Genomic DNA, 55,008 nt, shown 5'->3' with positions numbered 1-55,008 from the left:
AGGACGCTGGAAGTGGTCATCAGTACCTGAGCACGGCCGCGACGTCCTTGACGTCGTCGGTGAACCACAGCTCGGCGTCCGTCATCGCCGCGGCCCTGGCCAGCGCGGAGTCCGCGCGCTCCTTGACCGGCTCCTCCACGCCCCAGCGGCGCAGCTCCTCCGGGTCGGTGGCGAGCTGGGTGCCGCCCTCTCCGGTCCAGACCGGCTTCGGCAGCTCGCCCGGTGACAGCACCGCGTGCACCCTGCCCTCACGCAGGGCGTGCGCGACGCGGGCCATCCCGACCGGGCCGGACCCTTCCTGGTGGCGTTCGAGCAGCTCGGCGCGTTTGCGGTCGAGCCAGCCGTCGAGGGCCTTCTCCACGTCCTTCTCGAACTGGCCGTGGTCGGCCCGGCTGCCGTGCTCGACCATCATGACCCGGTCGGCGGACTTGGTGCCGAGATGGTGCAGCAGGTACGAGCGCGACTTCGGCTCGCCGGCCACCAGGATCAGCTCCGCGCCGATGCGGCGTACCTGCTCGTCGATCTCGTGCGCGACGGCCACCGCGTTCTTCTCCCAGGTCTCGTCGACCGCCCGCTCGTACCGTTTCTGCGACCAACCTCCCTGCGCGGTCTTCTGCAGCGGCCACTCCTCGGCCTCCACGACCGTCCGCCGCGGCGACCCGCCGCCGAACACCGTCACCTCCGCCCCCGCGTGATCCACGATCACGCGGACGTGCGGCACGTTCTCGCCGCGCTGCATGAGCATGGGGGTGACGTGCGGCAGTGGGGACCACGTGGCCATCTCGTACGGCGCCCGCGGCAGCGACTCGGCCAGCACCACCTCACCGTGCGTGGCGAACAGCGCCCGCGCGAGCATCGGCTGCTCGGCGGCGGCCTCCAGCGCGTCCAGCGTCGCCGGGTCGGCCCCGTCGAGCTGGTCGCGCATGGTGCGCCAGCGCTTTTCCCGCTCGGCCTCGGTGAGCGCGCCCATGTACACAGATGCGTACGGGCCGCGCCGCTCGTACAGCGGCCGGATGAAGTCGAGCCGCACCGGTCACCACCTCCGCTTTTCCACGCCGAGCCCGAGCGCCTTGGCCACCTCGGCCACGTTGACGTACTGGCGATCGGGGAGGGATCCGACCATGTCCGTCACCTGGTCCGGCGCGCCCACACGCTCCGCGTGGCGCTCCAGGTCGTCCTTGGATGCCGGCCACTGGCAGTCGCTGAGCCATTTGGCCAGGTCGCTGCGGACGTCGACCCCCTCCTGGGAGATGCCGGCCGGGGTGCCTGGCTCGTGACCGGGCGGGTACGACCGCTGCGACTCCTCACCGGGCGCCGGCATCGCCTCGGGCTCCTTCCATTCCTCGGCGTGCGTCGTGCCACCGCCGCGGACCATGCCCTCGGTCTCGTGCTTCTGCTGGTCGTCGAGGCGGGGGCCGTGCTTGTCGCTCCCACGTTGTTCCATGGTTCCCTCACTCCTCTCAATTGCGCCCCCTACCCCCGCTTTCGTGGGCAAACATCACGACTGTGTAGCCTGCCGACCGTGTTCGATCCCGACGTCAGCATCGTCACGGCCCGGCTCACGCTGCGGCCGTTCGGCCCTCAGGACGCCGCTCGGATCCGGTCGATCGTGGGGTCCGGCGTGCGCTTCCTCCCGCCCGGCGCCCCCGTCCACGCCTCCGGCGTCGCCGAGTGGCTGGCGCGCGGCGTGCACGAGCTCCGCGCGTCAGGACAGGGCATCCATCTGGCCATGACGGACGTCGACGGGGTCGTGGTGGGGGCCATCAGCCTGTTCAAGACCTTGTGGAGCGCGGGCACGACCGAGGTCGGCTACGGCGTGCACCCCCTCTACCGGGGCCGCGGCCTGGCCACGGAGGCGGTGCGCGGGCTGACCGAGTGGGTGTTCGCGACCACCGAACTGCGCAGGATCGACCTGACAGCCAACCTGGACAACGCCGCTTCGCTGCGCGTCGCCCAGAAAGCGGGCTTCACCTGGGAAGGCGTGCTGCGTTCCGCGGTCATGGAAGACGACGGCCCGCATGATCTTGTCGTGTTCGGCCTCTTACGCGGTGACGGCCGCGGCCCCGCGCCCACGCTGCCCAGGACGGAGCTGCGGACCGAGCGGCTGCTGCTGCGCCCGCTCGCGCTCGCCGACGTGCCCGACCTGGCCGCCGCCGCGGCGGACCCGCTCACCCAGGCCAGGACGGGGGTGCCGCGCGGGTACACCGAGGAGCACGCGCGGGCGTTCATCGAGAGCGTCGAGCGGATGCGGCTACGGGGAGCGGGCATCGCCTGGGCCGCCGTGCAGCTGGAGAGCGGCCGGTTCGCCGTGAACGTGGACCTCAGGGACCTCGACTGGACGAACCGGACGGCCGAGGTCGGCTACATGACGGCCCCGTGGGCTCGCGGCCGTGGCTACGCCGGCGAGGCCGTGCTGGCGGTGGCGCGCTGGCTGTTCGAGTCCCAGGGTTTCCAGCGGCTCCAGCTGCGCGCGGCCGTCGGCAACCCGGAGTCCCAGCGGGTGGCCGAGAAGGCGGGCTTCACCCGGGAGGGCGTCGCCCGCGCCAGTCTCGCCGGAGAGGACCTCGTCGTCTTCAGCCTCATCGCGTCCGATCTCGCCTAGAGAGAGCAGTCCAGCCGCTTTGTGTCTATGGTCGCGCTCGCACGGGGCTCCGCTGGTCACGCAAGCTGCCGCTCTCCGCCCCAGGCTCGCCGCTCCGACCTGGCCTGAGGGCACACCGGACTGACCCTCGCACCCTTTGTGAAACCTCTCCGCAACCGTCACCCTTGAGATTGAGGAGAGTGAGGCGCAATGATCACGGTTGTCGGCTGGGACGGATCCGAGCTGTCGGCCAAGGCGGTGGAACGGCTGCACGAGGCGAGGCTCGTGGTGGGGCCCGACGCCATCATCGGGCAGCTCACGCTCACGGCGCAGACCGCGTCCGACGAGGCGCTGCTCCAGATCCTCGACGACCACCTCGAACACGGCGAGGGCCCCGCCGTCGTGATCGCGGAGGGCGATCCCGGATTCTTCGGCGTCGTGCGGACGTTGCGGGCGCACGGCATCAAACCAGAAGTGTTGCCCGCGACGTCTCTGGTCACGCGGGCTTTCGCGTGCGCCGGACTCAACTGGGAGGACGCGCTCGTCGTCGCCCCGTCGGGCCCGCGCCAGCTCAACCGCGCGGTGAACGCCTGCCGCGCCCATCCCAAGGTCGCGCTGCTCGTCGCCCCGGGTGTGGGCCCCGGTGAGATCGCCAGGGAGCTGGCTCCCACCACGCCCCGCGCCCTGATCGTCTGCGAGGACCTCGGCGGCCCCGACGAACGGGTCACGCACAGCCGCATGGGCGAGGCCACGACGCGGCCGTGGAAGGACCCCGACGTGGTGCTCGTCATCGACCCGCTGCACCAGGCCAAGGAGCCCAGCTGGGTGGCAGGGGCGCAGCCGGGTCCCGCCGAGTGGGCGTTGCCGTTCGAGAGCAGGCTGCCTTCGGAGGTGCGGGCGTACATCCTGGCCAAGCTGGGCCCCCGGCTCGGCGACCTGGTGTGGGACGTGGGCGCGGGCGTCGGCGAGATCGCCGTGGAGTGCGCCAGGATGGGCGCGGCCGTCGTGGCCGTCGAACGCGAGGAGGAATCCTGCGCCAAGCTGCGTGCAAACGTGCTCCACCACGGCGTGAAGGTGGCGCTGACCAGGGGACAGGCGCCGCCCGCGCTGGAGCCGCTGCCCGACCCGGACGCCGTGTTCGTGGGCGGCGGCGGCCCGGACGTGGTCATGGCCTGCGCGGCACGCGGCCCGCGCTCGCTGGTGTGCGCGCTCCGCACGGTCGAGCAGGTCGCGGCCGTGCTGGAGCGGCTGCGCGAGCAGGGCTACCGGGGCGAGGGCACCCAGATCCTGGCCTCGAAGCTGACGCTCAACCCCGACGGATCGCACCGCCTGACCGCCGCGGACCCGGTCTTCGTGGTGCACGCGACGCCAATGCACACAGCGTGACCTGTTCCATACCGGTGCCCATCGGTTATCCTCGCGTGACTTTGTCCACCGCAATGGAGATTCCCTCACAATGAAGCCGCCGCTCCTGCTGATCGGGCAGGGCTCGCACGATGACGCCTACGCCGCGGAGTTCGGCAGGTTCGTCCATCGGCTCCGCTGCCGCCTTGACCAGAGGGCCGCCGACGTCTCGGGCGGCTACCTGGAGTGGGCCACCCCGCGGCTGAGCGATTCCGTCGCCTCCCTGGTCGCCAGGGGACACCACCGCCTTGTGGCGCTGCCGCTCAGCCTCAGCCGGCTGAGCGACGAGTTCGGCGCCGCCATGGAGCTGGAGCAGAAGCGGCACCCCACGCTGATGTACGACTACGGCCGCCCGCTCGGTCCCGACCCCCGGGTGCTCGCGCTGCTGGCCGAGCGGCTCAACGAGGCCGCCGCCGAGATCACCAAGCCATCGCGCCCCCTCGAGCTCGTGGGCGCCCGGCCCCGGCTGCGTGCCGTCGACGCCCCGGTCGAGGACTCGCTGCACGTGGAGCCGGGCGAGACCGCGGTTGTCCTGGTGGGTGAGGGCTCGACGGACGCGGCCGCCAACGCCGAGATCCACCGGGTGTCGCGGCTGTTCTGGGAGATGCACGCCTACGACTTCATGACCGTCGAGACCGCGTTCGTGTCGGTCACGCCTCCGGGGGTGCCCGGCGGGCTCGAGCGCTGCCGCCGCCTCGGGGCCAAGCGCGTGATCGTGGTTCCGTACCTGCTGTTCGCGGGCGGCATGCTGGAGCGCGTGTGGGCGCAGGCGCTGGCGTACGGCGCGGGACATCCCGATCTCGACATCCGCTGTGCCGAGGTGATCGGCGACTGCGAGATCCTGGCCGACGTCGTCATCGACCGATACGAGGAAGCGCTGCAGCTCGTCCCGTAAGGCTTCCGATCGTCCCCCTCCGCCTTCCCACGCGAAGGCCCGTCAGTGGAGGTACGCCGTGCTCGCTGAGACGCTTGCCGCGATCCGCCCCGCCGATCCGGCGGCGGTCGCGGAGGCCCGCGCTCACCAGGACCGCCTCACCAAGCCCCGGGGCTCGCTCGGTGCGCTGGAGGAGATCGCGATCCGCCTCGCGGGCGCGGCGGGCGCCTGCCCGCCGCCCATGCCCGCCCCCGCGGCGCTGGCCATCTTCGCGGCCGACCACGGCGTGCACGCCCGCGGCGTCACCCCGTGGCCGCAGGAGGTCACCGTGCAGATGGTGGCCAACTTCCTGGCCGGCGGCGCGGTCGCCAACGCCTTCGCCGCCCAGGCCGGCGTGTCCGTGACCGTGGTCGACGTCGGCGTCGCCGCCGACCTGCCCGACGCGGCCGGCCTCATCAAGCACAAGATCGGGTACGGCACCGCCGACCTGTCCCAGGGGCCCGCCATGACGGTCGATCAGGCCGTCAGAGGGCTGGAGGCCGGGATCGCCGTGGCCCGCGACTTGGTGGCGTCGGGGATCCGCTGCCTGATCACCGGCGACATGGGCATCGCCAACACCACCGCCTCCGCCGCCCTGATCTCCGTCTTCACCGGCAAGGACCCGGCCGAGGTGACCGGCAGGGGCACCGGGATCGACGACGAGACGCACGCCCGCAAGGTGGACGTCGTCCGTGAGTCCCTCCGGGCGAATGGGCTGCCTGCCGACGTGTCGTCCGCGAGCGAGGCGCTGCGCGTGCTGGCCGCCGTCGGCGGCTACGAGCACGCGGCCATCGCGGGCTTCATCCTGGGCGGCGCGGCGGCCCGCGTCCCGGTGATCCTCGACGGCGTCATCGCCGGCGCCGCCGCCCTCGTGGCCGCCGCCCTCGACCCGGCCGCGCCCGACCACTGCGTCGCCGGGCATCGCTCGGCCGAGCCCGGCCACGCCGCCGCGCTCGCCCACCTCGGGCTGCGCCCCCTGGTGGACCTGGAGATGCGCCTCGGCGAGGGCACCGGCGGGCTGCTCGCCCACCCGATGGTGTGCGCGGCCGTGCGGGTGATGCACGACGTGGCCACGTTCGACTCGGCGGGAGTGACCGAGAAGCCGGAGTAAGGGAGGGCGGGTCTTGTCCCGTTATGGCGTGATGTACGGCCCGGATTTCACGTTCCTCGGTGTGGACCGCTGCGACGTCGGCGAACCGGCGAGCTACGAGGGGGCCGACGTGGTGATCATCGGCGCCCCGTTCGACGGCGGCACCTCCAACCGGCCCGGCGCCAGATTCGGCCCGCAGGCGCTCCGCCAGGCCTGCTACCTGCCGTTCGACGGGTCCCGCCCCAGCCTGGCGCTGCGCGTGGACGCGCTGAAGGACCTGCGCGTGCTCGACGCCGGTGACGTGGAGTGCTATTCGGGCGACGTCGAGGGCTCGCTGGCCGCGATCGAGGAGGCCGTGCACCGCGTCGCCGCCTCGGGCGCGATCCCGATGGTGCTGGGCGGGGACCACACGATCGCGCTGCCCGACGCGCGGGGCACGGCCAGGGCGCACGCGCCGGGACGCACCTCGATGATCCACTTCGACGCGCACGCCGACACCGGCGACCACACCTTCGGCCACCACCTGTACGGCCACGGCCAGCCGATGCGGCGGCTCATCGAGTCCGGCGCCATCCGCGGCGACCGGTTCCTGCAGATCGGGCTGCGCGGCTACTGGCCCGAGCCGGCGACGCTGGCGTGGATGGCGCGGCGGAACATGCGCTCCTACGAAATGACCGAGGTCGTGACCCGCGGGCTCGACGAGGTCCTGACCGAGGCGTTCGCCATCGCGCTCGACGACTGTGACCAGGTCTTCCTGTCCGTCGACATCGACGTCTGCGACCCCGGCCACGCGCCGGGCACCGGCACGCCGGAGCCGGGCGGGCTCACGGCCAGGCAACTCCTCGACGCCGTGCGCAGGATCTGTTACGAGCTTCCCGTGGCGGGGATGGAGCTGGTGGAGGTGGCGCCGCCGTACGATCACGCGGACATCACCGCGTACCTCGGGAACCGGGTTATTCTTGAGGCGCTGTCAGCGATGGCCAGACGCCGGAAGGACGATGAGGGCGGGCCTCGCTGGGATCCCCGCCAGCCCCTTCTCGATGGTCGTTAACCCAGGCGCAGCAAATGCGGGATGGATAACCGGTAGGTTTACCTCCTAACACAACCTTCGCGAACGGGAGATTACCCTCATGGGTCCCTACCTCCTCGGCCTGCGGCTTTCCGGCCGCCGGGTGCTGGTCGTGGGCGGCGGCCGCGTTGCGCAGCGGCGCGTTCCCGCGCTGCTAGAGGCCGGTGCGGAGGTCACCGTCGTGTCGCCGAGCGTCACCCCGGCGCTGGACGACCTGATCGCCGCCGGGCGGGTCACCTGGCACGCGCGGCCCTATGAGGTCGGCGACTGCGACGGGGCCTGGCTCGTCCAGGCCTGCACCGACGACAGGACCGTCAACACCGCGGTCGCCGCCGAGGCGGAGGCCAAGCGCGTGTGGTGCGTGCGGGCCGACGACAAGGACGCCTCCGCCGCCTGGACGCCCGCCTCGGGGCGGGTCGACGAGATCAGTGTGGCCGTCACCGCGGGCGGCGATCCGCGCAGGGCCGCCGGCATCAGGGACGCCGTCGTCGAGGCACTGCGTGACGGCACGGTCGACGCCCGGCGCAACCGTACGAAACCCGTCGGCGTGGCCCTGGTCGGCGGCGGGCCCGGCGACCCCGGCCTGATCACCGTGCGGGGGCGGCAGCTCCTGGCGCAGGCCGACGTGGTGGTCGCGGACCGGCTGGCCCCCCGGGCCCTCCTCGACGAGCTCGCGCCCGACGTCGAGCTGGTCGATGCCGCCAAGGTGCCCTACGGCCGGTCGTTGTCCCAGGAGACGATCAACGAGCTGCTCGTTGACCGGGCCAGGCAGGGCAAGTTCGTGGTCCGGCTCAAGGGCGGCGACCCGTTCGTGTTCGGGCGGGGCGGCGAGGAGATGATCGCCTGTGCCCAGGCCGGCATCCCCGTGCTGGTCGTGCCCGGCATCACCAGCGCCGTCGCGGTGCCCGCGGCGGCCGGGGTGCCGGTGACGCACCGCGGGGTCAGCCAGGAGTTCCACGTGATCTCCGTGCACGTGGCGCCGGACGATCCCAAGTCGACCGTCGACTGGCCTGCCCTGGCCCGTTCCGAGGGCACGCTGGTGCTGATGATGGCGGTCGAGCGGCTGGCGAAGGTGGCCGAGGCGCTCCTTCGCGACGGACGTTCTCCGGAGACTCCCGTAATGGTGGTACAGGACGGTACCCTTCCGACCCAGCGGGCGGTCATCGCCTCGCTTTCCACCGTGGCCGACCGCGTGTCCGCGGCTGGGATACGGCCGCCGGCGATCGTCATCGTCGGCGACGTCGTCAGGGTCGGCCAGGAGGTCGAGATGGTTCGAGCGGAGCGCTTGCCGTGAACACGGCCATGGATGACGGATGGCAGGAGTCGCTGGGGGAGCAGACGTTGAGCTTCCGGCCGGTGCGGGACGACGACGAGACGTTCGACGCCTTCGCCCCCGGTGCCGCCAAGGCCGCGCGGGGCGAGACCCCACGCAAGGCCGACGGCCGGACGCGCGATGAGCCGGCGGCCGAGGAGGTGAGCGCGCCCGGCGAGCCTTCCGAAGGGGAGACTGCCGCCGGCCGTTCCGATGCCGAGGAGCCTGCCGAGCCCGTGAACTTCTTCGCACCCCGGACGCCGGCTACCGGCACCGGCCGGTCCACGCAGGGGGCATCGCCCAGATCCGCGGGTCGGCCCGCCCAGCCCGCAGACTCGGCCCCGTCCGGTGGGCCCTCCCTTTTCGTGAGGCCTGCCGCACGCGGCGGGCCGGCCGTCGGCGAGACCTCTCCCGAGCAGGAGACGACCGCCGAGGAAGAGCCGGCGACCGCACCGGCCGCCGGGCAGGCGGACGGCGAGCAGTCCAGCGGCGAGACGCCGGACACGGACACGGCGCGCACCGGGGACGAGTCGCCTGACGACGTGAGCGAGCAGGCCGTCGAGAGTGTGTCGCACGACGCGGAGGACCCAGAAGACGCGGCGGAACCCCATGAGCCGGAGGAGCTCCGTGAGTCGGAGGAGCCCTTTGAGTCGGAGGAGCCCCGTGAGTCGGAGGAGCCACGAGACGCCGAGGAACCGAGAGACGCTGACAATCCAGGCGATGCGGAGGATTCCGGCGATGTCGGCGCCGACGATCCCGGCGATCCCGTCGATGTTGACCGACCGCATGTCGAGGACGGGCCGGACGGCGACGCCGAGTCGGCCGATGAGCAGGGGCCGCCCGCAGACGAGCCGCTCGTCGCCGAGGCGGAAGCCGAAGGGCTCGTAGCCGATGAGCTCGAAGCGGAAGGGGCTGTAGCCGACGGTGAGCTCGAAGCCGAAGAGCCCGTAGCCGACGGTGACCTCGACAGTGAGGAGCCGGAATCGCCCCAGGCAGTGGAGGACCAGCAGGAGGACGACGAGGACGCCCGCGACGAATCCTCGGACGTAACGCCCACAGGCGAACCGTCCCAGGAGGCCGAGGCACCCCAGGCCGCAGATGAGAACCCCGCTGGAGCGACGACCCGTACCGAGGAGTTGCCTGCGGAGGCGGCCGAGGCGCTGGCGGCGGCGCTCGGCGCGCTCAGGGAAAGCGTCGCCGACCTCCGCTTCGGCATGGACCTGCCCGGCGCCGAGGAGGCCAGGCAGGCGCAGGCCGAGCTGCTGGCTCAGCTCGAGGACTACGTGCTGCCCAGGGTCAAGACCAGCACCGCCCCCGCCCTCATCGTGGTCGCGGGCTCGACGGGCGCGGGCAAGTCCACCCTGGTCAACTCCCTCGCCGAGCGCAACGTCTCGCGCACCGGCGTACGCCGCCCGACCACCGGCACCCCCGTGCTTGTCTGCCACCCCGAGGACCGCGACTGGTTCACGAAGGGAGAGCTGCTCGGCAAGCTGCAGCGGCTCGACCAACCCGCTCCCAACTCCGGCATGCGCAGCATCGTCATCGTCGCGACGGAGAAGCTCCCGCAGGGCGTCGCGCTGCTCGACACCCCCGACATCGACTCGGTGGTCGAAGAGCACCACGAGATCGCGCACCGCATGCTCGACGCCGCCGACCTGTGGATCTTCGTGACCACGGCGGCCCGCTACGCCGACGCCCCCGCCTGGAACCTGCTGAAGCTGGCCAAGGAGCGCGGCGCCCGCCTCGCCATCGTGTTGTCGCGGGTGCAGCAGAGGTCCGCCGACGTGGTGCTGAAGCACTTCGTCCGTATGCTCACCGAATACAGCCTGGGCGAGATCGACAGATTCGTCGTCCACGAGTCGAAGGTCGAGGACGGCAGACTGCCCGACAGCGAGGTCACCGACCTGAGGATGTGGCTGGCGGAGTTGTCGGTGGACGAGGAGCGACGCGCCCAGGCCGTGCGCGCGACGCTCAACGGCGTGCTCGACAGCTTCCGCACCCGCGTACCGGCGTTGGCCAAGCACCTGGAGGCGCAGGTCGCGTTCAGGACCGAGCTGCGCAGCGACGTGGAGGCGGCGTTCTTCGGCGCGCTCGGCGCGATCGACAAGGCGTCGAAGAACGGATCGTTACTGCACGGCGAGGTGCTGGCCCGCTGGCAGGACTTCGCCGGCTCCGGCGACCTGATGCGCTCGCTGCGGCTGCGCAAGCGCGGCAGGGTCGCCAGGCAGGCGCCCGAGCGGGTGCTGGCGTTCAAGGCCGCGATCCGTACCGGACTGGAGTCGGTGATCGTGGCCGCCGCCAACCGCGCCGCCGAGGAGGTGGCCGCTCGCTGGCGGCACCGTTCCGAGCTGGGCGCCAGGCTCAGCGAGGGGCTCGACAGGCCGTCGGACGATCTCGTACGGCACACCAGCCGGGCCATCGCGTCCTGGCAGGAGCACCTGAGCGAGTTGGTGCGCACGGAAGGTGTCGCGAAGCGGTCGGTGTCGAAGCTGGTGTCGTTCGACCCCGACGCACTGTCACTGATCTTCATGGTCGCCATGTTCAACGGGAGCAACGGCGACGGGGTGCCGCATCGGCTGGTCAACGCCCTGCTCGGCGCGGAGTCGCTGCGCGGCATCGGTGCCAAGGCGCTCAGTGACCTGCGCGCCAGGATCGGCATGCTGTTCGACCAGGAAGCACTGCGTTATGTGCAGGCGCTCGATTCCGCGGGCATTCCCGACGAGTCCGTCGCGACCCGGCTTTACCAGGCAACGTACAACCTCGAGGTCGCTCGATGACCACCATGACCACCAGGCCGGGACTCGCCGCGCGGCTGACCGCGCTCACCAAGGTGGTGGAGCTGGGCCCTGGGCGGCTCGACAGGAAGCTGCTCAACGAGGCCAACGCCCTGCTGCAACGCGCCGGAGAACGCCTCAAGCTGTCGTCCGAGCACACCGTCGTCGCCCTCGCGGGCGGCACGGGCAGCGGGAAGTCGTCGTTGTTCAACGCGATCTCCGGACTGGAGCTGTCGCCCACCGGCGTACGCCGGCCGACCACGGCCCGTACGCACGCCTGCGTGTGGGGGCTGGAGGGCGCGGCGCCGCTGCTCGACTGGCTGCAGATCCAGTGGCGGCACCGCTTCTCCCGGGCCAGCGCGCTCGACAAGGGCGACAGCCAGCTCCACGGGCTCATCCTGCTGGACCTGCCGGACCACGACTCGATCAGGGCGCTCACCGACACCGAGGCCGACCGGCTCATCGGGCTGGCCGACCTGGTGGTGTGGGTGCTCGACCCGCAGAAGTACGCCGACGCCTCGACGCACCGGCGTTACGTGACGGAGCTGGCGGGACATGACGCGGTGACCGTTTTCGCGCTCAACCAGGCCGACAGGCTCACGACGGAAGAGCTGGCCGAGCTGGTCATCGACCTCAACGACCTGCTGCGTCGCGAGGGGGTCGAGCATCCGAGCGTCGTGCCCACCTCGTCGGTCACCGGGCGCGGCATCGAGAGCCTCAAGAGCGTCATCGCGACCGCGGTCGCCCGCCGGCGAGCCGCCATCCAGAAGCTGGAGGCCGACCTGCACCGGCTGGAGCAGCGTCTGGCCGAGGCCATGCCGCTGGGCGAGGCCATGACCGCGCCGTCGTCGGTCGACGAGGCTCGAAGGTTGGGGCTGACGGACGCGTTGTGCGACGCGGTGGGCGTGCCGGCCGTGGGCGAGGCCATGGAGAACGTCTACGCGGAGCGGTCCAGCCAGTGGGTCGGGTGGCCGTACCCGCGGTGGATCGAGAAGTTCCGCTCCGACCCGCTGAAGACCCTGCGCCTGGAGGACGTGGGTGACGAGATCCGCGGCATCACGACGGGCTCGGTGACCGCCCAGTCGGCCGAGGTCGCCAACGCCGTGCACGCGTTGGCCGACGGGTTGTCCATGGGCATGCACCCGGTGTGGCGTACGGCGGTGCTCCAGGCGGCCAGGTCCCACGCGGGCCAGCTGCCGCAGGCGCTGACCGAGGACCTCACGGAGGTGGCGCCGCAGCTCGACCGGGTGCCGGGGTGGTGGCGGCTGCTCAAGGTGTGGCAGTACTTCCTGGTGGCCGCTTTCCTGGCGGGGGCGGCCTGGCTGGCGGTCGGCCTGATCATTCCCGACCAGCTGCCGGAGGGGTGGGAGGTGCTGGGCGACAGCGCGACCTTGCCGTGGGTGGGGCTCATGATGGCCTCGGTGCTCGGGCTCGGCGCGCTGTCAGGCATCGCGTCCCGCAACTTCGTGGAGCTGGGCGCGTCGCGGGAGCGGGAACGGCTCGAGCGCGAGATGAGGCGCCGGGTCGCGGCCGTGTCGGCGACGATGGTCGTGGAACCCGTCGAACGCGAGCTGGCTCGCCACCAGGCGTTCTATACGGCGCTGCGCGACCTGTCCGGCTGAGGCATGGGCCGACGGGGCGCCGGGCCTGTGTAGGCCTGGGCCGACGGGGCGCCGGGCCTGTCCACAGGCCCGGCCCGCCCGACGCCCTCATCCACAGAACGCCGTTCGCCCGCCTCCGCCCCCGCCTTCCCACGGCACCGTAGTGCCAGGTCGCGGGCAGCCCGCCCGCCGCATGGGGAGGCACGGGATGAACGACATCTACGTCACGCTCACCGGCAACGTCGCAGCAGAGCCCAGGCAATACACCTTCGACGACGGCCTCAGGGTCACCTCGCTGAAGGTGCTCACATCGCACCGTTACTTCGACAAGAAGACAGGCCAGTGGACGGACGGTGAGCGGGTCTGCTTCACGGTCCGCTGCTGGCGCGCCCTGGGAGAAAACGTCGCCACGTCCGTACGGGCGGGACAGCCGGTGGTGGTGTCGGGGAGGTTGCGGATCCGCGAGTTCGGCCCGGAAGGCGACCGCCGTTTCATGCCCGAGATAGAGGCCAGCGCGGTGGGCCACGATCTGCGCTGGGGCACCGGTGTGTTCACCAAGCCGGAGCGGGGCGGCGGTGTGGCCTCGATGAGCAAGGAGATGCGTGACCGCCTGGACGAGGAAACCCAGGACTGGGCCATGGGCTCCCGGCCCCTCCGATCGCTCGCCCGCCCCGGCTCCGCACCCGGCGAAGGGCAGCCCGTCCGCGTTTTGGGACCGGAGGGCACGCACGACGGCACCGGAGATGAAGACGCCGAGGACGCCGAGCCGTTGACGGCTGAGGAGCGGGTGGCAGCGTAGACGCCCGTGTCCGCAGGGAGCGCCGGCGGCCGCATCCGGCGCTCCCTGCGGCGAGAGCACCTGGCGCTGAGGCGTCGGCGGCGTGTTGAGGCGTTGGTCAGGCGGCGCTGAGACGTTGGGGGCGTTGGTCAGGCGGCGTTGAGAGGTTGACGGGCGTCGAGGCGTTGGTGGTGGCCGCGACGATCGGTGATGGTGCGCGCACGGAAGTGGGTCGGGAGGGAAGGGGAGGGGGCACCGGCCGAATCCCATTGATCTCCCCGAGGGTGGCCGATGGCATTACCCGTGTGTGACCCGCGTCAGATGGCGCGAGCACCTGTCAGGTCCAAGTCACGCCCCGCACCATGGCTGCTCCTTTCCAGCACGGCCCGCTCCCGGATTGAGCAGGTGTGGCCCTGCCAACGTATCGGTTCCCATCGCGCAACGCACACTCCGCAATTATTGTGTTACACATCGTTAGTCAGGGAGGAGACGACATGGCGACGACCAGTCACGCCTCGATAAAGTCTCGCGACGGTGTGTCAACACTGGTCGACCGCTGGCCGTTGCTTGGGCAACGCCGTCCACTTGTCATCTACTTGTGCGCGATCGTCGCTCTGGATCTCGTCGCGATCATGGTGTTCGCGTCGGCCACCGAGTTCCGGTGGCGTGATGTGGGCACGTTCGCCGCTCTCATGGCGTGCGGCGCGGTCTGCATCGAGGCCACGAGGCGGCTGGGGATGCCCGCCGGGGTGTCACGGGACCTGTTGTCGGCATGGTGGCTGCCGGTGGCATTGCTCTTGCCCCCGGTCTATGCGCTGTTCGCGCCGATCGTGCTGCAGGTCCTGCTGCAGGTGCGGGTCCGGGCCACGGTGCTCCACCGCCGGGTGTTCAGCTCGGCGGCCATCGGCCTGGCCGGGTGTGCGGCGTCCATGCTGTTCCACTGGTTCGTCCAGGACCCGTTGCTGCTGTCACGCGGCAGCGGCCTGGCGATCATCTATGCGGTGGCGGCCGCCCTGCTCTTCTCCTTGCTCAACATCGCGCTCATCGCCATCGCCGCGCACATGGCCAACCCCGACATCACCTGGCGGGAGGTGTTGTGGGACAGGGAAAGCGTGTTGCTGGACATCGTCGAGCTGTGCCTGGGGGTCACGGTCTCGATCGCCTGCGGCCTCAACCTGGCCTTGCTGCTGTTCGCCCTGCCGCCGGTCGTGCTCCTGCAACGCAGTCTTCTGCACGCCCAGCTCCAGGCGGCGGCCCGTACGGACGCCAAGACGGGGTTGCTGAACGCCGCCGCCTGGCAACGGGAGGCCGACACGGAGATCGTCCGCGCCCGCCGCACGGGCGACGCCCTGGCTCTCTTGATCATCGACATCGATCACTTCAAACGGGTCAACGACGCCCACGGCCATCTGGTCGGTGATCAAGTGCTGGCCGGGGTGGCGGCGACGTTGCGCAGCCAGCTGCGTGACTACGACGTGGTGGGGCGGTTCGGCGGTGAGGAGTTCGTCGTGCTGCTGCCCGGCGCCGACGTTCACGAGGCCCGGCAGGTCGCCGAACGCCTGCGCACCCGTATCGGCCACATGGCCATCCCCGCCGACGACGCCCTCGTCAAAGTCACCATTTCGGCGGGGGTCGCGCTGATGAGCGTCCACGGCGATGAGCTGATCGATCTGCTGGCCGCCGCCGACCTGGCGCTGTACCGGGCGAAGGAGCTGGGCCGTGACCGCGTCTGCATCCCGGCCGTCCAACCCCAGCCCCGAGCCCTCCCCGAGGACACCGCCTCCTGACCGCGAAAGCATTCCATCACCTGCCGGTCCGACCCAGCGTGACGGGCGCCGCGGGTCGCACACGCCCTGGCACGGGGACAGAAGGCGGTGTTCGCCCTGGCGGCGGCTGGTCTTTGAAGCACAGGATTGCGTCGCCGCCACCGAGGGCCTCTGCTCGGCAGGAAGGTGCTTTGGCATCAGGCGTGCTGCCCGGTGGGGAAACGCGGATCACGTCCACGGTGGTGGTGTGCGCTGCGGTGTGGTGCTCGACCGGTGTGCGCTGCGGTGCGGTGCGGGACCGCAGTGCACTGCCGTGCCTGAGGTGCCGCTGCGACATGTGGTGCACGGTGTGGGGAAGGGTGGTGCATGGTGCAGGGAGGGTGGTGCGTGGTCCGGCGCTCGAACCGCCGTTGGCGAAGGGCGTTTCCCGTCTTGATGCCGTGTCCGCGCTGGTCTCGTCGGGGCCGGCGGGCTCCTGAGGAGGAGCGGCGGAAGCCCGGGTCGGGAGCCCCTAAGCTAGAGGGCATGCCGGAGTACATCTACACGCTGCAGCGCGTGCGCAAGGCGCATGGCGACAAGGTTGTCCTTGACGACGTCACGCTGTCGTTCCTGCCCGGAGCCAAGATCGGTGTCCTGGGGCCGAACGGCACCGGGAAGTCGACGCTGCTCCGGATGATGGCCGGCCTGGAGCAGCCGTCCAACGGCGAGGCCCGGCTCATGCCCGGCTTCACGGTCGGCATGCTCCAGCAGGAGCCGCCGCTCAACGAGGAGAAGACCGTCCTCGGCAATGTGCAGGAGGGCGTCGCCGAGACGATGGCGATGCTCCACCGCTTCAACGAGATCGCCGAGCAGATGGCCACCGACTACAGCGACGAGCTGATGGACGAGATGGGCAAGCTGCAGGACCAGCTGGAGCACCGCAACGCCTGGGATCTCGACAGCCAGCTCGAGCAGGCGATGGACGCGCTGCGCTGCCCGCCGCCCGAGGCCGAGGTGACCAAGCTGTCCGGTGGTGAGCGCCGCCGGGTCGCGCTGTGCAAGCTGCTGCTCGAGGCGCCCGACCTACTGCTGCTCGACGAGCCCACCAACCACCTCGACGCCGAGAGCGTGCAGTGGCTGGAGCAGCACCTGGAGAAGTACGCCGGCACCGTCCTGGCCGTCACCCACGACCGCTACTTCCTTGACAACGTCGCCGGCTGGATCCTGGAGCTGGACCGCGGCCGCGCCTACGCCTACGAAGGCAACTACTCCACCTACCTGGAGCTCAAGGCCCAGCGGCTCAAGGTCGAGGGGCAGAAGGACGTCAAGCGCAAGAAGCGCTTGGAAGACGAGCTCGAGTGGGTCCGGTCCAACCCGAAGGCCCGCCAGACCAAGAGCAAGGCCCGTCTCCAGCGGTACGAGGAGATGGCCGCTGAAGCGGACAAGTACCGCAAGCTGGACTTCGAGGAGATCCAGATCCCGCCGGGCCCGCGCCTGGGCACCACGGTGATCAAGTCGGACAAGCTGACCAAGGGCTTCGGCGACCGGCTGCTGATGGAGGGCCTCACGTTCGACCTTCCCCGCAACGGCATCGTCGGCATCATCGGCCCCAACGGCGTCGGCAAGACCACGCTGTTCCGCATGATCACCGGTAGCGAGACGCCGGACACGGGCTCTATCACGGTCGGCGACACGGTCAAGATCTCGTACGCGGACCAGAGCCGGGGCGGCATCGACCCGAACAAGAACGTCTGGGAGGTCGTCTCCGACGGGCTCGACCACATCAAGGTCGGCCATGTGGAGATGCCGTCGCGGGCGTACATCGCGGCGTTCGGGTTCAAGGGCCCCGACCAGCAGAAGAAGGCGGGGGTGTTGTCGGGCGGCGAGCGTAACCGGCTCAACCTGGCGCTCACCCTCAAGCAGGGCGGCAACGTCCTGCTGCTCGACGAGCCCACCAACGACCTCGACACGGAGACGTTGTCCTCGCTGGAGAACGCCCTGCTGGACTTCCCCGGCTGCGCCGTCATCACCTCGCACGACCGGTGGTTCCTGGACCGCATCGCCACGCACATCCTGGCGTGGGAGGAAGGCTCCAACTGGTTCTGGTTCGAGGGCAACTTCGCCGACTACGAGAAGAACAAGATCGAGCGGCTCGGCGCCGACGCGGCGCGCCCGCACCGGGTGACATACCGGAAGCTGCACCGCGACTGAGTCGCATCCGTCCGGCAGGCGTGTGAGCGGTCCGCTCGCACGCCTGTTGTCATGTCCGCTGCACGAACTCCCGGCTAGAATCATATTCTAGGATTGGCCTGGAGTGAGGAGTCGTGCGTTGGACCTGGAACTGGACGGCCTCGAGGTGACCTTCGACCACACGGCCGTGGCCGCGCCCCGGATCAGGGATCTGCTGCCGATCTACCGCGACCTGCTCGGCGGCCGTCACCTCGGAGGCGGCGGCGACAACCGGGTGGCCGGCTATCGCACGCTGCAACTCTCGTACGCCAACGGGAGCAAGGTCGAACTCATGGAGCCTCTGGCCGGCTCCACGTTCTTCGACAGCTTCTTCGAGCTCACCCGGGGCCGGGGCGGTGTCCATCACCTGAACTTCCACGTCAGCGACCTCACCGCGGCCGTCGCCCGGCTGACCGCCCGCGGCTACCGCCTGCACGGGCTCGACCGATCCGATCCGCGCTGGCAGGAGGTGTTCCTGCACCCGAAGGAGGCGTACGGCGTCTTGATCCAGCTCGCCCAGCCCGGTGCGTGGGACGTCGCCGATCGGCGTCCGACTTTGGAGGACGTGCTGGCCGGCCGCGGCGGGAACGGCAACGGCATCCCCAGCCCTTGAGGGCCCGGCGGCCATCCGCCGTTCGTGCAAGCGCCCCGCTGACATCCACCCGAACGGTTCTCCAAGCGTCTGGGCCGTGCGGGTCGGCGCAGTCAACACGTCAGGGAAAGCGCCGACAAGCGCGTCGGCGGATGAACGAGAGCTTCTCTGGCGATGGAGACGATTTGGACCCCCTTTCCGGGAAAGGTCACGCAAGAGGGAGGGATGCACGATGGCGAAGTTCATGGATGTGCACAGCGGATTCGCCGGCGCGACGATGGAGCAGCTGCGCGAGGAGCACCAGCGTGACCTGGCGATCGAGGAATCCGAAGGCGTGCACTTCGAGCACGCGTGGCTCGATCCGGAGTCGGGCAAGGTGTTCTGTCTGTCGACCGGGCCGTCCAAGGAGGCGGTCCTGCGGGTGCACGAGCAGGCCGGGCACCCGACGACGGAGATCTACGAGGTTCCCGTCGAGATCGAATAGCAGCTAGAGGAGCCGGCCGCTCCGGTGGAGCTGGTCGAAAACGATCTGATCGACCGGGGCCACGCGGTCCCGGTCGGCGTACGTGAGCCAGACCACCTCGTCGATCTCGCTGCTCGGCGTCGGAGTGCCCTGGTGCCGGGCGGTGTAGCAGATCATCCGCACGATGACCCCGTCAGCGTGGCCGTCCGCTTGTGCCTCGAACGTACCGAAATGCGCCGCGCTGGCCGGGGCGATGGCGACGGCGAGTTCCTCGTCGATCTCCCTGACCAGCGTGTCGAGGTCGGTCTCGCCCGGTTCCCGTTTGCCGCCGGGCAGGTAGTACACCTCCTTGCCGCGCGACCGGGTGCTGAGGATCTTCCCGTCCTCCAGGTGGATCCAGGCGACTTTGTCGAAGAGGGTGCTCAATGTCGTCCTTCCGCTCGTGCTGACAGGCCTGGTGCCCGTCCATGATGATCTCTAAGGGTTTGCCGCCCCTGTCGGTCCATGCTCCTCTTGTCGGCATCCATTGCGCTGGGAAACGTCACGCGATTCGCAGCATCGCGTGGCGTTATGCGTAGATCGGGATTCTAGAATCCGGCGGCGGTACGATTCGCGCATGACACGTAAGTCCTCGTGGGAGTGGAGCCGTACGGCGCAGACCCGCAAGAGCATGCTGCAGGCGGCACGCGAGGTCTTCAGCGAGCACGGATTCGCCGACTCCAGCGTCTCCGAGGTGGTCGCTCGCGCCGGGTCCAGCGTCGGCAGCCTCTACCACCACTTCGGTGGCAAGACGGAGCTGTTCCTCGCGCTCTTCGAGGACCACCAGGCGGCGCACGAGCAGGAGTCGTCGGCCAGCGTGGCCGCCGCCAAGAAGGCCGGGGTGGAGGATCCGGTCGAGCTGCTGATCGCGGGGGCCCGGGCCTACCTCGACGGGGCATGGGAGCGACGGGACCTGGTCAGGTTGTTCATCGACGGCGACGGGCCGCCCGGGTTCGAGCTGATCCGGCGGACCAGGGGCCGGGAGTGGGTACGCCAGAACGCCGTGTTGCTGGGCGCCGGTGGGGATCCGCTCGACAGGTTCACCGTGGCCGTGCTGACCAGCATCATCGGGGAGGCCGCCCGCGAGGTCGCCACCTCGGACACCGAAGAGGAGGCGCGGGAGGTCATCGAGGCCGCGATGACCCTGATCCGCCGCCTCGACCCGCTCAAGGTCCTGGACGACGGCTGAGCGTCGGCGCGACCCGGCGGCGTGAGCACCGCGGTCGCGGAAGCTCGAGCAGCCCAGGGCCGGGGTGCTGAGGAGTGCAGGCCGGACGGGATGGGGCGGGGCGGGGCGGGGTCATGGGGGTGGTCCCGGTACGGTGGCGGACGTGGTTGAACGTACCTCGGTCCAGCGGCACATCTATCCCCGCACGGTGAGATTCGCCGACATCGACTCCCAAGGCCATGTGAACAACGTCCGCTTCCTCGATTACCTGGAGGATGCCCGCTTCGGCATGTTCGCCATCGACCTCCACAACGCGGGCGAGGAGCCGTTCAAGGGCCTGGTCGTGACCCGACACGAGATCGACTACCGTCGCCCGCTCGGTTTCCGCCCCGACCCCGTGCGGGTGGAGACCTGGGTGGAGGAGATCAGGCCGGTCCGGTTCACCCTGCGCTACGAGATCCGCGACGACGACCAGGTCTACGTCACCGCCATGTCGGTCATCGCCGCCTACGACGTCGAGCGGGCTGCCCCGCGCAGGCTCAGCGAGAGTGAGCTGGCCTACCTCAAACGTTTCTCCGTATGAGGCGCTGGTGGATGCTGGCGCTGGGCGTCAACGCCCATGCCAGTGTCACCTGGGGTTGTTCGCGCTGCCCCTGGTCATGCCGGAAATCGTGCGACATTTCGGTGTGTCGCTGCCGGTGGCGGGAATCATGGCGAACGCCCCGGCCTTTGGCATTCTGTTCGCCCTCGTCGCCTGGGGAGCGCTCGCCGACCGGCACGGTGAGCGGCTGATCCTGGGTATCGGCGTGGGGCTGGCCGCCGTGTTGTTCGCCGCCGTCGCGTTCGTCGACCGGGCGTGGGCGGTCGTCGTGCTCCTCGCCCTGGCGGGCGCGGCGGGGTCGGCCGCGATGGTCGGCGGCGGCCGGATCGTGCTGCGCTGGTTCCAGCCTCCCGAGCGCGGCGTCGCCATGGGCCTGCGCCAGGTCTCCTTCACTCTCGGCATGGCCGTCGGCGCGTTCACGCTACCGCCCGTCGCCCGGGCGTACGGCCTGCCCGGCGTGCTCCTGGTCTGCGCGGGCACGAGCCTGCTCGCCGCCGTGCTGGCCGCGATCTTCCTGGCCGAGCCGCCGCACGAGCTCGCCGGCCGCGGCACGGCGCCGGCGGGCTCGCCGTACCGGCAACCGGCGTTGTGGCGGGTGCACGCCACCAGCGCGCTGCACGTGGTGCCGCAGATCGTGGTCAGCACGTACGGCGTGAGCTGCCTGGTCGAGCTCTACGGCTGGGACGGTGTGGCGGCCGGGCAGCTGTTCGGCGTGGCCGCGATCGGCGGGGCCGCCCTCCGCGTCGCGGTGGGGCGCTGGTCCGACCGGACCGGGCTGCGCATGCGGCCTCTGCTGTTGATCACTCTCGCCAACGTCGGCGTGCTGGCGCTGCTGGCCGGCGGCACGCTCACGCGCACCTGGCTCGGGCCCGCGATGCTCGCGCTGGCCGCGTTGATGACCGTGGCCGGCAACGGGCTCGCCTACCTGGCGGCAGGCGAGCTCGCCGGCCCCGCATGGGCGGGCAGGGTGCTCGGCACCCACAACACCATTCAGAACTCCGTCTCCCTGGTCGCCACTCCGCTGGCCGGGGTGTTGATGGAAAGTGTGGGGTTCTGGGCGGGCTTCGCGGCGGGGCTGGCGTGCACGCTGCTGTCCGTGCCCGTCGTGCCCGTCCGCGGCGAGCGCCCCAAGGGTTTATGACGACAACCACACGGCCGTGTCGGGCGGCAGCAGGTCCCGCTTGAGCGGCCCGCTCGCCAGCAGCACGGTGTCGTGCTCGGGAAGGCGTACCGGCAGGGTGCCGCAATTGATCGCGCAGATCAACCGGCCGCGGGTAAAGAAAAGCGCACCCTCGGGGGAGTCCTGCCACTCCAAGGTATAAGGAATTTCCCTCACCACCTCCCGGCGGCAGGCCAGTGCCCGCCGGTAGAACTCCAGCGTCGAGTCGGCGTCGCCCTCCTGCTTCTCGACGCTCAGCTCCGCGAACGTCGCCGGCTGCGGCAACCACGGCTCCACCCCGCCCGGTGCGAATCCGTACGAGGGCGTGTCCACCGTCCACGGGATCGGCACCCGGCACCCGTCCCGCCCCGGGAGCTTGCCCTCCGACTGGAAGAACACCGGATCCTGCCTGGCCTCCGCCGGCAGGTCGGTGACCTCGGGCAGGCCCAGTTCCTCGCCCTGGTAGAGGTAGGCGGAGCCCGGCAGGGCCAGCATGGTGAGCAGCGCCGCCCTGGCCCGCGCCAGGCCGGTGCCGGGGTCGGCCGTCTCGTAGCGGGTGCGGTGGCGTACGACGTCGTGGTTGGACAGCACCCACGTCGCGAACGGCACCGTGCCCAGCGTGTCGTCGATGACCTTCTTGAACGCCGTCGGCGACCACGGCGCCTGCAGCCAGGCGAAGTTGAAGCTCTGCTGCAGTTCGTCGGGACGTACGTAGAGCGCGAGGTCGTCGGGGCTGTCGGTCCACACCTCGCCCACGGCCATGCGCTCGCCCGGATAGCTGTCGAGCAGCCGCCGCCAGTCACGGTAGACGTTGTGCACCTCGGGCTGCCCCCACACCGGGGAGACCGCCTTGAACGACTGGTCGCCCACGTCAGGCAGGCCTTCCGCCTTGTACAGGCCCATGGCCACGTCGATGCGGAACCCGTCCACACCCCGGTCCAGCCAGAACCGCAGGATGTCGAGGAACTCCTGGTGCACTTCAGGATTGCGCCAGTTGAAGTCGGGCTGTCCGGGAGCGAACAGATGCAGGTAGTACTGGCCGTCCGCCACCTGCGTCCAGGCGGGACCGCTGAAGGTGGACTGCCAGTTGTTGATCGTGTCGCGGAAGATGTACCGGTCGCGGCCCTCGCCCCGCAGCGCCGCCTGGAACCAGGGATGCTCGGAGGAGCTGTGGTTGGGCACGATGTCGACGAGCACCCGCAGCCCGAGCTCATGCGCGTCGGCCACCAGCGCGTCGAAGTCGGCGAGCGAGCCGAACAGCGGATCGACGCCGCGGTAGTCCGCCACGTCATAGCCCCCGTCGGCCATGGGGGAGGGGTAGAACGGTGTCAGCCAGATGGCGTCGACCCCCAGCCGTCGCAGATACGGAAGGTGTTGCCGCACCCCGGCCAGGTCGCCGACGCCGTCTCCTGAGGCGTCGGCGAAGCTGCGTACATAGATCTCGTAGACGACGGCATCACGCCACCAGGGGATATCCATGTGGCGTCTCATGCCCCGTTATGCGGGTGAGTTCACCAGACTGTGGGCCGCGTAGACCAGATAGTCCCAGAGCTTGGTCTCCAGCTCCTCCGGCAGGTCGAGCGAGTCGACCGCGTCACGCATGTGCCGCAGCCAGGCCTCACGCTCCGGCTCGCCGATCACGAACGGCATGTGCCGCATGCGCAGCCGGGGGTGGCCGCGCTGCTCGCTGTAGGTCTTGGGGCCGCCCCAGTATTGGATGAGGAAGCCCCGCAGCCGCTCCTCCGCGCCCGTCAGGTCGGGCTCGGGGTAGAGCGGCCGCAGCACCGGGTCTTCGGCGACCCCCTCGTAGAAGCGGTGCACGAGGCGCCGGAAGGTCTCCTCGCCCCCGACGGCGTCGTAGAAGGAGGTCTCAGTCACGCTCATTAGCTTATGCGGTGGGGACCATCGTGATGCCCGCGGCGTCGAGCGCGGCCTTGACCCTGAGCCTGAGCTCCCTGGCCACCTCCGCCTGGGCGGAGGGCAGCGTCTTGGCGGTGATGCGGAACACCAGCGAGCTGTCCGACAGCTGCTCCACGCCGAACACCTTCGGCGGCTCCACGATCTTGGCCTCGCGCAGCTCGGGGTCGGCCCAGATCTCCTCCGCGACGTGCTCCAGCAGCACCTTCACGCCCACGATGTCGGAGTCGTAGGCCACCGGGACGTCCATGTAGGCCCGGGACCAGCCCTGCGACTCGTTGCCGACCCTGGTGATCGTGCCGTTGCGGACGTACCAGACCCGGCCGTCCACGTCGCGCAACCTGGTGACGCGCAGGGTCACGGCCTCGACCGTGCCCACGGCGGGGCCCGCGTCGATCACGTCGCCGACGCCGTATTGGTCCTCCAGCAACATGAACATGCCCGCGATGAAGTCTTTGACGAGCTCCTGGGCGCCGAAGCCGATGGCCACGCCGAGGATGCCGACGCTGGTCAGCAGTGGCGCGATCGGGATCGTGAGCCGGTCGAGCACGGTCAGCACGGCGGTGCCCATGATGACGATCGAGGCGACGTGCTTGAGCACCGACCCCATGGTCTCGGCCCGTTGCTTTCGCCGCTCGTGGAGCAGTGCGTCGATGCCGTCGGTCGCGGCGCCCCTGCGGAACCTGCTCGTGAGCGGGCCTCCGGTCGCCGCACGATTGACGACCCGTGCGATCAGCCGATGCGCGACCTTGCGGACCACGAACGCGAGCACGACGATCAGCACGATCACGATCGCACTCGACACCAACCCCGCCCAGGGGGCATTCCCGAACATCCCGGCAAGGCTAGAGCAAAGCGGGTCGTCTGTGCAGCTCGTGGCCATCTGCTGGGCCATTTTCTCCGCGTTGGGAAGCCCTGATTGCGTCGACTCGGGCTGTGACGACGGTGGTTCCAGCAGTAACACTGAGTGGATCCCTCTCCGGAAGCGGTTCGGCCCGACTGCTTGGACCGTTTCGATCGCGATCCAAAATACCGTCGGCCGAACCGCCCGCCGTCACATCACGCCGGGGAAGACGGGGTCGCCTGCTCTCTGGGCCGCGGAGGGAGAGAGCAGACGCTCCGATGACGGACGGCTCGGAACAGGACACACACCCGGAAGCATGTCCCGCGCCGGTTCCGGGAGGGATCCCCCGAACACCCGACCGGCGGACCGGGCGGGTGGCTTCGTGCGTACGGGTGCGAGCCGTACGCCATGGACAGCGTGACGCGATCTGCGGAACCGGCGGAGTGGCCAGGGCCCCGGAATACCAGGACCCTCCGCACCGGCCACCCCGCCGGCTCCGTGTGGCCGCGGTGGGTGCGGTGAGCCGCGGTGGCTGCGCTCCACCCGGATCACCGCGTCGTCACTCCCCCACCGCGGCGAGTACGCGTGCGACCTTCGTCGCCGCACCGGCCGGGTCGTCGGCCGTGTGCATCCGCTCGCCCCAGGACCAGCAGTACCACCAGTCCGGGATATCGGACACGGCCGTCGGCCGACAGGTGACGTTCTCAGACAGGCTGGTCGCATTCGGATTGATGACCCGTACGAACCGGCGGCCGCTCTGCGCCTGGACCACTCGTGCGAGCAACCCGAGCGCGCCGAGCTCGGCCACGAGACGCTCCAACGGATCGAAGTCCTCGTCCCCCACCGTTCTCGTCCTCCCTACGAATTGCTGCTGGTGGGCCAAAGATGTCTCATGACGGCGGCGGACGCAACGCGTGGTTCTCGGCTACAGGGAGTTGCTTATCCCTCGTGGGATGTAAGAAACAGCCCTTCGGTGGACGATCCTTAACCCTAATCTTGAGAAGGGCGTTTCCAAGGCGACGTCCTTGCTTCATAGTCATGGGTAGGCGCACAGCGACTTGGCGACTACCATCAGTCACCAGTTGTGGACCGGTCGAGACATGCGTTGAGAGGGGCCGGGATGTCCGGCAGGCAACACAGGGAGACGGAGATCGCGCGGCGGATCCGGGCCAAGGGCCTGGCCGCCGGCCGCACGTCAGCCCAGATAGCCGATGAGATCCACGAGTCTTGCACGACCCAGTTCGGCACGACGCGCATCAAGGCGCACCGTCTCTCCTACGGGATCGCCCTGGCCGACGTCATCGAGCAAGTCAGAGCTCTGTTCGAGCGTGACAAGAAGCCGGTGCCGGGCATCGGCGAGACGCTTCTGTCCGCGTACGAGAGCGGGCTCAAGCGCCCAGGGCCCGAATACCTTCACTACCTGTGCACCGTCTACCGCGTCGAGCCGGCCGCCCTCGGCTACGACGGGCCGTGCATCTGCGGCCACGGCCATCGGATGCCCGCCCTGACAGGCGGCGGGGAGTCGGGGGAGCGCGCCCCGGTGTTGCCGATGGAGCGTGAGCTGGTGATCCATCCGATGGGCCCCGACCCGGACGCCCAGGAAGATGAGAACATCCTCCGCCGCACCCTATTAAATCTGCTCAACGTGGACACCTCCCTCGCGGAGCTCGACGGCCCGGTGCTCGGGGCCTGCGAGGGCATCAGGCGCCGGATGGACGAGACCCTCGTGTCGGCCACCGTGTCGGCGGCGATGCTGGACCAGTGGGAGGAGGCCACGTACAGCTTCGGCCGCCAATACACCACGACGGCCCCGCTGCGGCTGCTGTGCGATGTGCTGCTGGAGCTCAGCGCCGTGCGCACGGCCATGGCCCGGCGCCAGCCGACGGACCTGGCCGAGCGCCTGTGCAGGATGGCCGCCCAGTTGTCCGGGCTGAGCGGCATGATTCTGATCAACCTCGGCGATCACCGGCTGGCCCGCTCGTTCTTCCGCACCGGGCGTACGGCGGCCGACGAGACGGGCGACCGCGCGCTGCGGGCGTGGGTGTGCGCCCGCGAGTCGCTCGTGCCCCTCTACTTCGGCGACGCCCGCGAGGCGCTGCACCTGGCAAAGAAGAGCCGCGACCTGGCCGGCTCGACGCCGTGCCCCGCTCAGGCCATGGCGCCGGTCGTCGAGGCCAGGGCGCTGGCCATGATGTCGGGGGCGGACAGCAAGAAAGAGGTCGTCGACCAGGCCAAGCGGGCCCTTGCCCGGGCCAGGAACGCCTTCTCGCACATGCGCGAGGAGGACCAGGAGGACGTGGCGTTCGGCTACACCGAGAAGCAGCTCTACTTCTACCAGGGCGACGTGCTCACCAAGCTGGGCCAGACGATCGAGGCGGAGGTGGTTCTCGACCAGGCCCTGACCAAATATGAGGACCACATCGTCGACCAGACGCTGATCAGGCTCGACCAGGCGCAGTGCCGCCTGATCGACGGCGACGTCAAGGAGGCGATCGCCATCGGGACGAAGGCGCTGAGGCTGGTCGGGGACGAATACCTGACCGACTTCATCGTGCGACCGGCCCTGGCGCTGGAGCAGGCCATCATGTCCGTGAACGCCGACGCTCCAGGACTGGAGGACTACCGGGCCGCGTTGCGGCGGTCCAAGACCCAAGTGAAAGGGGGCGGTGCATGAAGTTGACGATCCGGCGCTATCGCTGGTCCGATCTCGACACAATCCTCGCGCTCCATCAGATCTGCCTCGCGGAGGTGGGTCTGTTTCCCGGCGACGGCGTCTACTACGACGACGACTTCCCGCGCATCCAGGAGATCTACCTGGCGTGCGGCGGGGACTTCCTCGTCGGTGAGGTGTCTTCGCACGTCGTCGCCATGGGCGGGCTGAGACCGGTGGACACCACGACGGCGGAGATCTGCCGCCTGAGAGTCCATCCCGACTTCCAGCGGCGTGGCTTCGGCGCGGCCATGCTCGGCGCGCTCGAGCAGCGCGCGGTGGAGCTCGGGTTCCACAGCGTCACCGGGGACACGACGCTCAACCAGGAGGCCGCGCTCGCGTTGTACGAGCGCCAGGGCTGGCGTGAGCTGTCCAGGCGGCGCGTGGGCGACCTGACCGTCGTCTACGGCGAGAAACGCCTGGTCCTGCCGGCCGTCCTCGAGCTCTGACCCCCGCATGTCCGGCACGGCCCCACCCACCCCCTCCTGGGGCCACCCTTCCGTCTTTCCCGGTGACCACTCCCGGACCCCCCGGCGTGATGTCCCCGCCGATCTCCGCCAATCCCCATCATCGCGCGGCATGACTTCCTGTCGGTGCTTTATCCCGCAGGAAACGCCGATTTCCCCATTCGGGGCATGAGGGAAATACAGCGACCCCGTCCTTCCCCCGGTATGGATGTGCAAGCCCGTGGGTGAGGGTCTTACCTCCGAGTGGTAGAGGAACCTCACCGGATGCGCCCTGTACATCTGCGGCTGCAAATAGTAGTGAGATGCTTTTGGGCATGGCAGTCGTGCCCGCTCCCCGCCCCCTCCTGGGAGCCGTGCTTCTGTTGTTCGTCAGTGCCGCTTGGGGGTCGGCCTTCCCGCTGATGAAAGATCTGATGGACCGGTTACCAGTGGAGGACCTGCTCGCCGAGCGGTATCTGATCGCCGCGCTGACGCTCCTTCTCATCCGGCCGCACTGCCTTCGGGGGCTTTCACGGGGCACGTGGATCAACGGGGTCGTTCTGGGGGTCACGTTCGGGGTCGGGCAGACGGCCCAGGCCGTCGCGCTGGACAGCCTGCCGTCGGCCGTGTCGGGGTTCGCCGTCGGGTGCAGTGTCGTGATCACGCCGGTCCTGGCGCTCTTCGTCTTCAAGTCGAGGGTGCCGCGCCGGATCTGGGCAGGCGTCGTGCTGGCCCTGGCCGGCATGACGGCGTTCACGCTGATGCGCGGGGTGGAGGAGCACGAGTTCTCGCTGCTCGCGCTCGCGGCCACGCTCTTCGCGGCTGGACTCTACGCCGGGCACACGCTCATGCTCGGCCAGTTGTCCAAGGGCGGCACGTTCCATCCGTACGCGCTGACCGTGATCCAGCTCCTCACCATCGGCCTGCTCACCGGGGCCGTCGGGGCGCGCGACGGGATCGCCCTGCCGGCCGACGCGCCGGACTGGGTGCTGATGGCGCATCTGTCCGTGGTCTCGTGTGCGCTGGGGTTCCTGGCCCGCTCGTACGGCCAGGCCCACGTCCCTCCGGTGCCGAGCGCGATCCTGATGTCGTCGCAGCCCCTGTGGGTCACGGCGATCGCGGTCATCTGGTTCCAGGAGCAACTGGGCTGGAGCATGCTGGTGGGCGGCGGGCTGATGGCAGGGGCGATGTTGCTCGCCCTGCCGGCCACGACGGCCGTGCCCGGGAAGGTACGCAAGCGCAAGAACCACGACCTTCTCGTCGTGTCTCGCGTGGCCGCCAAGGCGCTGGCCGACCTGAAGATCAAACGTGCCGATCCGCTGCGGCTCGACAGTGGGGCGGCGGCTCCGTACATCTCCAAGACGGCCTGCTCGGACACCGCGTCCTGTCCTTGGAACACCCGCTCGCTCAAGGGCGGCGGGGAGCCCAGCCTGGAGCGGCTGATCGAACGGGCCACGATTATCGTCCGCGCGAGGAACCTGCCGGGGCCCGGCTGCTGCCGGTCGGTCACGCTGCTGGGTCGCTGCTTGTGCGACTTGATGGAAGAATCCGACCAGGCGCGCACCACAGCATTGCTCCGCTGGTTTCGGTCCAAATAGGTTAGATTATCCAGTCAAAAGGCAACTGCTTTTTAGCCATTGGCCACGGGCTTATTCACCACGAACCTTGGTATTCGTAGGGGTGCCCTAAGAATAGGGAGGAGTCACCCCCCCGAGTGGAGAGGCACGCGTCATGAAGCGCATCGTCGTCCGCAAGCCTGGGACCGCAAGGCTGGCAGGGACCTCCAGCGTCATTCACAAGGGGTGACTGAGGCGAGGTCCCACTTAAGAGTCCAGGGCGAACCACCTTCCCGATGGGAGGTCGCGCGGCTGCTGATGCCAATGATCGACGGGCATCGGCGGCCGGGCGGCCCTTACACGGTCGCCGCGGCCTTGTTGCGTCATCTGGTGCCGCAAGCCCTGGAACGGTCCGCCGACCTGGTGGGAGCCCATGACATCGAGATCCGCGCGGCGGCGCCCGACCTGGTCGATCTGGTCCCGGCGCGGCGCGCCACGATCGACGCCGGGCTGACCGACGACGAGCGCATCCTCGTGCCCGCGCCGCGCCGCACGCTGCGGCTGGCCAACGGGATCGCGGAGTTCGTCCGCGACGCCGTGCCCCCGGGACGGACGCTGGCCGTGTGCAACGTGGCCGAGGCCGACTCGACGGACCTGGAGCTGCTCGACGTCATGATGCGGCGGATCCAGCCCGCCACGCTGGCGATCATGTTGTACTCGGACGGCCCCGAGCCCGCTCCCGACGTCCGCGACACCGACGAGTTGTGGGCGCTGGTGGATCGCTCCATGCGGGAGGGTTTCCTGCACGCCGTCGTCGAGCTGGGGGAGCGCGGCATGGCCCGCACCGAGCCGGGCGGGGCGCGGTGGTGGACCTTCGCCCAGCGCACCGCGACCGCGCTCGCCGGACTGGGCCGGACCGCGGAGGCCCACGCGGTCTGGGATCAGGTGCGTGCCGCCAGCCAGGACCCGGCGATGCACGCCGCCAGCGCGTACGGCACCGCCATGCTCGACGCCCGCCACCCCGACCCCGCGCGGCGCGACCTTCTCAGGGCCAGGCGCTGGATCAACGAGGCGATCGCCATCTCCACCATCCTGCCCGACCCCGCCGAGCGCGCCTTCAAGCTCGGCTTCGACCGCAACGGGCTCGCCTTGATCGAGTTGCGGCACGGGCATCTCGGCGCCGCATTGTCGCTCGTCGAATCGGCCATCGAGCTGGCACGCGAGCTGGGGGAGCGGCATCCGCTGCATCGGATGGTGCTGCTGGCCAACCGGGCCCAGCTGCTCGCCGCGCTGGGGCACACCAAGGAGGCGCTGGAGGACTACGCGGCCGCGATCGCCGTCGACCCCTTCTTCCCCGACTACTACCTGGAACGCGGGAACCTGCTGTTCAAGCTCGGGCAGCACGAGGAGGCGCTGGCGGACTACGAGCGGGCGATGCGGGCCGGGCCGCCGCTGCCCGAGGCGTACTACAACCGGGCCGAGCTGCGGACCGTACGCGGCGACACCGGGGGCGCGCTCGCCGACCTGGGCCATGTGATCGAGCTGGACCCGGGCTACCTGGACGCCTACATCAACCGCGCCGGGCTGCTGGCCGCCACGGGCAGGGACGAGGAGGCCAGGGTCGACGTCATGGCCGGGCTCGCTCTCGTGCCCGGCAACCCGCATCTGCTCACGGTCCTCGGCCAGCTGGAGACGGCGGCCGGACGGCTCGCCGAGGCCAGGGCGGCGCTGGACCAGGCCGTGGAGGGCGCGCCCGGACTGGCGGCCGCTTGGGGGAACCGGGGAGTGTTGCGGTACACGGCCGGAGATGTGGAGGGCGCGGTCGAGGACCTGAGCCGAGCCATCGAGTTGCAGCCGCAGCCGGATCTCTACACCAACCGGGCCATCGCCCTGCGCGCACTGGGCCGTGCCGCCGATGCCGACGCGGACGACCGCCGGGCGAGTCTCTTCTCCTGACGACCCCTCGGGTGGCGGCGAACACCAGCACCGCCCCCAGGGCGAACACGTCGCTGGGGCCCACCCTCGCCGCCTCGGACCTGTTCGGGGGACATGAACGCCGGAGTGCCGACCACGGCCCCCGAGACGGGGGGAGGTGGCGTTCAACGCGCGGGCGATGGGTTCTGGGTTTCGGCTGGTGGGAGCATTGGTGCTATGACGGGGCGAATGGGGCGAGCGGCCGCGGTGTGCGCGGCCCTGGGGGTGCTGTGGTGGGCGACCGTGCGCCTGGCCTGGGCAGGCGTGGGTTGCGAGGACTGGGGATGCCTGATCCCGGCCGTGGGAATGGTCGTGGTGATCTCGCTGGCCCTGTTCGCCGGGGCCGCGCTGGCCCTGGAGCGGGTGGACGTGCGGCCCGGGCGGCGGGTGGCGCTGGCGGCGGCCGGGGCGCTGGTGGCGTTCAGGCTGGCCGGGGAGGCTTTGCCGTCGTGGAGCTCCCAGGTGGCCGACGCGGTCGCGGCCGGGGCGGCGTTCGCGGGGGCGGGGATCGTGGCGGCGTTCGTGACGGAGACCGGGGTGGCCAGGCGCTGGAAGGTGACGGCCGCCGTGGTGCTGGTGGCTTTGGCACCGGTGGCGCTCGCCCTGTCGCTGGCGCGGTCCGGTCTCTGAGCGAGGCGTTCAGTCCCCGTCGGCCGACGCCCTCACGGCACCAGCAGGGTCTTGCCTCTGACCGCGCGCGACTCGATGGCCGCATGCGCCTCGGCGGCGGACTCCAAGGGGAGCACGGCGCCGATCGTGGGACGCAGGCGGCCTGCCACGGCCTCCGCCAGCGCCGCTCTCGACAACTCGCGCAGGTCGGTCTGCGGCCAGGGGACGGCCGTCACGCGCGGGCCGGGGGTGGTCATGGGACCGCCGGCCATGCCGTACGCGCTGAGTCTGCCCCCGTCCTTGAGCAGCTCCTGGGCCGCCGCGCCGATCTCGCCGCCCACCCCGTCGAAGACCACGTCCAGGCCGCCGGTCGCCGCGCGCACCACGTCGGTCCAGCCCGGATCGGTGTAGTCGACGGTCAGCTCGGCGCCCAGGCTCGCGGCGAGCTCGCGTTTGCCCGCGCTGCTCGCCGCGCCGATGACCCGCGCCCCGGCGGCACGGGCCAGTTGCACCAGCAGGCTGCCCACGCCGCCGCCCGCCGCCTCCACCAGCACCCACTCGCCGGGCCGCGGCGCGGCGGCCCTGGCCAGGCCGACGGCGGTGCGCCCGTCGGCCAGCAGCGCCACCGCGATCTCCAGCGACAGGCCCTCGGGCACCGGGATAAGGTCGCCGGCGCTCGCCACCGCCAGCTCCGCGTAACCCCCGTAGCCGTTCAGCGTGCTGACCACCCGCGTGCCGGCCAGCGTCTCGTCCACACCTTCGCCCACCGCCAGCACGGTCCCGGCGACCCCGTTGCCGAGGATCGCGGGCAGCTCGGCCCGCCGCGGGCCCCGGTCCGCCCGCACCTGCGTCTCCACGAACGTGACGCCCGCCACCGCGACCTCCACCAGCACCTGCCCTGGCCCGGCGACGGGGTCCGGCACCTTCTCGACCCGGAGCGCCTCAGGCCCGCCGTACTGCCTCAAGACCACCGCACGCATGACATGCCTCCCATAATTTCGGAGCGTTTCGCTCCGAAATCTATATCGGAGCGGAACGCTCCGCAACATGGCTATCCTGGACCCCATGGCGACACGCGGCAGGCAGGCCGAGGCGGCACGCAACGATCTGCGACTGCTGCAGGCGGCCCACGAGGTGTTCACCACGCAGGGGTTCGACGCGCCGGTGTCGGCCATCGCCAAACAGGCCGGCGTGGGCATGGGCAGCCTCTACCGCCGCTACCGCACCAAGGAGGAGCTGCTCCAGCGGCTGTGCCTGATCGCGATGGAGCGGGTCGTCGAGGCCGCCGAGGCCGCGCTCGCCGAGGAGGACCCGTGGGCAGGTCTGGAGCTGTACGTGCGCACCTGCGTGGCGCTCAGATCCGGCGCGCTCGCGCCCGTCGCGGGCACCATCGAGGTCACCGAGGACATGTGGCGCACGTCGCGGAAGGCCACGGAGCTGGCCGACCGGCTGATCTCCCGGGCCCGCGAGGCCGGTGTGCTCAGGGACGACGTCACCATGCTCGACGTCTCGCTGCTCATCGAGCAGTTCAGCCGCCCGGCCCCCGGACCGCCCAGCGAGCAGCACCAGCACGTCAAGCAGCGGTTGCTGGCCATCGCGCTGGACGGCCTGCGCGCTCCGGGGCGGACCGAGCTGCCCGGCGACCCACCCACCCTGGAGTGGTACGAAGGCCGTTGGGGAGAGCGTTCATAGGTCTACGGTGGGATTCGTGGCGTTCAACGAGCTGCTCGACGACCTTGATCACGGTGCCGGCGTACAGGCGGCCGGCATCAGGCGCGGCTACGGCGGGCCACCCGCCCGCACGGTCTGCGTCAGCTCCGGCCTGGCGCGGCTGCGCTGCGCCTCGCTGCTCAAGCCCCTGTACGCGTGGGTGAGCGCGGCCCGAATCCCCGACGCCGAACGGTGGCGCCGCCACGCCGAGCCCTCCGTCGTCATCTCCTCCAACGCCGACACGCTCAACCTCTGGCTCGCCGTAGGGCCGGGCGTGATCCTCGACGACATCCGCCGGCGCACCGGCGTGGCCTGGTCGCCGCCCAATGGGGACCCGTCGCGTTTCGGGTCCGTCGAGGTGGCCGCCGACGAGGTCGCCACCGCCTACGCGGCGTTCGCGCAGTCCGCCGTCGCGGGGGACCCGGCCGCGGCGACCGTGCTGGAGTGGATGCGGCAGGTCGGGCCGGAGCAGGCGTTCGGCGTCCGGGAGGCGATCGGGGCGCCCGACGCGGGGATCAAGTCCGGGTGGTTCGGCGCGCCCGACGAGACCTGCCTGCGTACACATGTCGTCGCCGTCCTGCCGCGCGGCGGCACCCGGGTCACCGTGATCGTCGGCATGACCGCGCTGCCCTACACTGACGCACGCGAGCGGGAGATCTACCGGGAACGCGTCGCCAAGGGGCTGTCCGTGGAGCACACGCACGAGAAGCTGGCGGGCGCGTTGCTGCGCGAGCTGATGACGGCGACGCTGACAGAGCTGGGGGGCTGATGCGGTTCACCGTGCTGGGCGGGTGCGGGGCCTGGCCCGCGGCAGGGCAGGCGTGCAGCGGATACGTCGTCGAGCACGAGGGCTACCGTGTCCTCGTCGATCCCGGCTACGCCACGTTGCCGCGGCTGCTGGAGCTGATGCGGGCCGACGAGGTGGACGCGGTGCTGGTCACCCACGGGCATCCTGATCACTGCGCCGACCTCAACCCGCTGCTGCGTGCCCGTGCCCTGGCCGATGAGCCGGCGCCTGCGCTGCCGGTCCACGCTCCGCCGGGCGCGCTGGACGCCGTGCTCGCGCTGGACAACCGCCGCATGCTGGCGGGGAGCTTCGCCCTGCACGAGCTCAGTCCCGGCACGCCGGTCGAGGTCGGGCCCTTCCGGCTGGACGCCTTCGATGTGCCGCATCACGTGCCGAATGCGGGACTGCGGCTGAGCGGCGGCGGGCGAGTGATCGCGTACACGGGTGACACCGGGCCGTCGCCCGAGCTGATCGCCCTGGCCAAGGACGCGGACTTGTTCGTGGCGGAGGCGACATATCCGGAACGAGTCCCCGAAGAGGACGCGCCTTACCTGTCCAGCGCGCTGGACGCGGGCCGTACCGCGTCGTCGGCCGGGGCGGCGCGGCTGCTGCTCACCCACCTGTGGCCGGACACCCCGGCGGAGCCCGCGCTCGCGGCGGCGGCCCGCTCCTACGGCGGCCCGCTGTCCGTCGCCTCCGGCGGTCTCACGCTCGATCTCGGGTGAGCCGCTCGACGACCTTCGCCAGCTCCGGCGGATCGACCGCCTCGGGCAGTTCCTCGGCCCACGCGTAGCCCAGGTACGCCTGACGTTCCTCCTCCGTGAGCTCGCCTGGATCGACGTGCGGGCGGGGGGTGTCGAACCTGGCCAGGTAGAAGGGCTCTGTCTTGACGTAATGGACGCCCAGCCAGGTGAAATCCCGCTCGACCTCGACGTAGTGGTCCAGGACGGCCTCGCCGGGCAGCCTGGTCTCCTCGGCCAGTTCCCGCCTGGCCGCCTCCAGCGGGGTCTCGCCGGGGTCGATGCCGCCACCCGGGGGCTCCCATACGTCGGTGCGGCTGACGCGGTCGTACCAGTGCATCAGCAGCACCCTGCCGTCGCGGTCCAGGCAGACCACGCGGGCGGCGGGGCGATCGTTCGTGGCCTCCATTGGGCAGACATTACCGGCATGCCCTGGCGGCTCCGGCTCCTACGTTTCCCCTTTCAGATCGCCCGCGCCCACATGGCCTACGACCTGACCCTGCCCAACTACGTCAACAACCGGCGCACGCTGGGCTTCACGGACGCCGACTTCGCCGACGGGCGCAGCGACCACCTCGCGCAGCTGGCCCCCCTTCCCCGGTAGCCCCGCTGCCTGTCGCCGTGCGGGATTTGACCTGGAGCGCGCTCCACTTCGTAGCGTGGAAGCCATGACAACGCCACAGCACAAGATCGGGTCGGGCTTCGGCGCCAGGAGCACGGCGGACGACGTACTCCGAGGGATCGATCTGTCCGGGAAGCTGGCGATCGTCACGGGGGGCTACTCCGGTCTCGGGCTGGAGACCACGCGTGCGCTCGCTCGCGCCGGGGCCCGCGTCGTCGTCCCCGCCCGGCGTCCCGAGACCGCTCAGGAGGCGGTCGGGGGCATCGACGGGGTCGAGGTGGACGAGCTCGACCTCGCCGATCTGGAGAGCGTACAGCGGTTCTCGGAGCGTTTCCTCGCCACCGGCCGCAGCGCCGAGATCGTCATCGCCAACGCGGGCATCATGGCCTGCCCGGAGACGCGGGTCGGCCCCGGCTGGGAGGCGCAGTTCGCCACCAACCACCTCGGGCACTACGCGCTCGTCAACCGCCTGTGGCCGGCCATCGCCAGCGGCCAGGGCAGGGTCGTGTCCGTCTCGTCCGGCGGTCACCGCCATTCGGGCATCCGGTGGGACGACGTGCAGTTCGAGCGGGGATATGACAAGTGGCTGGCGTACGGGCAGGCGAAGACGGCCAACATCCTGTTCGCCGTGCGACTCGACGCGCTCGGGCGGGACGCCGGGGTACGCGCGTTCTCGCTGCACCCCGGCGCCATCCTGACGCCGCTGCAGCGGCATCTGCCCAGGGAGGAGATGGTCGCGGCCGGGTGGATCGACGAGGCGGGCAACGCGCTGGACCCCAGCTTCAAGACGCCCGAGCAGGGCGCGGCCACCCAGGTATGGGCGGCCACCTCGCCGCAGCTGGCCGGCATGGGCGGCGTCTACTGCGAGGACTGTGACATCACGGAGTTGATCACGGACGAGAAGCCTGGGCCGGGAGTGCGTCCATACGCGGTCGACCCGGACGAGGCGGCACGTTTGTGGCAGCTTTCGGCCGACCTGACCGGCGTCAACGCGTTCGCCCCGCTGCGCTGACCCTTCTCCCCGAGCGCGCGCCGCTTGCGGGTGAGGATCGCCGGCGCTGGAGGAAGGTGCCGAGGTCAGCGTTTCATCGCGCCGTCCGCGATCGCGTCGGCCGCGTCGCCGATGGCCATGCCGACGATCTCCAGGCGGCGGACCAGCTCCCGCTCCTTCATGGCGTTCGCCGTCAGCTCCGCGGAGAAGATCCGCGAGATCTCGTACTGGTACATGCGCCGGATGGCCCCGCCCGCCTTCTTGGCCTCCAGCGCGTCGGCCACCACCCCGGAAGGACGGGAGGCGAGGCCGCGGACCGCGTTCTCGAGTGCGTCGATGCCGACGATCACCTGGTCGAGCAGGGGACTGAAGCGGATCTGGTCGGGGACCCGGTAGAGGTGGGACTCGCGGACGAAGTCCCGCAGCGAGTCGAGCACGTCGTCGATCGAGCGCGACAGCCGGAACAGGTCCTCCGGATCGATGGGCGTGACGATGGCGGTCTTGAGCTCGTCGACGAGGCGGGCGCGCTCCTCGTCGCCGAGATGCTCGATCGAGCGCATCTGTTCGTGCGCCCCCGTGCGGCCCACCTCGCCACCGATCATGGCCATTGCCAGCCACGCCCCCTCCTTGGTCGCCTGGAGCTGCCCGAGCAGGGCCTCGGTGATCGCGCTGTCCATGCGACCGGCCAGCAGATCCCTGATCCGCCGCAGCCGCTTCATCGTCTGCCTGCCTTCCCGTACGTCGCCGGCGATCCGATCACCACTGCGTCATCCCCTTCACCGCGAAGGCCCCCACCCCGCCCAGCAGCGCGCTCGCCGGCAGGGTGAGAATCCACGCCGTGCCTATCTTGACCGCGGCGTACCAGCGGACCCGTCGGCCGCCCTGGGCCATGCCCGCGCCGACGAGTCCTCCGGCGACGGCCTGGGTCATGCTCACCGGCATGCCGACGGCCGCGCAGCCGATCACCGCCACGCCCGCCGCGAGCTCCGCGGCGACCCCGTGCGTAGGCCGGAAGACGATGATCTCGCGGCTGAGCGTGCGCCCGGCCTTGGGCAGCCCGTACAGGGTGCCGAGAGCGAACAGCGCGGCCACCATCGACGTGTACAGCAGTGGCGCGCCTGAGAAGCCCAGTGCGATCATGAACACGGACAGCATCTTCTGGCCGTCGTTGGCCGCGTACGCGACGGTCTGGAGCAGGAAGCCCGCCCGATGCAAGAACGCCAGCCTCCGCGCCGTGGTCATCGCCGGCAGCACCCGGATGAGCGCCCACGCCAGCAGCCCCCCGATGGCCGGCGCAGCCAGGCCGAAAGCCAGCACCAGCGCGACCGACCCCGCCGAGACCTGCAGCCCCCACCCGAGCCCGGCCCCGGTCAGCCCGCCCACGATGGCGAGGGTGAGGCTGGTCGGGCGGCCCTTCGCGCTGAGCACCGCCACCACGGCCAGGGCCGAGATCACCGCGACCGTCGTCGCGATCTTGCCGCCGGGCTCCTGGAAGCTCGCCAGCCTGGTCACGAACGTCCGCGCCACCTGGTGCGTGACCAGCGGCACGACCGCCACCATCACCACCAGGGCGAGGATGCCGGTGGCCGGGCGCACCGTGGGCAGCTTGAGCCCGGTGGCGAGCAGGGCGCCCCCGTCGTTGACCCCGGACACGACCGCGAACAGGCCCGCGACCACGATCAGAACGGCGGCGTCCAAAAGCGCGTACTCCATCCCCGCCCGCCAGGTTGTGGCGGGACGTCCTAGGTTCCTGGCACATGTCCCGGCTGCCTCGCACCAGTGGCGACCGCCGTGGGCTGGAATGCCCGACAACTACCCAAGATGTGGGCGATCAGCCGACGCCGGAGACACGGCGTCGCGCCGGGTACGCTCGATCGTGCCGCGTACGTGACGGGACGTAGCGCCGGACGCGCGCGGCGACCGGTAATCTGCCCAGACCAGCCGCAAGGCACCCGACGATTCCCATGTCCGCGAGAGTGAACGAAGTGACCAGCCCAGCCGAATACATCCTGACGCTGTCCTGCCCCGACCGGCCCGGTGTGGTGGCCGCCGTCTCCGGCCTGCTGGCGCGGAACGGATGCAACATCATCGAGAGCCAGCAGTTCGGCGACAGGGTCGCGCAGCGCTTCTTCATGCGCGTGCAGTTCGCCGGACCGCTGGGCGAGGACGAGCTCAACGCGGCCTTCGCGGCGCTCGCGCCCGACTTCGCCATGGAGTTCACGGTGCGCGACGTGGCGAGGAAGCCGCGGGTGCTGATCATGGTCAGCAAGTTCGACCACTGCCTCAACGACCTGCTCTACCGGGTCAAGGCCAAGACTCTCGGCATCGACATCGTGGCCGTCGTGTCCAACCATCCCGACCTGCGGCCGCTCACGCAGTCGTACGGCATCGACTACCACCACCTGCCGGTCACCCCGGAGACCAAGCCCAGGCAGGAGGCCGAGGTGCTGGCGCTGGTCGAGCACTACCAGGTGGACCTGGTGGTGCTGGCCCGCTACATGCAGGTGCTCTCGCAGGACCTGTGCGAGAAGCTGGCCGGGCGGGCGATCAACATCCACCACTCGTTCCTGCCGTCGTTCAAGGGCGCCAAGCCCTACCACCAGGCCTATGACCGAGGGGTCAAGCTGATCGGCGCCACCGCCCACTACGTGACCTCCGACCTGGACGAAGGGCCGATCATCGAGCAGGAGGTGGCCAGGGTCAACCACAGCCACTCGCCCGAGGACCTGGTGGCGATCGGGCGGGACGTGGAGTGCGTGACGCTGGCCAGGGCGGTCAAGTGGCACGCCGAGCAGCGGGTGCTGCTGGACGGCCACAAGACCATCGTCTTCCCGCGCTAGCCCACCCCGGGGGGAGTGCCCTACGTTCCTCCGCCACCCGCCGTATTTCGGCGGAGGTCTTTGGGGGAGAAGCGGTGCAGGGCAGAGGCGCTCTGGGGAGACACGGGTGCTGGGCTGCGGTCTTTGGCGATGGGCGATGGGCGAAGAATCACGTGCTCTACTTGGGCGGAGGTCTCTGGGTGCGGCTCTCGGCGGACAACGGCGGAGAGTCAGCGGCCGGGCTCGGGTGGAGGGCGAGGGCTTCTTGGGGGAGGGGCCCGACGAACATGGAGCGGCGCTATCAGGTGTGGGCGTCGGCGACGGGGCCGACGAGGAGAGGGCGGTTGAGCAGGGCAGGGGACATAGGCACGCCGGTGATCTCGGCCGCCAGCACGAACGTGCGCGCCAGCCCGTGCTCGACCGCGTCATCCCAGTCCGCATCGTCGTCGGGCTCCGCCAACGCCAGCCCTGCCCGGCGCATTAGGTCGTCGAGCCTACGCGGATCGTTGCCGAATCGATCGTAGGACCGGTTTGGGGTGAAGGCGGAGACGACCGCGCCTCCAACGGCATAGGTGAAGCCGTCCTCGGCGTAGTCGTGTCGGCTCACGGCTACCATCTCGCACCCCTGGGACAGCCGGGGTGCGGTCTCCACGAGGGACGCGTACCAGCCCCATAACTCGACGGCCACGCTCCACGCGCCGGCCTCGACCACCCCGACGTAGCCACCCCCCAGCCCGCCGTCGCTCCCGTGGACGAACTCCAGCACCTCCTCCTCCAGCTCCTCGAAGGTCATCTCGCGTGTGGACGGCTCACCCGGCCCGCCGAACCGGTGCAGCACCTCGACGGGACGGAGCCCGCGGAAAAAGGACACGCAGTAGATGTCACCCAGCGGACCGTCAGACTGCAGCAGCCAGCGGTATGGGGTCAGGAGGTCGGTCGTCATGGTCCGAGATGGTGCCAGCCGACACCGACAGAACCGGCGGCTCAGCTCAGGTCGGCCGCCACGCCGAAGTGGTCGCTCGCCCACACGCCGCCCACCGGCGCGTCGAAGATCTGCCAGCAGCGCTGCAGCCGCAGGGACGGCCCGTTCCCCGTGCAGCGGAGCAGTAGGTAGTCGATGCGCCGCCCGCTCTCCAACGGCCAGTTCCCACTCGTCACCAGGGGGTTGGCCGGTGTGAACGTGTGCCCGTCCACACCCGGGAGGGCCCACTCCCACAGGTCCCGGTAACAGACGCTCATCCCCTCCAGAGACTGCAGGCCGCGCCAGAACCGCATGCTCGCCGACTCCGGCACCGCGTCGAAGTCGCCCGCCACCACAACCGGCACGTCGCGGCCGTCCAGGACCTCCTCGATCAGCCGGGCTGCCGCAACGGCCTGCAGCTCGCGTTCCCGCTCGTGCCCGAGCCTGAACGACGGCTTGTGGTTGACGAACAGCAGCGGCGAGGGCGCCCGTACCTCGGCCACCCCCACCCAGGCCGCGAATTCCGCGAGATCCACACGGTCGGTGACCGGCATCCGCGCCGCCCGAAGCGCCCCGAACGGCCGGCGGGAGGCGATGGACGAGCGGGTCCCGTCCGGCTCGGCCGAGCCTTGGTGCACGATGTGGTACGCCGGTCCGAGCAGATCGGCGACCTGATCGTAGGAATCGCTCACCACCGATTCCTGGAAGGCCACGAGGTCCGGGGCGAGCGAGCGGAGACCCTCCGCGAGGACCTGACGGCGCGCGGGCCAGTCTCCGTGGCGAGCCCAGAGGTTCAGCGTGGCGATACGCATGCCGCCACCCCTGCCCCGCAAAACGGGTCGTCACGATCAGCCTGCCCGTGACGTGCTCGTTTCACGAGGCGCGCAGGCGCCGCGGCGTCCTCCGGTCGCCCCGGCTCACTCCGCCCACAGGTCCGGCAGGTACTCACAGCCGCGCCGCTCGAACAGCTCCCGAAGCCGCTCCCCGAGCGGTCCGGTGCCGAGTGGACCTCTTCGATCAGCCGCACCGTTCCCGGCGACATCACCAGCAGGTATCGGGCCCCTCCATCCGCCCGGCCGCACGCCCGAGCAGCGGCTCTGCTTTGAGCAGGCTCATGGCCGGTACGTCCCGAACCACCAGGTGTTGCCCTGCGGGTCCGTGCAGCCGTACTCGCGCGACCCGTACGGCTGGTCGACCAGCTCCATGGTGATCGCGGCCCCCGCCGCCTTGGCACGGTCATGATGGGCGTCGACGTCGCCGACCGCGACGTAGATGCCGGGCCCGCCGGGCCGCCCCTCGCCGATCATGATCATGTCATTGCCGACCAGCAGCTCGGCGTGGTGGACCTTGCCTTCGTCGTTCTTGGACGCCTCGTGCACCTGGAACCCGAACGCGCTGGTCAGGAAGTCGATCGCGGCCTGGCAGTCCTCGTAGCGGGCTTGTGCGTAAACGGTTCGCTCCATGACGCTCAGGATGCCCGGCCTTCGTCCCCCGGTCTTGGATGAATCTGACCGGGCGTCGTGTCCCCGAGCACCCGGAACTCCCGGTTCATGTGCGCCTGATCGTAAAAGCCGCACTCCGCCGCCACCTGAGCGATGGGCGTGCCGGAGCGCAGGAGCCGCACGGCCCGCCCGAACCTGATGACCCGGGCGGCCGTCTTCGGCGGCAACCCGATCTGGTCCTGGAAACGTGCCACGAGGTGCCGGTGGCTCCAGCCGAGCGACTCCGCCAGCGACGAAGGGCTCAGCCGCCCGCCCGACGCCAGCAGCCGTGCCCACGCCCACGGCACTTCGGGTCTCAGCGCGGGACCCTCATGGATGCGGGCCGTGAGCAGCCGGTCGGCCAGCGCCAGCCGCTCCGGCCACGACGGCGTCTCGGCCAGCCGGGCGACCGCCATGTCCGCCCACGGCCCGAGCAGGTCCGCGACCGGCACCGTCAGGTTCGTCAGGTGCCGCAGCGGCAGGGCGTACAGGCGTCTGGCCCCGAACGGCGTGAGCACCACCTCCACGCCCTCGCACGGCCCGGTCACGCGGGTGACGGTGAATCGGTCGCCCAGCCCGCCGGCGAACGCCGTGTGCCGCTCCCCGCCCACCTCCATCGGCGTGCCGAACGCGAGGATGAGCACGGCCCCGGGCATGGCGGCCTCCGACCTCGTGACCGGGGAGCCGTAGTGCTCGCGGTAGGCGCACAGCCGCGTCACATAGGGGCGCAGCGCGGCGCTGGGGGTGGCCTCGACCATGGCCAGCCCCAGCGTGCTCATGCCTCCAGACTAAAGGCCGGTGTACGTGGCGAGGAAGGTCAGCGTGTCGGCCGACAGGTCCACCGTGCGGCTCACCGCGCGTGCCCCGTGCCCCACCTCGGCCTCGTTGCGCAGCAGCACGGGCCGGTCGGCCGTCGAGGCGTGCTGCAGCGCCGCGCACATCTTCCACGCGTGCAGCGGGTGCACGCGCGTGTCGGACTGGAAGACGGTGAACAGCGTCGCGGGGTACGGCACCGCCTCCTGGACGTGGTGGTAGGGCGAGTAGCTCCGCAACCAGCCGAACTGCTCGGGGTCTTCGGCGCTGCCGTACTCGACGTTCCAGGTGGCGCCGAGGCCGAACTGCTCGTACCTGATCATGTCGAGGAGCGGCGCGGAGCACACCACGGCCGCGTACAGCTCGGGGCGCTGCGTCAGCGCGGCGCCCACGAGCAGGCCGCCGTTGGAGCCGCCGGAGATGCCGAGCTGGGCGGAGGTGGTCACTCCGGTCTCGATGAGATATTCGGCGGCCGCGTGGAAGTCGTCGAACACGTTCTGCTTATGGGCCAGCATGCCCGCACGGTGCCAGTCCTCGCCCTCCTCGCCGCCGCCGCGCAGGTTGGCGATGGCGTAGACGCCGCCGGCCTCCACCCAGGCCAGGACCGACGCCGAGTAGCCGGGGGTCATCGACAGGCCGAAGCCGCCGTAGCCGTAGAGGATCGTGGGCCGCGGGCCCGAACTCTCCTCAAGAGGAGAGATGATCAGCATGCGGACGTCCGTGCCGTCCTTTGACTGGTAGACGACCTGCCGGGTCCGCACCTCCGGCACCTCGACGGCCCCGGGCGAGGCGGCCCACAGCGTGGTCTCGCCGGTCCTGGCGTCGTAGCGCTGGATGGTGGGCGGCGTGGTGTTGTCGGTGTACCCGAACCAGGCCTCGTGCCCGCCCTCGGGGCGCTCGGCGATGCCGCCGATCGTGCCGAGCCCGGGCGTGGGCACCTCGCCGACGCGCTCGCCGGTCTCCAGGTCGTGGACGGTGATCTCGCTGATCGCGTGGCGGGTCCAGCCCACCAGCATGATCGGGCGCTCCAGGTCGTCGAGGATCGCGAAGTCGCTCAGCACCGCCTCGGGGTCCTCGGGGATCAGCTCGCGCCACGTGTCGTAGCCGGGCGTGGCCGGGTCGGTGACGCACACCCTGGCCCTGGACGCCTCGCGGTCGGTGTGCACGTAGAGCCGGCCGTCGCGGCCGAACACCAGCCCCGTCTGCGCGTCCACACCCTCCTGGACCACCGTCAGCTCCGGCCGGTCGATCGGGGAGGCGGTCAGGTCGGCCACCCAGAGATCGTTGCGCGGCGCCGTGCCCTCGTGCGCGGACACCTGCAGCCAGCGGCCGTCCCGCGAGACCGACACGCCGTAGTAGTTGGTCATCTTCAGCCCCTCGCCGAAGATCATCACGTCGTCCTCGGTGGAGGTGCCGACGCGGTGCAGGTAGACGCGGCGGTGGAACTGCGTCTCGTTCTCCGGCACCTCGGTGCTGGGCAGCCGGCGCACGTAGTAGAACGCCTCGCCGCCGGGCAGCCAGGCGATGGGGGAGTAGCGGCAGCGGTCGATCGGGCCCTCGATGCGCGCGCCCGTGGCCACGTCCATGACGTAGAGCGCGGACTCCTCGTCGCCGCCGACCGAGATCTGGTACGCCAGCAGGCGCCCCTCCTTGTCGGGCTGCACGGCGTCGAGCGTGGTCAGCCCGGACGGGTCGATCGCCATGGGGTCGACCAGCGCCCGCTCGGTCCCGTCCGGCTCGACGACGTAGTAGACGGCGTGCTCCTGGTCGGGGGTGCGGCGGGAGAAGAAATAACGTCCTCCGCGCCACGCCGGCGTGCCGACCGAGCCGGACCTCAGCAGCTCGGCGATGCGGCTCTTGAAACGCTGCGGCCCCCGCTTCTGGGCGAACAGCTCGGCCTGCGCGAGCAGCCATCCCTTCGTCTCCGGACTGTCGGGGTCCTCGAGCCACCGATAGGGGTCCGGGACGGGCGTTCCGTGCAGGATGTCGACGATGTCTTCGCGGTGTGCGGTCGGATACGGCTCTCGCGTCATGCACGGAACCCTACTGCCAACGGGGAGGGGTAAAGCGCTGGTGAAACGGGCATAAAACGTATCGTGCGTCCCTCTAGTCATTCCGGCCGAAGCATTTGGGGTGGCGGGGACCGCGGTGCAAACGCCAGACTTGGTGACAGGACGGTGCCGTGGTGACCATCCGCTGGGCCGTCCGGCGGAGGTCCACGTGACGGAAGCACGAGTGCCCCAGGAGGGGCCGACAGGCGGGACATGCCGCGGCATGTCCCCTTTGATACGCGCGCAGCAGGGAGAGGCACGATGACGCGCCAAGTCCTGCTGCTCAATGCCACTTACGAGCCACTGACCACCCTCTCGCTGCACCGTGCCATCGTGCTCGTGCTGCGGGAGAAGGCCGACGTCGTCCATCGCGACGGCCGGGGCGCGGTGTTGCGCTCCGCGAGCTGCACGCTCGACGTGCCTTCGGTGATCAGGCTCCGCAGATACGTCCGCATCCCCTACCGGTCGCGCATCCCCCTGACCAGGGCCGCGCTCATGCGCCGCGACAACTACCGCTGCGCCTACTGCGGCCAGCGGGCCGAGACCATCGACCATGTCATCCCGCGGTCCCGGGGTGGCGCCCACACGTGGGAAAACTGCGTCGCGTCCTGCACGACGTGCAACCACAGGAAGGCCGACAAATACCTGGAGGAGCTCGGGTGGACGCTCCGCGTCAGCCCTGCGGTGCCACGGGGCGCCCATTGGAGGCTGATCGGCGCGTCGCTCGTCGGCGACCCCCAGTGGGCGCCCTACCTCGAGGCCGCCGCATAAAGGGGCCTGAGAACCGCTTTGTCCGAGGCGGTCCCGGCCTGGCACCATGCCAGGCATGTGGACCTTCACCTCGGACGTCGAGGAGTACGCCGCGGTCGCCGAGCCCTTCCTGCTCGGCGACCCGGTGGGCAACACCGTCGCGCTGACCGTCCTGGCCAACCTGAGGGCCGGCATGCCCGCCAAGGATCCCCGTTTCGGCTGGTGGACGGTGGACGGCGAGGTGCGCGGGGCGGCCTTCCGCACCCCGCCCTACCCGATCGGGCTCGCCGTCATGCCGGTCGAGGCCGTCGCGCCGCTGGTGGAGGCGCTCGATCGCGACATCCCCACACTCGTCGGCCGGGTGGAACTGACCGACGCGGTCGTGCGCCTGCTGGGGCCGCCCAGCCGGGTGATCTCCGAGCGGCTCTACCGGCTCGGCACGCTGCGGGTCCCCGGCGTGCCCGGGCGGGGCCGGCTCGCCGTGCCAGCCGATTTCCCGCTGCTGGTCAGCTGGCATCAGGCGTTCGGCGACGAGGTGGCGCTGCCCGAGGGCGACGTCACCGAGCGCGTCGCCCGGCGGCTCGCGGCCCGGGAGTTGTTCCTGTGGGAGGCGGACGGCGTGCCGGTCTCGCTCGCCGGGCTCTCGCCCGCGGCCGGCGGGGTCTGCCGCATCGGGCCCGTCTACACGCCCCCGTCGTGCCGCAGGCGCGGGTACGGCGCCGCCGTGACGGCCTACGCCAGTCAGGCCGGGCTGGAGGAGCGCTGCGACCAGGTGGTGCTCTTCACCGACCTGGACAACCCCACCAGCAACTCCATCTACCAGGCGATCGGCTACGAGCCCGTGTCCGACTACGCGCACATAACATACGCTTAGCTCATGCCGCGTTACGACTTCCGCTGCCGCGCCTGCGGCTCCACGTTCGAGGTGTCCCGTCCCATGTCGGCTTCGGACGACCCCGCGATCTGCCCGGAAGGCCACGACGACACGGTGAAGCTGCTGTCCACGGTGGCCATGACGGGCGGCGCGGCCGCGCCACGGGCGACCGGCGGCGGTTGTTGCGGCGGGGGCTGCTGCTCCTCCTAGGACGCGGCCTGGACCGTGGTCTCCGCCCTGGTCAGGGCGCCGGCCACCACCTCCGCCAGATGCCCCACGGTGGCGACCCCGGTCTCCATGTCCGGGCTGCGCTCTGACAGGACGGCGATCAGCAGGTCGTGCCCGCGCACGCGGAGCCGCCCCACGCTGTTGATCGTCCACAGCCCGCCGTGCACCTGGGCGGGCAGCCACCCGTTCTTCAACGCCACCTCGCCGCTGGCGGCGCTGACCCCCCACGCCTGCTCGGGCGCGACCGACGACATGAGCTTCAACGCGTAACGCCGGTGCCGGGCCGACAGCGGGCCGCCCGGGTCGGTGAGCTGTTCCAGCACCTTCACCTGGTCGGACGGGCGGCTACGGGTCGAACCCCAGGACAGGTCCGGACCGGGCCGCGTGTGCTGGATGCCCAGCCGGCGCAGCACCTGGTCCAGCCCGTCCTGCCCGCCGATCGTCATGTAGAGCTCGTGCGCGCAGTCGTTGTCGCTGTTGCGGATCATGCGGTCGGCCAGCCGATGCTCGTAGGCGGTCACCTGCCGCCCCTGACGCTGCTTGTCCAGCAGGAACGCCAGCAGGATGTCCACCTTGGCCACGCTGGCCAGCATGTACGGCGTGCGCTCGCGGAAGGCGTACCTGACGCCGGTCGTCTTGTTGTAGACGGCCACCGAAGCCCGGCCGGGACGCTGGCGCAGGTAACGCTCCAGCGTCCGGTCGAGGGCCCGCCGTTCGTCCGACGGCAGCACCCTCTCGGCCAGGACAGGGGCCTGCTCATGGGGCACCACGGTGACCGGGCGCGGCGTCCCGGACGACGGAGCGGCGCACCCGGGCGCCACGATCAGCAGGGCAAAGGGCCAGATCCCCCATACACGCATGTGCGGGAGCCTGCCACCCCCGACACCAAAGGCCGGGGGTGCGAATGGTCAAGCGCGGGCCAGTTTCCTCAGGCGGCCCTGCTGCGCCTGCGGCGCTGGAACGGCAGGAACCGGTCGGCGAGGTGCGGACGGGACGGGGTGAGCGTGGGCTCGACCGCGATGATCCGGTCGAACCGGAACGCCCGGATCGCCCGGCGCATCCTGCACACCCCCACCAGATACCAGTATTCGCGGTGGACCAGGCACGTCACCGGCTCGACGTCGCGGCTGGTGACGACGCCCGAGGCGTCACGGTAGTGCAGCCGGACCATGAGCCGGCTGGTGATGGCGTCGGCCATGAGCCTGGCCCGGGAGGCGACCTCCATGGGCAGCGGCTCGGTCAGCGTCGTGAGCGTAGTGGCGATGACGTCGTCGTCGAGCTCCAGGTGCTCGAGCGCGTGCTGGAGGCCACGCCGGGCGGTGACGGACTGGGGGCCTGCTCCGAGGTGGGCGAGGGAGAGTGCGAGGGCGGCGATCTCGGCGGTCGTCAGCGGGCGAGTATCGTGCTTCACGACTGTCGTCATACCCCAAGAATAGGGGCGACCACCGACATTTTTCGAAAACCTGTACGGCAGGCGAGAACCCTGTCGCCTGCCGTACAGCGTCAGATTGGCCGAGACAAGTTCGGCGTCCTGTGATGGATGTCCTCGCTTCGCTGCGGATCCATCACAGGCGTCCTTACCTCGACAGCTGCGACAGATCGCGGGAGGCGCCCGTCGAGGCGGACGTCGTCATCGCCGCGTACGCCTGCAGCGCCACGCTCACCGGCCGGTTGCGGTCCCGCGGCCGGTATCTGCCCAGCTCGGTCAGCAACCGCTCGCGCCGGGCCGCCAGCTCGGCCTCGGGCACGCGCAGCTCCATCGACCGGTTGGGGATGTCGATGTCGATGATGTCGCCGTCCTCGACCAGCGCGATCGTGCCGCCCTCGGCCGCCTCGGGCGAGGCGTGGCCGATCGACAGGCCCGAGGTGCCGCCGGAGAAGCGGCCGTCGGTGACCAGCGCGCACACCTTGCCCAGGCCCTTGCCCTTGAGGAACGAGGTCGGGTAGAGCATCTCCTGCATGCCGGGGCCGCCCTTAGGGCCCTCGTAGCGGATGACCACCACGTCGCCCGCCTTGACCTTGCCGCCGAGGATGCCCTCGACCGCCTGCTCCTGCGACTCGAACACCACCGCGGGCCCGCTGAACGTCCAGATCGACTCGTCGACCCCGGCGGTCTTCACGACCGCGCCGTCTCGCGAGATGTTGCCGTAGAGCACGGCCAGGCCGCCGTCCACGGTATAGGCGTGCTCGAGGTCGCGGATGCACCCGGCCGCCCGGTCGAGGTCCAGCTCGTCCCAGCGGTTGTCCTGCGAGTATGCCTTGACCGTGCGCACGTTGCCGGGCGCCGCGTGCCACAGCTCCAGGGCCTCGGGCTTCGCCGTCGGTGACTTCACGTCCCAAGCGGCCAGCATGTCGGCGAGGGAGCCGCCGTTCACGGTGGGCACGTCGCGGTGCAGCAGCCCGGCCCGGTCGAGCTCGCCCAGGATGGCCGGGATGCCACCGGCTCGGTGGACGTCCTCGATGTGGTATTTGTTCGTCGCCGGGGCGACCTTGCACAGGCACGGCACCCGCAGCGAGATCTCGTTGATCTCCTTGAGCCCGAAGTCCACCTGCGCCTCGCGGGCCGCGGCCAGGATGTGCAGGATCGTGTTGGTCGAGCCGCCCATGGCGACGTCGAGCGTCATGGCGTTCTCGAACGCCTCGCGGGTGGCGATCGAGCGCGGCAGCACCGACTCGTCGCCGTCCTCGTAGTAACGGCGGGTGATCTCGACGAGCTGCCGCCCGGCGTCCTCGAACAGCTTCTTGCGCGCCTTGTGCGTGGCCAGGATCGTGCCGTTGCCGGGCAGCGCCAGCCCGATGGCCTCGGCCAGGCAGTTCATGGAGTTGGCGGTGAACATGCCGGAGCAGGACCCGCACGTCGGGCAGGCGTTCTCCTCCATCTCCAGCAACTCGGCGTCCGAGACGGAGTCGTCGGCGGAGGCGATCATCGGGTCGATCAGGTCGAGCTTCTTGCCGGGCGTCTTGCCGGCCTCCATGGGCCCGCCGGACACGAAGATCGTCGGAATGTTGAGCCTGAACGCCGCCAGCAGCATGCCCGGCGTGATCTTGTCGCAGTTGGAGACGCAGATCAACGCGTCCGCACAGTGGGCTTCGACCATGTATTCCACGGCGTCGGCGATCAGCTCGCGCGACGGCAGCGAATAGAGCATGCCGCCATGGCCCATCGCGATGCCGTCGTCCACCGCGATCGTGTTGAACTCGCGGGGGATCGCCCCGGCCTCCCTGATCGCGGCCGAGACGACGTCACCCACTTCCCGGAGATGCACATGGCCCGGCACGAACTGGGTGAAGCTGTTGGCGACCGCGATGATGGGCTTGCCGAAGTCGCTCCCGGCTACGCCGGTCGCCCGGAGCAGGGCCCGGGCACCGGCCATATTCCTGCCGTGGGTGACTGTACGTGACCTGAGGGCGGGCATTGGGCATCTCCCATCGCTAGCAAGTCTTCACATGTTACGGCCACCGCCCGGCAACTGAGACAACCGTCCACGCATCGGACGGTTGGTTATCGGATCGTGGTGCGACCGAAGCCGAGCTATGCGGGCAGCCGCACGGCCGCGAGCTGGGTCGCCTGACCGACCAGACGCCCCTTGTCGTCCCAGACCTGGGCCACCTCGTCCATCCGCTCGCCGCCTACGTCCGTGGCCGACAACCGGACCCTGACGGGACCGGGCGCCGGCAACCTGCGGATGTACGCCGACAGCTGGATGGTGGGAACCCAGCCCGGCAGCCCCAGCTCGTACGAGACCGGCGGCACCGGGTCGAGCGCGACCAGCAGGCTCAGCGGATCCCAGTCCGAGCCGTCGGCCAGCCGCTGCCACGTGGCGATGACACCGCGCCCGGTGGGAGTGCCGAACGCGAAGCCCATGTGCGCGGGATCGATGCGCTCCTCGACCACGGCCATCAGCGGAACGGAGAACCCCGCGCCCGGCGCCTCCGTCGGGACCAGGAAGCAGTCGTCCTCGGGCGGCATCTCGACCGGCTCGTGAGACGACCACCAGGGATCGGCGTCGTCCAGCAGGCCCAGGGTGACGTGCGCCTCCACCCGGGTCCGGCCCTCCTGCACCAGCGCGGCCCTGACCTGCGCCACGCTCCTGCCCACGCGGAGCGTCTCCACCCGCGCGAGGGCGTTGCCCGGCTCGGGCGGCTCGACGAAGGTGCCGCTCACGGCGGTCACGTGCGGATGGCCCGCGCCGCCCGCGCTCTCGCAGGCGGCCCGCCCCAGCACGGCCAGCAGGTAGCCGCCGTGCAGGCGCGTCCCTACGCTCCACTCGGCGTCCAGGACGGCGCCGAACTCACCGTCACCCCGGGCGGTCAACGCCGTCGCTTCCCGAAAAGTCCCCATTGACGCATATTGACGGCGTTAACCTAACGGCGTCAACCTGAGATCCATGACCACCAGACGTGTACGCGCCAGGCGCGGCGAAGGCGAACTGCTCCGCGAGGAGATCCTGCGCGCGGCCGAGGACCTGCTGACTGAGTCGGGCACCGAGGACGCCCTCACGCTGCGCGCGGTCGCCGAGCGGGTCGGGGTGTCCACACCGTCGGTCTATCTGCACTTCGCCGACAAGGATGCGCTGGTCGAGGCGGTCTGCATGCGCGTATGGGACGAGCTCGGCCGGCTCTTCAGCGAGAACCTGGGCGGCGACCCGTTCCTCGCGCTGGGCCGGTGCGGGCGTGCCTACGCCCGCTTCGCCCTTGACCATCCCGTGCAGTATCGAGTGCTCATGATGCGGCCCTCGGCCGCGCCCGGCGTCCCGCCGGCCGCCGCCGCGTGTTTCCGCCACATGGTGGACGCGGTCGCGGCCTGCGTGGAGACCCGCGTGCTCGAGGGCGACCCGGAAGAGCTCGCGCTCGGCCTCTGGTCGGCCGTGCACGGATGCGTCTCGCTGCTGATCGCCCAGCCGTCGTTCCCGTGGCCGCGCGACAGGGAGGCGCTCATCGATCACATCGTGCGGATGGCAGGCTTCGGCACCGCGGTGTACTCCCGCCTGCCACGCACCCTCCCGCCGACCACCGACCTGGTCACCGCGCTCGACGACTTCGGCGCACGCCTGACCGGCACGGGTTCGTAGCGGCGGGTCAGTCCGCCGTACCGGCACGGGTTCGTATGCGGCTGGTCAGTCCTCGCCGTACCGGCACGGGTTCGTAGCGGCTGGTCAGTCCTCGCCGTACCGGGCGGGGAGCTCCCTGGCGGCGATGTCGTAGATCCGGTCGATCTCGGCGGCGGTCAGCGCCCGATCCCGCTTGGTGATCCACTTGCGGGCACGGTCGCCCTGGTAGACGTCCACGCCGCGGATCGTCATGATCTTCCATGGCACGGCCGGGCCGTAGATGGCGAGCGAGGGCACGACCGACACCTCGCGGCCGAACGACTTGCTGATCAGCTCGCTGGCCCGCGAGGCCTCCCATTTGGCCTCGTTGAGCCGGGTCTTCTGGTCGAACGGGCCGTGGAAGAGCTTCTTGCCCATCTGCACGCGTACCGGAAGGCGTTTGTCCCACTTCTCGGAGTCGACCGCGTACACGCCCGTCGGGCCCACCACGAGGTGGTCGATCTGGGCCTCGCTGTTGGGGATCGCCCTGGCGTGCAGCGTGCGGTAGCCCATGCGCTCCAGCTTGCGGAGCTGCGCCTCGGTGCGCCGCTCCGCCACGGACGCGCGCCGCCAGGCAGGAACGGACGAGTGGGAACGCGCGCGATAAACCGCCTCCAGGATCGCCGCGACCACGCCCGCGGTCACGCCGACCCGCCATTCGTTCACGAGGAAGCCCACGACCAAGGCCACGCCGATCGCCAGCAGCACGCGGTTGCGCAGGCGGCGGAAGCGTGGTTGTCGCAGGAGGCTACGCATCGACGCGCGCTCTACCGGCGCGTATGTGGAGGTGGGCGCCGATGGCTTGGGGGCGGCGGTCTGCTCGCTCTCCGGCCGGTCACTCACCCAGATCGGTGACGCTTGGTGACCGTCTTCTGGCTGCTTGTCGGAGTCCACGTAACTCACCGTAGCCCGGGAATCTGACTGAATCCTAGTGTTGCCCTGTCCATAGTTTTATGGCCCAGCTCATCGTGTTCTACGCCCGGTTTCGGGGTATTACTAACGTTCTTCTCTAGAGAAGCTTACGGGTCGTACAAGATCCTAACGCGTCGCGCGCATGGGGTCTGGCCGGACCCGCTCACGAGGTTTACGTTCATGGTGTGAACAGCGCGGCAGAGATCCTGCTCTTTCTCTTCGGGGTGTCCATAGGGCTGTTCGTGCTGATCAGCCTGCTCGTCATGGTGCCGGGACGCGGCTCGCGGCGGCCGATCGAGTCCGGCCCGGTGTGGTTCGGCGGTCCGTCGGGCAGCGAACGCGGTGTGAGCACCTCCGGTCTGGTGCTGGCCGACCGGGTGCCGCACTGGACCACCGTGCCCGAGACCGACTGGGTGGCCGCGGCCGAGACGGCGGAGCCGAGCCGGCACGTCGGCGGCGCGTCGGCCGGATGGTGAGGCTGACACGATGCGAGGACTGACCACCGCTCAGGCGGACGACATCAGAAAGGCTCTGCGCACGGCCGAGCAGCGCAGCGGGCTGCGGTTCGGGTTGTTCCTCGGGGAACCGGTCGGCGGGCGCCGCCAATTCGCCGAACGCCTGCACGCCGCGCTGGGCGAGGAGGCCGGCAACGCCGTGGTGATTCTGGTGGACCTGAAGGGCCGCGGGCTGGAAATCGTGACGGGGGAGCAGGCCAGGCGGCGGCTGAGCGACAACGCCTGCCGCCTCACCGCCATGTCCATGGCCACCGCCTTCAGCGTCGGCGACTTCATCGGCGGCCTCCTCTACGGCATCGCCTCCCTGACCGAGGCGGCGACATCTCGCCGTCCCTGACCCAGTCCTTACGGTCGCCCTCCGTCACCGTGCGCGCCGTATCCCCTTGAATCCATCCTTCTTTACGGTCGCCGAGCGTCACCGCGCGCCGCAGACCCAAAAACATCTTTCCTTACGGTCGCCCAGCGTCACCGCACGCGCCGTAGACCCTTGCCGTCTGTCATGGCCGGTCGTGAAGGCTCACGGGTTGCTCGCCGTGACGAACGCATGCTTGACCGGCTCCGTGGTCAGAGGCGTTCCAGCAGCGAGACGACGTGGGTGCTCACGCCGTTCAGCAGGGTCGCGGGCTCGATGGGGGCGCCGGCGATTGCGGAGAAGAGGGAGGGCAGGCCTGGGAGGGGGAAGCCGTCGTCCTTGAGGGCGGCGGCGCCTATCGGGTTCTTGTCCAGGGCTGTGCGGCTGCGTTGCCAGGCGTCGAGGACCTCCTCAGGGGAGGGGACGCCGAAGCCGTGGCCGACCGGGGCGGCGTGGCGCAGGCGCACCAGTGGGGTTTCGGCGAAGGTGAGAGCGGTGCGGGCGCGTAGCTGGAGGTCGGTGCGGGGTTCCGGGGCGATCCAGTCCATGGCCGTGCAGGGATTGCGGCAGGCGGCGACGCAGACGGCGAGTGCGCCGGCCACCTGGCTGTGCTGGCGGTCGAAGTAGGCTCGCCAGCCTTCGTTCGGCTCCGTGGCGACCCGGAGCGTCCGGTTTGTGGCGGACTGCTCGGACTTGGTGTGGTCGCATTCCCGGTCGCCGATCACGCCGAACCTGCTGCCGGCCGCGCTCAGGCCCTCGGGCCAGCGGGTCGGATCGCCGGCGTGGCCGAGGTGCGGCTCGAAGGCCAGCAGGGGCAGGTATTCGCTGGCGATGTGCACGGCGGCGATCATCGGGCTCAGCTCGCGACGGTGCCACCGGACGGCGATCACTTCGAGCAGCAGCCCGTAGGCCGGTCGCAGGGACTCCAAGGCGCCGCGCGGCTGCTCGCGCGGCGTCTGCGGCATGTGGCAGGCCCGTGCCCGCCGCCTCAGCTCGGCGGGCACCGCCTTGGCCTCGGCCGCGAAGTCCTCCGCGTCGAGCGTGAGCAGCCGGTGCCCGAACTCGCACACCTCGGCGACCTCCGTCACCGGCGCGAGCGCTCCAAGATCGGCGAAGGCATGGCGGCGGGCGAGGGCGATGAGAAGATCACGAGTCGTATCCACGCGACGACTTTCTCACGAGCGGAAAGGGGTCATGGACACGGCTCACGTATGCACTGGATGTCGGTGGTCGGCTTGCCCGCCGTGGGCTCGGACGACGGCTCCTCCGCCCCCGGCGTGGTCGGCTCCTGAGACGGCTCCTGCGTGGGCTCGGACGTGGTGGGCCCGGTGGTGGGTGTGCTGGTCGGCGTGGTGCTCGTGACCGTCGCCGAGGGGGCCGGCGACGGGCTCGCCACGCGGGTCGGCTTGAAGCTCGGGGGACGCTTGGTCGTGGGCCCGGACTGCGGCCGCGTGGCGGTGGGTGTCGTGGGCGACGGTGTGACCGAGGTGTCCTGGACGGTCGGCAGCACCTCGTCGTCGGTGATCGCCGTCGTGGCCGGGCGCAGCCAGACGGCGCCTGCCACGGCCGCGGACACGACCACGGCGGCGGCCGCGGTGAGCACTGCTCGCACGGCGCGGCTGCGGCGCGGCGCGGGCACCGGCGCCGTGCCCGGGGCCGCCAGCGCCCGGCGTGCGGCCTCGGCCATCGCCGCTGCCGACGGCCAGCGCTGGTCGGGCGTCTTCTCCAGCGCACGCTC

57 protein-coding genes (2 of these 57 cut by a window edge) are annotated in these 55,008 nt (G+C 70.5%); 34 read left to right on the top strand and 23 right to left on the bottom strand.

All coding sequences use genetic code 11. The features are described 5' to 3' along the window. Window positions 1–30 carry the 3' portion of a LutC/YkgG family protein gene (locus EDD27_RS31195; RefSeq protein ID WP_127935562.1) on the top strand. Its footprint begins 516 nt before the window's first position, so only the last 30 of its 546 coding nucleotides appear in the window; its start codon lies off the left edge, out of view; the stop codon is at window positions 28–30. Here EDD27_RS31195 and EDD27_RS31190 read toward each other — a convergent pair. Then, window positions 20–1,030, bottom strand: coding sequence for a baeRF2 domain-containing protein (locus EDD27_RS31190; protein WP_127935561.1), 1,011 nt, complete (start codon window positions 1,028–1,030; stop codon window positions 20–22). The two genes, EDD27_RS31195 and EDD27_RS31190, sit on opposite strands and share 11 nt — an antisense overlap. Window positions 1,031–1,033: 3 nt before the next feature. Next, a complete protein-coding gene (locus EDD27_RS31185) occupies window positions 1,034–1,444 on the bottom strand; it encodes a DUF2795 domain-containing protein (protein ID WP_127935560.1) in 411 nt (136 codons plus the stop codon). Between the two features lie 78 nt (window positions 1,445–1,522). Here EDD27_RS31185 and EDD27_RS31180 point away from each other — a divergent pair, with 78 nt between their 5' ends. The 13 genes from EDD27_RS31180 (at window position 1,523) to EDD27_RS31120 (ending at window position 18,572) form a co-directional block, all read left to right on the top strand. After that, window positions 1,523–2,602 (top strand): GNAT family N-acetyltransferase, encoded by a 1,080-nt coding sequence (locus tag EDD27_RS31180; protein WP_164903859.1) that lies wholly within the window; start codon window positions 1,523–1,525, stop codon window positions 2,600–2,602. Window positions 2,603–2,791: 189 nt separating this feature from the next. Continuing rightward, window positions 2,792–3,967: a precorrin-6y C5,15-methyltransferase (decarboxylating) subunit CbiE gene (gene cbiE / locus EDD27_RS31175; protein ID WP_127935558.1), complete on the top strand. Its 1,176-nt coding sequence runs from the start codon at window positions 2,792–2,794 to the stop codon at window positions 3,965–3,967. 70 nt (window positions 3,968–4,037) lie between these two features. Continuing rightward, window positions 4,038–4,880, top strand: a complete 843-nt coding sequence (locus EDD27_RS31170) for a sirohydrochlorin chelatase (protein WP_127935557.1) — start codon at window positions 4,038–4,040, stop codon at window positions 4,878–4,880. A 58-nt stretch (window positions 4,881–4,938) separates the two neighbouring features. Continuing rightward, window positions 4,939–6,009 carry a nicotinate-nucleotide--dimethylbenzimidazole phosphoribosyltransferase gene (cobT, locus tag EDD27_RS31165; RefSeq protein WP_127935556.1) on the top strand — a complete coding sequence of 357 codons (1,071 nt, stop codon included), beginning with the start codon at window positions 4,939–4,941 and terminating at the stop codon, window positions 6,007–6,009. A gap of 13 nt (window positions 6,010–6,022) precedes the next feature. Continuing rightward, window positions 6,023–7,039 (top strand): agmatinase, encoded by a 1,017-nt coding sequence (speB, locus tag EDD27_RS31160; RefSeq protein WP_127935555.1) that lies wholly within the window; start codon window positions 6,023–6,025, stop codon window positions 7,037–7,039. Window positions 7,040–7,118: 79 nt separating this feature from the next. Then, window positions 7,119–8,351, top strand: coding sequence for a uroporphyrinogen-III C-methyltransferase (gene cobA, locus EDD27_RS31155; protein WP_127935554.1), 1,233 nt, complete (start codon window positions 7,119–7,121; stop codon window positions 8,349–8,351). Beyond that, window positions 8,348–11,146 (top strand): dynamin family protein, encoded by a 2,799-nt coding sequence (locus EDD27_RS55865; RefSeq protein WP_241564348.1) that lies wholly within the window; start codon window positions 8,348–8,350, stop codon window positions 11,144–11,146. Before cobA ends, EDD27_RS55865 begins: the two co-directional genes overlap by 4 nt. Continuing rightward, window positions 11,143–12,765, top strand: a complete 1,623-nt coding sequence (locus tag EDD27_RS31145; protein ID WP_127935553.1) for a GTP-binding protein — start codon at window positions 11,143–11,145, stop codon at window positions 12,763–12,765. Before EDD27_RS55865 ends, EDD27_RS31145 begins: the two co-directional genes overlap by 4 nt. A 187-nt stretch (window positions 12,766–12,952) precedes the next feature. Next, on the top strand, window positions 12,953–13,543 hold the full coding sequence (locus tag EDD27_RS31140; protein WP_164903858.1) for a single-stranded DNA-binding protein: 591 nt from the start codon (window positions 12,953–12,955) through the stop codon (window positions 13,541–13,543). Window positions 13,544–14,016: 473 nt separating this feature from the next. Beyond that, window positions 14,017–15,309, top strand: coding sequence for a GGDEF domain-containing protein (locus EDD27_RS31135; protein ID WP_127935551.1), 1,293 nt, complete (start codon window positions 14,017–14,019; stop codon window positions 15,307–15,309). Between the two features lie 504 nt (window positions 15,310–15,813). Beyond that, entirely contained in the window at window positions 15,814–17,478 is a 1,665-nt protein-coding gene (ettA, locus tag EDD27_RS31130; protein ID WP_127935550.1) for an energy-dependent translational throttle protein EttA, read from the top strand. A 118-nt stretch (window positions 17,479–17,596) separates the two neighbouring features. Continuing rightward, a complete protein-coding gene (locus EDD27_RS31125; protein ID WP_164903857.1) occupies window positions 17,597–18,109 on the top strand; it encodes a VOC family protein in 513 nt (170 codons plus the stop codon). 211 nt (window positions 18,110–18,320) lie between these two features. Further along, window positions 18,321–18,572, top strand: coding sequence for an SCO4226 family nickel-binding protein (locus EDD27_RS31120; protein WP_127935548.1), 252 nt, complete (start codon window positions 18,321–18,323; stop codon window positions 18,570–18,572). Between the two features lie 3 nt (window positions 18,573–18,575). Here the strand turns inward: EDD27_RS31120 and EDD27_RS31115 are convergent, their stop codons facing one another. After that, entirely contained in the window at window positions 18,576–18,977 is a 402-nt protein-coding gene (locus EDD27_RS31115) for an NUDIX hydrolase (RefSeq protein ID WP_127935547.1), read from the bottom strand. A gap of 190 nt (window positions 18,978–19,167) precedes the next feature. On the opposite strand from EDD27_RS31115, the gene EDD27_RS31110 reads away from it, so the two are divergent. The 3 genes from EDD27_RS31110 to EDD27_RS31100 all read left to right on the top strand — a co-directional run bounded on the left by EDD27_RS31110 (window position 19,168) and on the right by EDD27_RS31100 (window position 21,500). Further along, window positions 19,168–19,779: a TetR/AcrR family transcriptional regulator gene (locus EDD27_RS31110; RefSeq protein ID WP_127935546.1), complete on the top strand. Its 612-nt coding sequence runs from the start codon at window positions 19,168–19,170 to the stop codon at window positions 19,777–19,779. A gap of 142 nt (window positions 19,780–19,921) precedes the next feature. Further along, window positions 19,922–20,341, top strand: coding sequence for an acyl-CoA thioesterase (locus tag EDD27_RS31105; protein ID WP_421916065.1), 420 nt, complete (start codon window positions 19,922–19,924; stop codon window positions 20,339–20,341). Then, window positions 20,307–21,500 (top strand): MFS transporter, encoded by a 1,194-nt coding sequence (locus EDD27_RS31100; RefSeq protein ID WP_338324673.1) that lies wholly within the window; start codon window positions 20,307–20,309, stop codon window positions 21,498–21,500. Before EDD27_RS31105 ends, EDD27_RS31100 begins: the two co-directional genes overlap by 35 nt. Here EDD27_RS31100 and EDD27_RS31095 read toward each other — a convergent pair. The 4 genes from EDD27_RS31095 to EDD27_RS31080 all read right to left on the bottom strand — a co-directional run bounded on the left by EDD27_RS31095 (window position 21,495) and on the right by EDD27_RS31080 (window position 25,123). Further along, complete coding sequence (locus EDD27_RS31095; RefSeq protein WP_127935544.1) at window positions 21,495–22,997, bottom strand: glycoside hydrolase family 13 protein; 1,503 nt, start codon at window positions 22,995–22,997, stop codon at window positions 21,495–21,497. The two genes, EDD27_RS31100 and EDD27_RS31095, sit on opposite strands and share 6 nt — an antisense overlap. An 18-nt stretch (window positions 22,998–23,015) precedes the next feature. Further along, complete coding sequence (locus tag EDD27_RS31090; protein ID WP_127935543.1) at window positions 23,016–23,402, bottom strand: globin; 387 nt, start codon at window positions 23,400–23,402, stop codon at window positions 23,016–23,018. A 4-nt stretch (window positions 23,403–23,406) separates the two neighbouring features. After that, window positions 23,407–24,270, bottom strand: coding sequence for a mechanosensitive ion channel family protein (locus EDD27_RS31085; protein WP_241564345.1), 864 nt, complete (start codon window positions 24,268–24,270; stop codon window positions 23,407–23,409). A gap of 568 nt (window positions 24,271–24,838) precedes the next feature. Next, window positions 24,839–25,123: a hypothetical protein gene (locus EDD27_RS31080; RefSeq protein ID WP_127935541.1), complete on the bottom strand. Its 285-nt coding sequence runs from the start codon at window positions 25,121–25,123 to the stop codon at window positions 24,839–24,841. A gap of 276 nt (window positions 25,124–25,399) precedes the next feature. On the opposite strand from EDD27_RS31080, the gene EDD27_RS31075 reads away from it, so the two are divergent. From EDD27_RS31075 to EDD27_RS31055, 5 genes are all read left to right on the top strand, one after another. Continuing rightward, window positions 25,400–26,953, top strand: coding sequence for an NsdA family TPR-like regulatory protein (locus EDD27_RS31075; protein WP_127935540.1), 1,554 nt, complete (start codon window positions 25,400–25,402; stop codon window positions 26,951–26,953). Further along, window positions 26,950–27,438 carry a GNAT family N-acetyltransferase gene (locus EDD27_RS31070; protein WP_127935539.1) on the top strand — a complete coding sequence of 163 codons (489 nt, stop codon included), beginning with the start codon at window positions 26,950–26,952 and terminating at the stop codon, window positions 27,436–27,438. The genes EDD27_RS31075 and EDD27_RS31070 overlap by 4 nt, the downstream gene beginning before the upstream one ends. Window positions 27,439–27,770: 332 nt before the next feature. Next, window positions 27,771–29,033: a DMT family transporter gene (locus EDD27_RS31065; RefSeq protein WP_164903855.1), complete on the top strand. Its 1,263-nt coding sequence runs from the start codon at window positions 27,771–27,773 to the stop codon at window positions 29,031–29,033. 282 nt (window positions 29,034–29,315) lie between these two features. Then, the gene (locus EDD27_RS31060; protein WP_241564344.1) at window positions 29,316–30,947 is read left to right on the top strand and encodes a tetratricopeptide repeat protein; all 1,632 of its coding nucleotides are present in this window, start codon (window positions 29,316–29,318) and stop codon (window positions 30,945–30,947) included. Window positions 30,948–31,142: 195 nt separating this feature from the next. After that, a complete protein-coding gene (locus tag EDD27_RS31055) occupies window positions 31,143–31,595 on the top strand; it encodes a hypothetical protein (RefSeq protein ID WP_127935536.1) in 453 nt (150 codons plus the stop codon). Between the two features lie 32 nt (window positions 31,596–31,627). Here the strand turns inward: EDD27_RS31055 and EDD27_RS31050 are convergent, their stop codons facing one another. Continuing rightward, window positions 31,628–32,554 (bottom strand): zinc-binding dehydrogenase, encoded by a 927-nt coding sequence (locus EDD27_RS31050; protein ID WP_127935535.1) that lies wholly within the window; start codon window positions 32,552–32,554, stop codon window positions 31,628–31,630. Between the two features lie 85 nt (window positions 32,555–32,639). Between EDD27_RS31050 and EDD27_RS31045 the strand changes: the two genes are divergently transcribed. The 3 genes from EDD27_RS31045 to EDD27_RS31035 are packed head-to-tail and all read left to right on the top strand — an operon-like array spanning window position 32,640 to window position 34,796. Beyond that, window positions 32,640–33,266 (top strand): TetR/AcrR family transcriptional regulator, encoded by a 627-nt coding sequence (locus EDD27_RS31045; protein ID WP_241564343.1) that lies wholly within the window; start codon window positions 32,640–32,642, stop codon window positions 33,264–33,266. Window positions 33,267–33,282: 16 nt separating this feature from the next. Beyond that, window positions 33,283–34,053, top strand: coding sequence for a hypothetical protein (locus tag EDD27_RS31040; RefSeq protein WP_127935534.1), 771 nt, complete (start codon window positions 33,283–33,285; stop codon window positions 34,051–34,053). Continuing rightward, window positions 34,053–34,796, top strand: a complete 744-nt coding sequence (locus EDD27_RS31035) for an MBL fold metallo-hydrolase (protein WP_127935533.1) — start codon at window positions 34,053–34,055, stop codon at window positions 34,794–34,796. The genes EDD27_RS31040 and EDD27_RS31035 overlap by 1 nt, the downstream gene beginning before the upstream one ends. Here the strand turns inward: EDD27_RS31035 and EDD27_RS31030 are convergent. After that, the gene (locus EDD27_RS31030) at window positions 34,777–35,220 is read right to left on the bottom strand and encodes an NUDIX hydrolase (RefSeq protein ID WP_127935532.1); all 444 of its coding nucleotides are present in this window, start codon (window positions 35,218–35,220) and stop codon (window positions 34,777–34,779) included. The two genes, EDD27_RS31035 and EDD27_RS31030, sit on opposite strands and share 20 nt — an antisense overlap. Before the next feature lie 18 nt (window positions 35,221–35,238). On the opposite strand from EDD27_RS31030, the gene EDD27_RS54655 reads away from it, so the two are divergent. Both EDD27_RS54655 and EDD27_RS31025 read left to right on the top strand, forming a co-directional pair. Beyond that, window positions 35,239–35,415: a hypothetical protein gene (locus EDD27_RS54655; protein ID WP_164903387.1), complete on the top strand. Its 177-nt coding sequence runs from the start codon at window positions 35,239–35,241 to the stop codon at window positions 35,413–35,415. A gap of 64 nt (window positions 35,416–35,479) precedes the next feature. Then, entirely contained in the window at window positions 35,480–36,445 is a 966-nt protein-coding gene (locus tag EDD27_RS31025; protein WP_127935531.1) for an SDR family NAD(P)-dependent oxidoreductase, read from the top strand. Between the two features lie 65 nt (window positions 36,446–36,510). On the opposite strand, the gene EDD27_RS31020 is transcribed toward EDD27_RS31025, so the two are convergent. Then, on the bottom strand, window positions 36,511–37,143 hold the full coding sequence (locus EDD27_RS31020) for a DUF47 domain-containing protein (protein WP_127935530.1): 633 nt from the start codon (window positions 37,141–37,143) through the stop codon (window positions 36,511–36,513). Between the two features lie 37 nt (window positions 37,144–37,180). Beyond that, a complete protein-coding gene (locus EDD27_RS31015; protein WP_127935529.1) occupies window positions 37,181–38,122 on the bottom strand; it encodes an inorganic phosphate transporter in 942 nt (313 codons plus the stop codon). Between the two features lie 287 nt (window positions 38,123–38,409). On the opposite strand from EDD27_RS31015, the gene purU reads away from it, so the two are divergent. After that, entirely contained in the window at window positions 38,410–39,264 is an 855-nt protein-coding gene (purU, locus tag EDD27_RS31010) for a formyltetrahydrofolate deformylase (RefSeq protein ID WP_421916059.1), read from the top strand. 280 nt (window positions 39,265–39,544) lie between these two features. On the opposite strand, the gene EDD27_RS31005 is transcribed toward purU, so the two are convergent. The 5 genes from EDD27_RS31005 to EDD27_RS30985 all read right to left on the bottom strand — a co-directional run bounded on the left by EDD27_RS31005 (window position 39,545) and on the right by EDD27_RS30985 (window position 44,531). Next, window positions 39,545–40,186, bottom strand: a complete 642-nt coding sequence (locus EDD27_RS31005) for a DUF6461 domain-containing protein (RefSeq protein WP_127935527.1) — start codon at window positions 40,184–40,186, stop codon at window positions 39,545–39,547. Between the two features lie 41 nt (window positions 40,187–40,227). Continuing rightward, the gene (locus tag EDD27_RS31000) at window positions 40,228–41,016 is read right to left on the bottom strand and encodes an endonuclease/exonuclease/phosphatase family protein (protein ID WP_127935526.1); all 789 of its coding nucleotides are present in this window, start codon (window positions 41,014–41,016) and stop codon (window positions 40,228–40,230) included. 300 nt (window positions 41,017–41,316) lie between these two features. After that, entirely contained in the window at window positions 41,317–41,667 is a 351-nt protein-coding gene (locus EDD27_RS30995; protein ID WP_127935525.1) for a VOC family protein, read from the bottom strand. 5 nt (window positions 41,668–41,672) lie between these two features. Then, the gene (locus EDD27_RS30990) at window positions 41,673–42,464 is read right to left on the bottom strand and encodes a helix-turn-helix domain-containing protein (protein WP_127935524.1); all 792 of its coding nucleotides are present in this window, start codon (window positions 42,462–42,464) and stop codon (window positions 41,673–41,675) included. Window positions 42,465–42,473: 9 nt separating this feature from the next. Then, window positions 42,474–44,531 carry a prolyl oligopeptidase family serine peptidase gene (locus EDD27_RS30985; RefSeq protein WP_127935523.1) on the bottom strand — a complete coding sequence of 686 codons (2,058 nt, stop codon included), beginning with the start codon at window positions 44,529–44,531 and terminating at the stop codon, window positions 42,474–42,476. A gap of 279 nt (window positions 44,532–44,810) precedes the next feature. Between EDD27_RS30985 and EDD27_RS30980 the strand changes: the two genes are divergently transcribed. From EDD27_RS30980 to EDD27_RS30970, 3 genes are read left to right on the top strand one after another with little or no spacing between them, the layout of a single operon-like run. After that, window positions 44,811–45,320, top strand: coding sequence for an HNH endonuclease (locus tag EDD27_RS30980; protein ID WP_127935522.1), 510 nt, complete (start codon window positions 44,811–44,813; stop codon window positions 45,318–45,320). Window positions 45,321–45,375: 55 nt separating this feature from the next. Continuing rightward, window positions 45,376–46,173: a GNAT family N-acetyltransferase gene (locus EDD27_RS30975; RefSeq protein ID WP_127935521.1), complete on the top strand. Its 798-nt coding sequence runs from the start codon at window positions 45,376–45,378 to the stop codon at window positions 46,171–46,173. 3 nt (window positions 46,174–46,176) lie between these two features. Continuing rightward, window positions 46,177–46,383: an FmdB family zinc ribbon protein gene (locus EDD27_RS30970; RefSeq protein ID WP_127935520.1), complete on the top strand. Its 207-nt coding sequence runs from the start codon at window positions 46,177–46,179 to the stop codon at window positions 46,381–46,383. On the opposite strand, the gene EDD27_RS30965 is transcribed toward EDD27_RS30970, so the two are convergent. The 4 genes from EDD27_RS30965 to EDD27_RS30950 all read right to left on the bottom strand — a co-directional run bounded on the left by EDD27_RS30965 (window position 46,380) and on the right by EDD27_RS30950 (window position 50,743). Continuing rightward, complete coding sequence (locus EDD27_RS30965; RefSeq protein ID WP_127935519.1) at window positions 46,380–47,261, bottom strand: serine hydrolase; 882 nt, start codon at window positions 47,259–47,261, stop codon at window positions 46,380–46,382. The two genes, EDD27_RS30970 and EDD27_RS30965, sit on opposite strands and share 4 nt — an antisense overlap. A 68-nt stretch (window positions 47,262–47,329) precedes the next feature. Further along, window positions 47,330–47,824 (bottom strand): helix-turn-helix transcriptional regulator, encoded by a 495-nt coding sequence (locus EDD27_RS30960; RefSeq protein ID WP_164903854.1) that lies wholly within the window; start codon window positions 47,822–47,824, stop codon window positions 47,330–47,332. A gap of 154 nt (window positions 47,825–47,978) precedes the next feature. Further along, window positions 47,979–49,817 carry a dihydroxy-acid dehydratase gene (gene ilvD, locus EDD27_RS30955; RefSeq protein WP_127935518.1) on the bottom strand — a complete coding sequence of 613 codons (1,839 nt, stop codon included), beginning with the start codon at window positions 49,815–49,817 and terminating at the stop codon, window positions 47,979–47,981. 116 nt (window positions 49,818–49,933) lie between these two features. Further along, window positions 49,934–50,743 carry a thioesterase family protein gene (locus tag EDD27_RS30950; RefSeq protein ID WP_127935517.1) on the bottom strand — a complete coding sequence of 270 codons (810 nt, stop codon included), beginning with the start codon at window positions 50,741–50,743 and terminating at the stop codon, window positions 49,934–49,936. Between the two features lie 46 nt (window positions 50,744–50,789). Here EDD27_RS30950 and EDD27_RS30945 point away from each other — a divergent pair, with 46 nt between their 5' ends. After that, window positions 50,790–51,473, top strand: a complete 684-nt coding sequence (locus tag EDD27_RS30945) for a TetR/AcrR family transcriptional regulator (RefSeq protein ID WP_127935516.1) — start codon at window positions 50,790–50,792, stop codon at window positions 51,471–51,473. 84 nt (window positions 51,474–51,557) lie between these two features. Here EDD27_RS30945 and EDD27_RS30940 read toward each other — a convergent pair whose 3' ends face one another. Further along, window positions 51,558–52,385, bottom strand: a complete 828-nt coding sequence (locus EDD27_RS30940; RefSeq protein WP_127935515.1) for a nuclease-related domain-containing protein — start codon at window positions 52,383–52,385, stop codon at window positions 51,558–51,560. Between the two features lie 203 nt (window positions 52,386–52,588). On the opposite strand from EDD27_RS30940, the gene EDD27_RS30935 reads away from it, so the two are divergent. Next, on the top strand, window positions 52,589–52,879 hold the full coding sequence (locus EDD27_RS30935; protein ID WP_127935514.1) for a hypothetical protein: 291 nt from the start codon (window positions 52,589–52,591) through the stop codon (window positions 52,877–52,879). A gap of 10 nt (window positions 52,880–52,889) precedes the next feature. Next, window positions 52,890–53,255, top strand: coding sequence for a TPM domain-containing protein (locus tag EDD27_RS30930; protein ID WP_127935513.1), 366 nt, complete (start codon window positions 52,890–52,892; stop codon window positions 53,253–53,255). Window positions 53,256–53,482: 227 nt separating this feature from the next. On the opposite strand, the gene EDD27_RS30925 is transcribed toward EDD27_RS30930, so the two are convergent. Beyond that, the gene (locus EDD27_RS30925) at window positions 53,483–54,433 is read right to left on the bottom strand and encodes a hypothetical protein (RefSeq protein WP_127935512.1); all 951 of its coding nucleotides are present in this window, start codon (window positions 54,431–54,433) and stop codon (window positions 53,483–53,485) included. A 29-nt stretch (window positions 54,434–54,462) separates the two neighbouring features. Beyond that, window positions 54,463–55,008, bottom strand: partial view of a serine/threonine-protein kinase gene (locus tag EDD27_RS30920; RefSeq protein ID WP_127935511.1) — the 3' portion only. It continues 738 nt past the right edge of the window; only the last 546 of its 1,284 coding nucleotides appear in the window; its start codon lies beyond the right edge, outside the window; the stop codon is at window positions 54,463–54,465.

Origin of the sequence: Nonomuraea polychroma, from assembly GCF_004011505.1 — a bacterium.
In the GTDB taxonomy this organism is placed as follows: domain Bacteria; phylum Actinomycetota; class Actinomycetes; order Streptosporangiales; family Streptosporangiaceae; genus Nonomuraea; species Nonomuraea polychroma.
The sequence above is the reverse complement of the archived record's forward strand: the minus strand, read 5'-3'. Positions and strand labels throughout refer to the sequence as shown.

What these genes read in the sequence shown, in the direction of transcription:
- EDD27_RS31110 (WP_127935546.1), top strand. Translation starts at nt 19,168, where the DNA reads ATGACACGTAAGTCCTCGTGGGAGTGGAGCCGTACGGCGCAGACCCGC.
- ettA (WP_127935550.1), top strand. Translation starts at nt 15,814, where the DNA reads ATGCCGGAGTACATCTACACGCTGCAGCGCGTGCGCAAGGCGCATGGC.
- EDD27_RS31120 (WP_127935548.1), top strand. Translation starts at nt 18,321, where the DNA reads ATGGCGAAGTTCATGGATGTGCACAGCGGATTCGCCGGCGCGACGATG.
- EDD27_RS31070 (WP_127935539.1), top strand. Translation starts at nt 26,950, where the DNA reads ATGAAGTTGACGATCCGGCGCTATCGCTGGTCCGATCTCGACACAATC.
- EDD27_RS31005 (WP_127935527.1), bottom strand. Translation starts at nt 40,186, where the DNA reads ATGACGACCGACCTCCTGACCCCATACCGCTGGCTGCTGCAGTCTGAC.
- EDD27_RS31185 (WP_127935560.1), bottom strand. Translation starts at nt 1,444, where the DNA reads ATGGAACAACGTGGGAGCGACAAGCACGGCCCCCGCCTCGACGACCAG.
- EDD27_RS31050 (WP_127935535.1), bottom strand. Translation starts at nt 32,554, where the DNA reads ATGCGTGCGGTGGTCTTGAGGCAGTACGGCGGGCCTGAGGCGCTCCGG.
- EDD27_RS30985 (WP_127935523.1), bottom strand. Translation starts at nt 44,531, where the DNA reads ATGACGCGAGAGCCGTATCCGACCGCACACCGCGAAGACATCGTCGAC.
- EDD27_RS30970 (WP_127935520.1), top strand. Translation starts at nt 46,177, where the DNA reads ATGCCGCGTTACGACTTCCGCTGCCGCGCCTGCGGCTCCACGTTCGAG.
- EDD27_RS31000 (WP_127935526.1), bottom strand. Translation starts at nt 41,016, where the DNA reads ATGCGTATCGCCACGCTGAACCTCTGGGCTCGCCACGGAGACTGGCCC.
- EDD27_RS30990 (WP_127935524.1), bottom strand. Translation starts at nt 42,464, where the DNA reads ATGAGCACGCTGGGGCTGGCCATGGTCGAGGCCACCCCCAGCGCCGCG.
- ilvD (WP_127935518.1), bottom strand. Translation starts at nt 49,817, where the DNA reads ATGCCCGCCCTCAGGTCACGTACAGTCACCCACGGCAGGAATATGGCC.
- EDD27_RS30960 (WP_164903854.1), bottom strand. Translation starts at nt 47,824, where the DNA reads ATGACGACAGTCGTGAAGCACGATACTCGCCCGCTGACGACCGCCGAG.
- EDD27_RS31085 (WP_241564345.1), bottom strand. Translation starts at nt 24,270, where the DNA reads ATGTTCGGGAATGCCCCCTGGGCGGGGTTGGTGTCGAGTGCGATCGTG.
- EDD27_RS31055 (WP_127935536.1), top strand. Translation starts at nt 31,143, where the DNA reads ATGACGGGGCGAATGGGGCGAGCGGCCGCGGTGTGCGCGGCCCTGGGG.
- EDD27_RS30980 (WP_127935522.1), top strand. Translation starts at nt 44,811, where the DNA reads ATGACGCGCCAAGTCCTGCTGCTCAATGCCACTTACGAGCCACTGACC.
- EDD27_RS30965 (WP_127935519.1), bottom strand. Translation starts at nt 47,261, where the DNA reads ATGCGTGTATGGGGGATCTGGCCCTTTGCCCTGCTGATCGTGGCGCCC.
- EDD27_RS31140 (WP_164903858.1), top strand. Translation starts at nt 12,953, where the DNA reads ATGAACGACATCTACGTCACGCTCACCGGCAACGTCGCAGCAGAGCCC.
- EDD27_RS31145 (WP_127935553.1), top strand. Translation starts at nt 11,143, where the DNA reads ATGACCACCATGACCACCAGGCCGGGACTCGCCGCGCGGCTGACCGCG.
- EDD27_RS31170 (WP_127935557.1), top strand. Translation starts at nt 4,038, where the DNA reads ATGAAGCCGCCGCTCCTGCTGATCGGGCAGGGCTCGCACGATGACGCC.
- EDD27_RS31035 (WP_127935533.1), top strand. Translation starts at nt 34,053, where the DNA reads ATGCGGTTCACCGTGCTGGGCGGGTGCGGGGCCTGGCCCGCGGCAGGG.
- EDD27_RS31075 (WP_127935540.1), top strand. Translation starts at nt 25,400, where the DNA reads ATGTCCGGCAGGCAACACAGGGAGACGGAGATCGCGCGGCGGATCCGG.
- EDD27_RS30950 (WP_127935517.1), bottom strand. Translation starts at nt 50,743, where the DNA reads ATGGGGACTTTTCGGGAAGCGACGGCGTTGACCGCCCGGGGTGACGGT.
- EDD27_RS31135 (WP_127935551.1), top strand. Translation starts at nt 14,017, where the DNA reads ATGGCGACGACCAGTCACGCCTCGATAAAGTCTCGCGACGGTGTGTCA.
- EDD27_RS31030 (WP_127935532.1), bottom strand. Translation starts at nt 35,220, where the DNA reads ATGGAGGCCACGAACGATCGCCCCGCCGCCCGCGTGGTCTGCCTGGAC.
- EDD27_RS31045 (WP_241564343.1), top strand. Translation starts at nt 32,640, where the DNA reads ATGGCGACACGCGGCAGGCAGGCCGAGGCGGCACGCAACGATCTGCGA.
- EDD27_RS30930 (WP_127935513.1), top strand. Translation starts at nt 52,890, where the DNA reads ATGCGAGGACTGACCACCGCTCAGGCGGACGACATCAGAAAGGCTCTG.
- EDD27_RS54655 (WP_164903387.1), top strand. Translation starts at nt 35,239, where the DNA reads ATGCCCTGGCGGCTCCGGCTCCTACGTTTCCCCTTTCAGATCGCCCGC.
- cbiE (WP_127935558.1), top strand. Translation starts at nt 2,792, where the DNA reads ATGATCACGGTTGTCGGCTGGGACGGATCCGAGCTGTCGGCCAAGGCG.
- EDD27_RS30975 (WP_127935521.1), top strand. Translation starts at nt 45,376, where the DNA reads ATGTGGACCTTCACCTCGGACGTCGAGGAGTACGCCGCGGTCGCCGAG.
- EDD27_RS31065 (WP_164903855.1), top strand. Translation starts at nt 27,771, where the DNA reads ATGGCAGTCGTGCCCGCTCCCCGCCCCCTCCTGGGAGCCGTGCTTCTG.
- EDD27_RS31095 (WP_127935544.1), bottom strand. Translation starts at nt 22,997, where the DNA reads ATGGATATCCCCTGGTGGCGTGATGCCGTCGTCTACGAGATCTATGTA.
- EDD27_RS31090 (WP_127935543.1), bottom strand. Translation starts at nt 23,402, where the DNA reads ATGAGCGTGACTGAGACCTCCTTCTACGACGCCGTCGGGGGCGAGGAG.
- EDD27_RS31020 (WP_127935530.1), bottom strand. Translation starts at nt 37,143, where the DNA reads ATGAAGCGGCTGCGGCGGATCAGGGATCTGCTGGCCGGTCGCATGGAC.
- EDD27_RS31025 (WP_127935531.1), top strand. Translation starts at nt 35,480, where the DNA reads ATGACAACGCCACAGCACAAGATCGGGTCGGGCTTCGGCGCCAGGAGC.
- cobA (WP_127935554.1), top strand. Translation starts at nt 7,119, where the DNA reads ATGGGTCCCTACCTCCTCGGCCTGCGGCTTTCCGGCCGCCGGGTGCTG.
- EDD27_RS30945 (WP_127935516.1), top strand. Translation starts at nt 50,790, where the DNA reads ATGACCACCAGACGTGTACGCGCCAGGCGCGGCGAAGGCGAACTGCTC.
- EDD27_RS30995 (WP_127935525.1), bottom strand. Translation starts at nt 41,667, where the DNA reads ATGGAGCGAACCGTTTACGCACAAGCCCGCTACGAGGACTGCCAGGCC.
- EDD27_RS31060 (WP_241564344.1), top strand. Translation starts at nt 29,316, where the DNA reads ATGATCGACGGGCATCGGCGGCCGGGCGGCCCTTACACGGTCGCCGCG.